The sequence below is a fragment of the Cupriavidus phytohabitans genome, assembly GCF_017815025.1.
Classification (GTDB): domain Bacteria; phylum Pseudomonadota; class Gammaproteobacteria; order Burkholderiales; family Burkholderiaceae; genus Cupriavidus.
In genome coordinates this window covers 55,947-112,060 of sequence record NZ_JAGIQB010000016.1, presented here as the reverse complement: position 1 = coordinate 112,060, position 56,114 = coordinate 55,947, and the positions used below count along the sequence as shown (strand labels likewise).

The following is a 56,114-nucleotide window of genomic DNA, read 5'->3' as shown; positions in this document are numbered from 1 at the left end:
CCACGGTCTTCGTTGCCGCCTGCGGCAAGAAGCCGGAGGGCGCCGTGCAACCGAATGAGATCGAATCCGCCACCGCCTGCGTGCTCGATGGCATGCTGCTGGCCGACTATCCCGGCCCCAAGGCGCAGATCTTCTACGCTGGAGAAGCCCGACCGCAATGGTTTTGCGACACAGTGGAAATGTTCCACGCATTGCTGCGGCCCGAGCAGGTCAGGCCGGTGCGCGCGGTGTTCGTGCAGGACATGGCGCGGGCTGACTGGGAGCGGCCGCGCGGCCACTGGTTCGATGCCACCACCGGCGTGTATGTTGCCGGCAGTGGGCGCCACGGATCGATGGGGCCGACGCTGGCGAGCTTCCGCGCCGAAACCGATGCCAGCGCCTTTATCGCCCGCCATGGCGGCAAGCTGCTGCGCTACGCCGAGGTGACGCCGGAACTGGCGGATCTCAGCGGCGGCGCCATGCACGACAGCCGGATGTAGGCGGTGGTCATGCAAGGCGCGCGCGCGATGGCTCAGTTGCCGCTGCCCGGCACCAGGCGGCGCTGGCGCACCGATTCCGCCAGGCCTTCCAGCACCTTGACAGATTCATCCCAGCCGATGCACGCATCGGTGACCGACTGGCCGTAGGTCAGGGTCTCCACCGGCGTGCCCTGCACGTGGTCCTGGCGGCCCGCCACCAGGTGCGATTCGACCATCACGCCGATGATGCGCTGGTCGCCGCCGGCGATCTGGCGGCCGATGTCTTCGCACACCGGGATCTGGTTCTCATGCTTCTTGCTGCTGTTGGCATGCGAGGCATCGATCATCAGGCGCGAGGCCAGTCCGGCCTTGGAGATGGCGTCACACGCTTCCTGCACGCTGGCGGCATCGTAATTGGGCGCCTTGCCGCCGCGCAGGATCACGTGGCAGTCCTCGTTGCCCGAGGTCGACACGATCGCCGAGTGGCCGCCCTTGGTCACCGACAGGAAATGGTGCGGCTGCGATGCGGCCTTGATCGCGTCCACCGCGATCTTGACGTTGCCGTCGGTGCCGTTCTTGAAGCCCACCGGGCACGACAGTCCCGACGCCAGCTCCCGGTGTACCTGCGACTCGGTGGTGCGCGCGCCGATCGCGCCCCAGCTGACCAGGTCGGCGATGTATTGCGGGCTGATCATGTCGAGGTACTCGGTGCCGGTCGGCACGCCCATCTCGCTGATGTTCAGCAGCAACTCGCGCGCGGTGCGCAGGCCGTCGTTGATCTTGAAGCTGCCGTCCATGTACGGGTCGTTGATCAGGCCCTTCCAGCCCACCGTGGTGCGCGGCTTCTCGAAGTAGACGCGCATCACCACTTCCAGCTCGTTGGCGAAGCGGTCGCGCTGCACCTTGAGCAGCTTGGCGTATTCCAGCGCGGCGCGGGTATCGTGGATGGAACACGGGCCGATGATGACGATGAGCCGGTCATCCATGCCATGCAGGATGCGGTGCATGGCCTGGCGCGCGCCGTAGATCACGTCCGAAGCCGCTTCAGAGCAGCCAAATTCGCGGATCAGGTGAGCCGGCGGCAGCAGCTCCTTGAGTTCGCGAATGCGCAGGTCGTCGGTGTTCTTCAGCATGATGGCTCCGGGATTCTTGTGAGGTCGTGAGAGTGGGGAAACAATTGGGTATAAAAAAACCGCCAGGGTCGCTGGCGGTTTTTTTTGTATTCGGGGCGCTTACAGCCGTCCCTCCCTATCCGCCAGCGGTGTGAGATCGCTAAAGAAGTAAAAGTAAAACTTAGCGGACATGGCGGAAAAGGATGTTGGCTGAGGTCAGCTTGATTCGATTTTATGGAAAGGCGCTGGATTCATGCTGCGCTGCGTTGCAGAAGGGCAGGAAATTGCGCGCAGATCCGTAAAACTTCGAGGCGCCTTGATTGCCTGTGGTGCGACGAAGCATCTTTATAGCGCGTTTTGACAGGGTTGGCAAGTGTCCGCGACGCCGCCCCCGGCGCTTCGCCGCGCGCCATTTCCTGCTGTATCGGCTAAGGGCCGCAGCCTATATTGAACGGGGGAGCGCACGGGGAGGTGCATCATGAGCGTCGACGAGGCGAGGCTGAATGCCTTCATGGAGAAATTCGTCCACGATATCGGCGCGGTGATGCACGCCGCCACGGTGGTGGTCGGCGATGAACTGGGCCTGTACAAGGCCATGGCGGAAAAGCCGATGACCGCCGACGTGCTGGCGCAGAAAACCCATACCGACCCGCGTTACCTGCGCGAATGGCTGGCGGCCCAGGCAGCCAGCGGCTATGTCGACTACGATCCCGACAGCGCGGAGTTCAGCCTGAACGAAGAGCAGGCCTTCGCGCTGGCGCAAGAAGGCAGCCCGGCATTCATTCCCGGCGCGTTCCAGATTGCCGTGGCGCAATTCCGCGCCATTCCCAGGATGATCGATATCTTCCGCAACGGGCGCGGGCTGGGCTGGCATGAACACGACCCGGCGCTGTTCCATGGCACCGAACGCTTTTTCCGGCCGGGCTATGCCGCGCACCTGGTCTCGGAATGGATTCCCGCGCTCGATGGCATCGAGGCGCGGCTCAAGGACGGCGCCAGCGTGGCCGACGTCGGCTGCGGCCATGGCGCCTCGACCATCATCATGGCGCAGGCCTATCCGGCCTCGCGCTTCGTCGGCTTCGACTACCACGAGCCTTCGGTACGCCATGCCGCCGAGGCCGCGCGGCGTGCGGGGGTGGGCGACCGCGTGCGCTTCGAAGTGGCCAGCGCGAAGGACTATGCCGGCAAGGACTACGACCTGGTGGCGGTGTTCGACTGCCTGCACGACTTAGGCGATCCGGTTGGCGCGGCGCGGCACGTGCGCGAGACGCTGAGGCCGGACGGCGCGTGGCTGATCGTCGAGCCGTTTGCCAATGACAAGCTGGAAGACAACCTCAATCCGGTGGGGCGCGTGTTCTATTCCGCGTCGACCTTCATTTGCACGCCGGCGTCGCGTTCGCAGGAAGTGGGGCTGTGCCTGGGCGCGCAGGCAGGCGAGGTGCGCCTGCGCGGCGTGGCCGAACAGGCGGGCTTCGGCAGCTTCCGGAGGGCGGCCCAGACACCGTTCAACCTGGTGTACGAGGCGCGGCCCGTTGCACCGGAAGCACCATGAAAAACGGGACCCGCGGGTCCCGTTTCCTTGAGGCGATGTACGGTCAGGCCGTGCCGCCCACCGTCATGTTTTCAATGCGCAGCGTCGGCTGGCCCACGCCGACCGGCACGCTCTGTCCTTCCTTGCCGCACACGCCAACGCCCGAATCCAGGCGCATGTCGTTGCCGATCATGGTCACGTCCTTCAGCGATTCCGGGCCGTTGCCGACCAGCGTCGCGCCTTTGACCGGATGCGTGATCTTGCCGTCCTCGATCATGTATGCCTCGCTTGCCGAGAACACGAACTTGCCGTTGGTGATGTCGACCTGGCCGCCGCCGAAGTTGACCGCATACAGCCCCTTCTTGACGCTGGCGATGATTTCCTGCGGATCCTTGTCGCCGTTGAGCATGTAGGTGTTGGTCATGCGCGGCATCGGCAGCGCGGCATAGCTTTCGCGGCGGGCGTTGCCGGTGACCGGCATCTTCATCAGGCGCGCGTTGAGCGTGTCCTGGATATAGCCGCGCAGGATGCCGTCCTCGATCAGCGTGGTGCACTGGGTCGGGTTGCCTTCGTCGTCGAGGTTGAGCGAGCCACGGCGGTTGGCCAGCGTGCCGTCGTCGACCACGGTCACGCCCTTGGCCGCGACGCGCTCGCCCATGCGGCCGGCGAAGGCCGACGAGCCCTTGCGGTTGAAATCGCCTTCCAGGCCGTGGCCGACGGCCTCGTGCAGCAGCACGCCGGGCCAGCCCGGCCCCAGCACGACGGTCATCGCGCCGGCCGGGGCGGGGCGGGCGTCAAGGTTGACCAGCGCCGACGACACGGCTTCGTCCACGTACTTCTGCAGCAGGTCGTCGGTGAAATACCCGTAGGCATAGCGGCCGCCGCCGCCCGACGAGCCGATCTCGCGGCGCCCGCCCTGTTCGGCAATCACCGTCACCGACACGCGCACCAGCGGACGCACATCGGCGGCGATCACGCCGTCGCTGCGCGCCACCAGCACCACGTCGTACTCGCCGGCCAGGCCTGCCATCACCTGCACCACGCGCGGATCCTTGGCGCGCGCCATGCGTTCGATGCGCTCGAGCAGTGCCACCTTTTCGGCGGCGGCCATCGAATCGAGCGGGTCGTTGGGCGCGTACAGGTTGCGCCCCGCGTGCGAGGCCAGCTCGCCCGCCACCTTGACGCGGCCGTTGCCGGCGCGGCCGATGGTGCGGGTGGCGGCTGCCGCCTGCGACAGCGCGGCCAGGCTGATGTCGTCCGAATAGGCAAAGGCCGTCTTGTCGCCCGACACGGCGCGCACGCCCACGCCCTGGTCGATGCTGAAGCTGCCCGACTTGACAATGCCTTCTTCCAGGCTCCACGCCTCGTTGCGGGTGTACTGGAAGTACAGGTCGGCATAGTCGACCTTGTGCGTGAAGATATCGGCCAGCACGCGCTGCAGCTTGGCCTCGTCCAGGCCATACGGCGCCAGCAGCAGTTGCTGCGCGGTGGCCAGGTTGCGGATTCCGAGATCGCCGGCGTTCATGAGATGTCCTTTCTTCTGTTTGCCGCCCCGGCAGGTCATGGATCTTGCCGGTGGCGTGAAATGCCTGGTGCGGGTGGCACGTGCAAACCACATGCGGCCCCGCGGTTGCGTACATGCTACAGCACCCGGTGTCGCAGTGCCGGCAGGTTTTGCCTGACTTCTTCCAGCCGCGCCGGGTCGATGGTGCCGGCCACCACGCCTTCGCCTTCGGGCAGCATGGCCAGCACTTCGCCCCAGGGGTCGACCAGCATCGAATGGCCCCACGTGCGGCGTCCGTTCTCATGCTTGCCACCCTGTGCGGCGGCCAGCACATAGCACTGGTTTTCGATGGCGCGGGCGCGCAGCAGGATCTCCCAGTGCGCCTGGCCCGTGGTGTAGGTGAACGCGGCCGGCATCAGGATCAGGCTGGTGCCGGCGCCGGATGCCAGGCCGCGGTACAGCTCGGGAAAGCGCAGGTCGTAGCACACCGACATGGCCACGCGGCCGCACGGCGCGTCGAAGCTGACCGGGGTGCGGCCGGCCAGGATAGTGCGCGATTCGTCATAGTTCTCGGTCCCGCGCGTGAAGCCGAACAGGTGGATCTTGTCGTAGCGCGCCACGCGCTCGCCGCGCGGGTCGAAGGCGAGCGAGGTGTTGTACACGCGCGCCGGGTCGTCACACCACATCGGCAGCGTGCCGCCCACCAGCCAGATGCCGTGGCGGCGCGCGGCGCCGGCCAGGAACTGCTGCACCGGTCCATCGCCGTCGTGCTCGCGCACCGCCACCTTGTCCGCTTCGGAGCGGCCCATCATGCAGAAGTACTCGGGCAGCAGCACTAGTTGCGCGCCGCCTGCGGCGGCCTCGGCGATCAGCGCCTCGGCGCGCGCCAGGTTGGCATCGAGCGAGGTGCCGGTGACGGTCTGCACGGCGGCCACGCGGAACGGGGCGGGGGCGGTCATGGGCGTTGGTTTCCTCTTGGGCTCTCTCGGACTGTCTTGGGCGCTGGCTTCAGCGCGGGAACGCGGGGTCGGTGCGGTTCTGGAAACTGGGGGCTTGCGCCTTATTCTCCTCCACTTTGCCGATCTGCGGGTTGGCCCAGCTGCCGGTGATGCGGTAGTGCTGGGTGAACACCTTGGAGAACTCGTCGGCAAACAGCAGCTGCGCGGCGAGCGTGCCGATGCCCAGCACCGGGTTGATAAAGGCGGCTGCCACCGAGGTCGAGGTGGCATTGATGCGCGGCACCACCTCCACGCGCAGATCCTGGGTCTCGCGCAGCAGGTTGGCGGTGCCGCTCATGCTGGCGATGATCTGCGGGCTCCTGAGTTCGAAATCCTGGATGGTGCCGACGCCGTTCTCGATCGTGCCGGAGCCGGAAACGCGGTCGAACAGCAGTCCGCGGCCCGACAGGCTGCGGAAGTCCAGCGTGGCAAAGCGCAGCAGCCCCTGCAGGCTGAGCACGCCCAGCAGCCGCGCCGCGCCCGGCTCGACGCTCAGGATCTGGCCATTCTCCAGGTCGAGCGACAGCTTGCCGGACAACGTCGGGTAGTCGATCGACAGCGGCGAGCCGCGCCAGGCCACGCGGCCTTCCAGCTTGCCCTTGCCGTCGCGCAGCGTGTGCGGCAGCCCCAGCCGGTCCAGCGTGGCGCCGGCGTCGCCGATGTCGATGACGAACGACAGCAGGGTGCGGCGTTCGGCATTGCCATCGGCACGCAGCCGGCGCGGCACGCGCCAGCTGCCGTGGCCGGTCAGCGTGGCATCGGGCTGTTCGATTTTCAGCTTGTCCAGGGTCCAGACCGGGTCGGTGCCGCTGGTGCCGGTATGCGCCTTGACTTCGAGCCTGCCGAAGTCGTGGCCGCGCAGCACGAACTGCTCGGCGACCAGGTCGATGGCGGGCAGTTCGTCGATGCTGCTGGCGAGGGCGTCGACCACGTTGCGCTCGTCGCTGGCATCTGGCACGTTCAGGCGCGACAGGCGCAGCTGCAGCGCGCCCGTGGCGTTGGCACCGGCACCGGCACCAGCACCAGCACCGGTCGCGGCCGGCTGCCACTGCACGGCGCCGGCGATCTGGCGCGACTCGATCCTGGCGTTCCAGCCGTCGGCTTCGCGCATGGCGTCGAGCGCCACGTCGTCGAGCGTGCGGCCCATGCCATGGAGCGTGCCGGCGCGCAGCGCAATGCGGCCCGGCAGGAACGGCGAGGGACGCGTGCCATCACCCGAAGTCGCCGGGCCGGCGAAGGCCTCGCGCCAGGCGTCGATGTCGAGCCGGTCGAAGGTTGCCGCGGCGCTGACGCTGGCCGTCGGCGCCGGCGCCGCCTGCTGCACGCCGATGCCGCCGGCGACCACTTCGATGCCATTGCCGCCGCTCTGCTCGCGGCGCAACAGGTAGCGTGCGTTGAGGGCGTTGCCCAGCTGCAGCGTCAGTTCGTCGATGCCGGCGCGGCCGGGCGCGGGGCGCAGCTCGACGCGCAGCGGCAGGTCGTGCGGCGCCGCCTTTGCCAGCGGCGCCGGCAAGCCGATGGCCATGCCGTTGAGCGAGGAATTCAACTGCACCTGCAGTTCGCGTTCGCGCATCGCGATCACGGTGTTGTAGCCGGTGCTGCCTTCCAGCCTGGCCGCCAGCGGCGCCAGGGCCGAGCCTGCCGTGAACTCGCGCAGGCCTGCCGCTGAGGCGGTGCCGCTTGCGGTGATGCGCGTGCCCCCTTCCGGCTGGGTGCCGCCGCCGAGCTTCACTTCTCCGCCCAGGAAGCGCGCGCGCAGGTTCTCCAGCCCGAAGCCGTGCTCGTTGAATGTGATGTCCCCGCTGGCATTGCCAAAGGCCGGCAGCTGCGGGCTGAGCACGACGTCGTTGCCGGGGAAGCGGAAACGTCCCTCCACTCTGGCCGCGTTGGCGTGCTCCAGCGGCATGTCGAGCTTGAGCCTGAGCTCGCCGTTGCCATGCGCACGCGCCGCGTCGGCCACGCGCGCGGTCCATTCGCGCACCGGCGAGGCGGCGATATAGCGCAGGAAGCCCTGGACCGGCCCGCTGGCGCCGCCGTCGATGGCGAGGCGGCCATGTGCGCTGAGGTCGTCGATGCGGCCGCTGACGTCCTGCAGCACTACACCCGGGATGTCGTGCACCGTGGCGCGCTTTGCCAGGAAAGTCATGCCACCGCGGTCGAAGGTGACCTGTCCGGCGATGTCGGTGAACGCCGGCCACAGCGGCGCGCCCCCCGCGCCAGTCTCGTGCGGCGCAATCTGGTAGCTGACGCGCTCGATCGGCACGTCGACGCGGAACTCGCCCGCCTTCTCGAACGGCGCGTGGAACGGGAAATGCTCCAGATCGCCCTTGAGCACGAAGCCGACGCCGGCTGCGTCGCCACGCACCAGCGCGCCAGCCAGGTAGTGCCGCGTGCCCGCCGGGATGGTCAGCGGCAGGTAGCGCGGCACGCGCGCGACCTGGGCGCGGGTCATCTCGCCGCTCAGGTCGGCGATGCCGGAAGTGCCGTCGCCGCCGGCGCGCCAGGTGCCGCGCACAGAGCCCGCAGCATCCGCGTTGGCAAAGCGGATGCCGTCCAGTGTGACCACCAGCTTGCCGCCGGCGTGGTGCCAGCGCACGTCGCCGCCGATCTGGTCGAACGGCACGCGCGGCTCCTCGAACAGCCCGGGCACCACCAGCGACGCGCCATTGCCTTCGAAGCGCGCATTGCCTTGCTGGTCGTCGAACGAGAACGTGCCCGACAGGCGCGAGAAACCAGGCGTGCCCAGCCGCGGACGGCCCCTGGCATCCAGGGCCGGCACCGCCGGCTGGCCATTGAGCGAGACGTCGCGCAGCGTGCCCTGCACGCTGTAGTGGGGCTTGCCGCCGCTGCGGTCGAGCATGCCGGCGCGCTCGCGGCTCCAGCTGACGTTGAGGTTGTCGATGTGGCCGGCCGGCTGCAGCGCGCGCAGCCGGCGCAGCACCGCGGTCTCAAGCGGCATCGAGCTGGCCAGCGCGCGCACCGTGTTCAGGTCCAGCGTGGGCGCCTTCAGCGTGAACTTGCGCAGGTTGCCGTCCTTGGCATAGGCCCAGCCGAGCTCGACCTTGCGCATGCCTTCGCGCCAGCTGCCGTCGGCGGACGCGGCCTGGCCGTCGGCGGGCTGCGGCTGCCACAGCAGCGTGTCGACGGTGAGCAGGTTGCTGCCGTCGCGTTCGGTCCGGTGCAGCAGGAAGGCCTGTGCATTGGCCAGCCGCAGCGGGGCGGCGGCGCCGGCCAGCTGCAGGTCGACGCTGCTGGCGCGCAGACGGGTCTGGCTGCGCACGATGCGGCCCTGGCGGAACTCGATGCTGCCGTCGGTGCTGAAGGTGCCGCTGGCCACGCCCTCGAACATGGCCAGGTAGCGCTGCAGCACCGGCAACTCCAGCTGGGCCAGGTCCCAGCTGGCCTGGCCGCTCCAGTAGCGCCAGTTGCCGGCGCTGTGCAGGTAATCGTTGCTGAAGCCGGACTTGACCACCAGCGGGCGCGGGCCCAGCGCCGGCGAGCGCGCTTCCAGCGTCACCGTATGGCGCGAGCCGTCGCGACGGGTGTCGAGGCGGATTTCGCCGATATCGAGCTGCGGCAGCCCGGCCTTCTCGTCGCGCCAGCGAAGCTTGCCGTCGGACAGCGACACGCGGCCCTGCGACATCAGCCAGCCCAGGAAACGGTCGTCCTCCTGCTGGCCGCCGGTGGCATCGACCGGCATGCCGCCGACCAGCAGCTTGCCCTCGGGCGTGCGGCGCACCAGGATGTCGGTGCCGGTGGCGCCCAGGCTGACGAACTGCAGGTCCATGCTGAACAGCGAGCGCCACGACAGCTTGCCGTCGAGCGTGGCGGTCGACAGCAGCACGCGCTTGCCATCGTCCACGGCGCGCAGGTCGCGGGCGCGGAAGGCGGGATGCCAGCCATCCCAGTAGGTATCGAGAGCGCCGATGGTCACCTGTGCCGAGAGCGCGACCGAGCCGCGCTCCTCAAGCCATTCGCGCGCGGCCGACGCCTGCGGCCACAGCACGAAGCGGATCAGCAGGCCCGCCACCAGCGCCAGCACGCCCAGCACCAGCGCCAGCCGTACCAGCGCGCGTCCCAGGCCGCGCCAGAATGGATGGTGCACCATGCCAATGGCCGCGCGCGCGCCGGCGCCGGCGATGCGGCGCAAACGCGCCAGGCCCTGCGCAGGGCGCGGCAGGGCAGGGGAATCGATACCTGGAGCAGCCAAGGAATGAGCAGGTGGTGGCGAAGCGGGGTGGTTCGCGGGATTGTTCGAGGAGCTGTTGGCTGGACTTTTAAAAGTGTCGTTGGCCGGCGCTGGCAGCGCAGCGGCGGCCACATGCCCACCCGCGCCGCCATTGGGGGGAGAACCGTCAGCGGGTTGTGGGGCGCGGCTGGACATGCGCAGATTATCCGACAATACTAGCCGCTCTCCAATCTGGTGCCCGGCCGGCTACAACAAGAATGCGCGCACCGCGCGCGGCGCGAACCGGGGCAGCATGGTCCGGGCACGCCCGATCTGGCGCCGGTACCGGCCGCACCTTCTTTCGCATTTCAAATTACTGGAATGACTGCCTCTGACCCGACGAGTTCCGCCGCTGGCGATGCCTCAGACCAACATGGCGCGGGCGCCACACCGGTACCAGCCGATTTGGCGGATCCGGCGGCGGCGCTTGGCCCTGGCGAGGGCCCCGGCACCATGACCGCCGGCGCCTTTGCCGTCACCGCGGCGCAGTCATTGCCGCAGGGTCTGCAGGCGGCCGATTGCGGCGGCCACGTATTGTACTCGGCGGCGTATTCGCACTACGCGCGGCGGGTGCTGCAGGCGCGCCCCGAACTTCCCGCGGTGATCGCGGCGGCGGCCGGACAACCGCTGACGCGCGCGTGGATGGAGGCGCGGCTGCAGGCGCTGCACGAACCCTCGGCCGATGCCGAGGAAGCCACCAAGCGCACCTTGCGCCGGCTGCGCGCCGAGGTCATGTGCGCGGTGATCGAGCGCGACCTGCGCGGCCTGGCCGCGCTGGGCGAAATCACCGGCGCCATGACCGACCTGGCCGAACTGGCGATCCAGCATGGCCTGGCGGTGCTCGGGGCTGATCTCGCCGCTACCTTCGGCCGCCCGGTCGGAGAGCAAAGCGGCGAGGTGCAGGAGCTGGTGGTGGTCGGCATGGGCAAGCTCGGCGGGCGCGAGCTGAACGTCTCGTCCGACATCGACCTGATCTTCCTGTATGAGGAAGACGGCGACACGAAGGGCGGCACGCGCAGCCTGTCCAACCACGAGTATTTCATCCGCCTCGGCCGCCGCCTGATCAACCTGCTTGCCGAAGTGACCGCCGACGGTTACGTGTTCCGCGTCGACATGCGGCTGCGGCCCAATGGCGATGCCGGTCCGCTGGCGTGCAGCCTCGGCATGCTGGAGGAATACCTGGTGGTGCAGGGGCGCGAGTGGGAGCGCTATGCCTGGATCAAGGGCCGCGTGGTGTCGGCGCTCGACACGCCGCACGCGCAGCGCACCGCCGGCCTGCTGGCGCGCCTGACCACGCCGTTCGTGTTCCGACGCTACCTGGACTACGGCGTGATCGCGGCGATCCGCTCGCTGCATGCGCAGATCCGCAGCGAGGCCGCCAAGCGCAGCGGCGGGCTGGCGGGCCATGGTGTCAACCAGCGCTCCTTCAATATCAAGCTCGGCCGCGGCGGTATCCGCGAGATCGAATTCATGGCGCAGGTGTTCCAGCTGATCCGCGGCGGCCAGGATCCCGCGCTGCGCGTGCGGCCCACGCTGGAAGTGCTGGCGGTGGCGGTCGAGCGCGGCCTGCTGCCTTCCGGCCAGGCCGGACAATTGGGCGACGCCTACCGCTTCCTGCGCCAGCTGGAGCACCGCCTGCAGTACCGCGACGACGCCCAGACCCACCACCTGCCGACCTCGGAAGACGAGCAGCTGGCGGTGGCGCGGATGATGGGCTGCGCCAGCTGGAACGAGCTGCTGGCGCGCCTGGCGGCGCTGCAGGAGCCGGTGGCGCAGCAGTTCGAGGCCACCTTCTCCGATCCCGACGCCGCGCCCTGCGAAGCGTTGTGGCCCGACATCGTGCTCGACGACAACGCCGCGCGCGCGCAGGACAACCCGCAGCAGGACGGCGCCGAGCCGGCACAGGCCGAGCGAGGCGCGCAGGCAGGGTGCGACGACGATGCCACGCCATGCCGGCGCCTGCAGGCAGCCGGCTTCACCGACTGCACCGGCCTGATCGACCGGCTGCGCGCGACCGCGTCGTCGCTGCGCTACCGCGCGCTGTCCGAATCCAGCCGCGCCCGCTTCGACCAGCTGGTGAACCGCGCGCTCGACCTGGCCGCGCGCCAGGACGACGCCGACAGCACCATCGCGCGCTTTATCGACTTCCTCGAGGCCATCAGCCGGCGTGCCTCTTACCTGTCGCTGCTGTCCGAGTATCCGCAGGCGATGGACCGCGTCGCGCAGACGCTGCACGCCTCGCGCTGGGCCGCGGCCTACCTGACGCGCCACCCGCAGTTGCTGGATGAACTGCTCGACAGCGATGCGCTGGCCGGCGCGCCCGACTGGCCCGCGTTCCGCAAGCGGCTGCACGAGCGGCTGCTGGCTGCCGAAGGGCAGGTCGAGCACCAGATGGATATCCTGCGCCGCGAGCACCATGCCGAGACCTTCCGCGTACTGCTGCAGGACCTGCACGGCATGCTGACGGTGGAGCAGGTGGCCGACCGCCTGTCGGACCTGGCCGACGCCATGCTCGATGCCACGCTGCAGACGGTGTGGCGCCAGCTCGCCACGCGCCATCGCGACACGCCGCGCTTCGCGGTGATCGCCTACGGCCGGCTCGGCGGCAAGGAACTGGGCTATGCCTCGGACCTCGACATCATCTTCCTGTATGACGACGAGCACGAGCGCGCGCCCGATGTCTACGCCGCCTTCGCGCGCCGGCTGATCACCTGGCTCACCAGCCATACCGCGGCCGGCGCGCTGTTCGACGTCGATACGCGGCTGCGTCCCAACGGCGCCGCCGGCCTGCTGGTCACCAGCTTCGACGCCTTCCGCCGCTACCAGCTGCGCGAGGGCGACAACACCGCATGGGTCTGGGAACACCAGGCGCTTACGCGCGCGCGTTTCTGTGCCGGCGATGCAGCCATCGGCGATCGCTTCGAGGCGCTGCGCGACGAGGTGCTGCGCCAGGACCGCGATGCCGCGGTGCTGCGCGACGAGATCGTGCAGATGCGCCGCAAGGTGGCCGAGGGCCATCCCAATCCCAGCAGCCTGTTCGACCTCAAGCACGACCGTGGCGGCATGGTCGACATCGAGTTCACGGTGCAGTACCTGGTGCTGCTGCACAGCCGCGCGCATCCGCAACTGACGCGTAATGCGGGCAATATCGCGCTGCTGCGCGAAGCCGGCGAAATCGGGCTGATCGATGCGGCGCTGGCGGTGGCGGTGGGCGACGCCTACCGGCTGTTCCGTGCGCGCCAGCACCAGCTGCGGCTCGACGGCCAGGCGCAGGCGCGCGTGACGGCGGAATCGGTTGCCGAGCAGACCGCGCAGGTGCGCACGCTGTGGCAGGCCGTATTCGGTGAGGACTGAGGCCGCGGTGGCCCCGAGCCGTCCCGCCGGGGCCTCGTGGCCGGGGCTGCTGGCGGCGATCACGCTGGTCTGGGCGCTGTCGGCCTGCTTCACCTTCCTGCCGTGGTGGCACGCGCACGGCCTCTACCTGCGCGATGCGGTGCGGCTTGACGGCCAGTGGTGGCGGCTGGCGACCGCCATGTGGGTGCACCTGGACGCGAGGCACTGGCTGGCCAACGCACTTGCGGCCGCGGGCCTGCTGGCGCTGGCCGGACGCTCCGCGCGGGCGCGCGCCATGCTGCTGGTGCTGGTGGCTTGCGGCCTTGCCGTGCAGGCCGCGCTGCTGCGCGTGCCAGCGGTCGGCTGGTATGGCGGCTTGTCCGGTGCCTTGCACGGGCTGGCGCTATGGGGCGGGCTCAGCCTGTTGCGCGCGCCCGGGTTGTCGCGCGTGCTCGGCGTGCTGCTGTGCCTGGGTGTGCTGGTCAAGGTGTGGCTGGAACAATCCTGGCTGGCGCCGGTTATCCTTGATCCGTCCTGGGGCTTCGGCGTGGTGCGCGCCGCGCACGCAGCCGGCGCGGTGGCCGGGCTGCTGTGCTGGGTGGCGCAGGAGTGGTGGCTGGCACGGCGGCCGCTGCGCAGCGCCGACGGCGGCTGAGCCGCGTCCGCGGCGCGACAGGCGTCACGCGCGCCGGCGCAGCGCGAAGCCGAACAAGCCCGTGCAGGCCAGCACGAGCGCGAGCCAGCGTGGCACCGCGCCGCCACCGCCGGACGGTGCCGGCGCGGCCGCCGGCGGGGCCGACACTGCCGCGGCCAGCGCGTTGTCGGCATCCAGCAGGCCGGCGCCGCACACGCCTGGATTGGTGGTGCAGAAGGTGCCGGATGGATGCGGCCGCGCCGAGGACTTCAGTGCCGCGGTCACCTGCGCCGGCGACAGCGAGCCGTTCAGCGCAAACATCATCGCGACCACGCCCGACACCATCGGCGCCGCGAAGCTGGTGCCCTGCGACGACGCTACCGTGTATGCGCCGAGCGACGTTTCACCATTGTTGCCGAGCGTGCGGATCACCGACAGCGTCGACGTGCATGCACCGTCCTGTACGCGCGAGTTGCCGCAGCCGCCGCCCGGCGCGCTGATCGCCACCTGCGGGCCGACATTGGCATAGGTCGCGTTCTCTCCGTCGTTGGCATGGGCCGTAACCGCGATCACGCCGCTGCAGTCGGCCGGCGCCTCGACCGCGCTGCGGTTGTTGCCCGCCGCCGCCACCACCACCACGCCGCGCGCGTTCAGGTCGTTGACCGCCTGCTGCTCGATGCTGCTGCACTTGCCGCCGCCGAGGCTGATATTGACCACGCGCGCCGGCGTGGGATTTGCCGGCACATCAGGCACCGGCAGGCCGCCGGCCCAGCGCATGCCATCGACGGTATCGGACAGCAGCGCACCGCACCGCCCCGAAACCCGCACCGGCAGGATGCGCGTGCTCCAGTCCACTGCGGCGATGCCTTCGCCGTTGTTGGTGATCGCGCCCATCACGCTTGCCACACGCGTGCCGTGCCAGCTGTTGGTGGTGGCTTCAGTGGTCGGCGAGGAACTGCCCGGGCAGGTGAAGCCGACCGGGACATTGTCGCCAGAGTCGGTGGCGTCGCCGTCGCGCCCATCGTAGTCGTTGGAGACGGTGGTGGTGCTGATGAAGTCATAGCCCGGCAGCAGCCGCGCGGCCAGGTCGGGATGGGGCAGCGTGCCGGTATCGACCACCGCGATCACGATGCCGCTGCTGCCGCGCGTGCGGTCCCAGGCGCGCGGCAGGTTGACGCCGCCGACTGTGGTGCCGGTGCCCATCAGGTACGGCTGGTTGGCGCGGAATTCCGGGTCGTTGGGCAGGGTGTCATGCAGCCGCAGCCAGCGGTCCGGCACGGCGTCGGCCACGCGCGGATCCTGGCGCAGGCGCGCGGCGGCGGCTTCCGGATCCGTGGCGAGTTCGTCCGGCACCTGCAGCAGGTCCATGTTGCCGCCCATGGGCCGGCGCAGCGTGGCGGCAATGCCGGTGCCCTCGCGCAACTGCTGCAGCCGGCTTGTTGCCTGCGCCGGCTCGGTCGACGCGGCCGGTGCCTTGCTGGCGGCGTCAGGCGTGACGATGGAGGCCGTGCCATCGCGCCAGCGCACGATGATCTGGCCGGTGTATGTGGATGCCGCGGTGGATGCCGCGGTGGAGGCGCTGGCCGCGAATGCCGCGTTGGTGGGTGCCGCGGCGCACATTGCGGCGATGGCGATCACGGATGCCCGCCATCGATAAACCGGGATGCAGCGACGGAAGACAGACTGCGCGGGATGCGGCATGTATTCCTCCAGGTGCACTCTGCGAGGCATGGGCCGCGCAAGGGGGTGTTATGTAGGGAATACGATCCGCCGCGGTTGCGCAAGGCCTGCCGAAGGTCTAGAACCCGCCGCTTGCGGACAAGGCGGGGCGCCGGCTCAGCTCTTGGGCATGTCCCTGCTGGTCGGCATGGTGCGGTTGGGCTGGATCAGCCGGTCCGGTTCGGCGGTCTCGATGCGCGGGGTTGCGCGCAGCGTATCGACCGCCTGGTCGAGCGTGGTGCCGGGCGCGGCGGAGATCGCCGTGACCAGCCAGACTCCACCCGACATGGGGCGCTTGACCACGTAGCGGATCGGACCCTTGATCCCGGCGAGCAGCTTGCCGGCATCCTCGGACATGTCGACCGCGGGCGGCTTGAACTTGACCATGATGTCGCCGAGCGCGCGGTCGTCAGTGATGCTGCCGGGCGGCGGGGCAGAGGCCCCGGACTGCGCCTGGCAAGCGGACAGTGCCAGCAGTGCTGCCGTGGCCGCGGTGGCCAGGGCCAGTACGGCGCGCAAGGGGCGGTGGCGGCGGCCTGCCGGCGGCGCGTGGCGGGTCATGGTGGGACTCCTGTGAAAGTTGGTTCGGTAGGCCGATGCGGGCGCGACGTGCGAGGCGCGGGAGGCGTCAGCCGGCGGCGCGGCGGCCGCGCCGGCTTTCCTTTGCCGTGCCGCGCACCGCGGCGCCGGCCTGGGCTTCGGCGCCTTGCGCCAGCATCTCTTCGGCATGCTGCAACGTGGTCGCGGTGACGGTGGCGCCGCCCAGCATGCGCGCGGTCTCGACCACGCGCCCGGCCGGGTCGAGCATGCGGATGCGCGAACGCGTGACCGAGCCATCGCCGCCATCGGTGGTTTCCTTGCTGACGAGCAGGTGCGTGCCGGCCTGCGCGGCGACCTGCGGCAAGTGGGTCACGCACAGCACCTGGCGCGCGCGGCCCAGTTCCTGCAAGCGCCGGCCGACCACTTCGGCGACGGCGCCGCCGATGCCGGTGTCGACTTCGTCGAAGATCAGCGTCGGCGTGGGCGAGGCCTCGCTGGTGATCACGGAGATCGCCAGGCTGATGCGCGCCAGCTCGCCGCCGGAGGCGACGCGCGCCAGCGGCCGCGCGCTGACGCCGGCATGGCCGGCCACCAGGAACTCGACCTGCTCCAGGCCGTAGCTCTGGCCTTCTTCCAGCGTGTTCAGCGCGGCGACGAAGCTGCCGCCCGCCATCGACAGGCCCTGCATGGCGTCGGTGACCGCGGCCGACAGCGCCTGCGCCGCCTGCGAGCGCGCATGGCTCAGGTGTTGCGCCAGCGTCAGGTAGGCGGCCTTGGCAGCGGCTTCGCGCGCCATCACCTTGTTCAGGTCCTGCGCGGCCTGCAGGTCGTCGAGCTGCTGGCGGCGCGCCAGCAGCTCATCGGGCAGCTGCTCGGGAGGCAGGCGGTACTTGCGCGCGGTGGCGTGCAGCGCCTGCATGCGTTCCTCGACGGCCTGCAGCCGTTCCGGATCCAGTTCGAGCCGGTCGACGTAGCGGGTCAGCGAGTGCGCGGCTTCCTCGGCCTGCACCTGGGCCGGCTCGAGCGCGGCCAGCACGTCGCGCAGCGCCGGGTCGACGTCGGCCAGCTGCTGCAGCCGGTGCACGATCGTGTTCAGCGCCGACAGTACCGAGCCGTCGGCCTCGGACAGCGCGTCCAGCGCCGCGCGGCTGCCGTCGATCAGCCCGGCGGCGTGCGACAGGCGGTTGTACTCGGCCTGGATCTCTTCCCATTCGCCAGGCTGCGGGTTGAGCTTGTCGAGCTCGCCCACCTGCCACTCCAGCCGCTCCCGTTCGAGCTGCATCTCGCGCGACTGGTGCTCGACGGCCTCGCGCTGGCGCACGCAGGCGCGCCACGCGCGCCAGGCCTCGGCCACCGCGCCGGCCTGCTGGGTCAGCCCGGCGTGGGCGTCGAACAGCAGGCGCTGCGCATCCGGGCGCAGCAGCAACTGGTGTGCGTGCTGCCCGTGGATGTCGACCAGCTGGTCGCCCACTTCGCGCAACTGCGCCAGCGTGGCAGCGGCGCCGTTGATAAAGGCCTTGCTGCGGCCGCCGGCATCGACCGTGCGGCGCAGCAGCACCGAGCCGGCGCCGTCATCGTCCTCGGCGTTGAGTTCGCGCTCGGCCAGCCAGGCGTCCAGCGCCGGGTGGGTCGAGAAGGTGGCGCTGATGCTGGCGCGCGCGGCGCCTTCGCGTACGATGCCGGCGTCAGCACGCTCGCCCAGCACCAGGGCCAGGGCGTCGATCAGGATCGACTTGCCGGCGCCGGTCTCGCCGGTAAAGACGGTGAAGCCGGAGGTGAAATCCAGGTCGAGCGTGTCGACGATGACGAAATCGCGGATGGACAGGCTGCGCAGCATCGTGGCGGGAAGTAGGATCGGTCCGGAAGGGCGGGCTGGCGTCGGATGGGGTGGCTAGCTCGGGCTCTGGGGGCGGCTCAGAGGCGGTTGTCTTCGGACGGGTACTCGTGCCAGTGCAGCTTCTTGCGCAGCGTGGCGTAGTAGTTGTAGCCCACCGGGTGCAGCAGGTTGATGCTCTTCTCCGAGCGCCGCACCACGATGCGGTCGCCGGGCAGCAGAGACGTCAGCGACTGCATGTCGAAGTTGACGCTGGCGTCGCGCGCGCTGGCGACCTCGATGGTGACCTCGGCATCGTGCGGCAGCACGATAGGCCGGTTCGACAGCGCGTGCGGGGCGATCGGCACCAGCACCACGCCCGACAGCGTCGGATGCAGGATCGGGCCGCCGGCGGACAGCGCGTAGGCGGTCGAGCCGGTCGCGGTCGACACGATCAGGCCGTCCGAACGCTGGTTGTACATAAAGTAGCCGTCCACGGACACCGCCAGCTCGACCATGCCGGAAATGCCAGAGCGGTTCACCACCACGTCGTTCAGCGCCAGCGCGGAAAAAATGACGCTGTCGTCGCGTACCACGCGCGACTCGAGCAGCAGCCGGTTCTCGGCCTCGTAGCGGCCGTCGAGCATGTCGGGCAGCACCGTGTGCACTTCTTCCAGCGCGATGTCGGTCATGAAGCCGAGCCGCCCGTGGTTGACCCCGATCAGCGGCACGTCGTAGCCCGCCAGCTGGCGGGCGATGCCCAGCAGTGTGCCGTCGCCGCCCAGCACCACCGCCACGTCGGCGTGCTGGCCGATTTCCTCGGCCGACAGGGCAGGGTAGGCGGTCAGCCCGGTGGCCAGCGCGGTCTCGCGCTCGAACACCACATCCTGGCCGTTGCGCAGGATATAAGAGGCGATTTCCTCCAGCGGTCCTTCGATGCCGGCAGTCGAGTAGCGGCCCACCAGGGCGACGGTGTTGAACGAAGTGCGCAAGGCGCTGGCTCTCTGGGGCGCGGACATGCCGGGATTAGACCATACCGCCGCTGACGTTGCCAGCAGGCGGCGCCGCCGCAACCCAGGCGGAGCGCCAGAAGGTCTAAAACTTGCGTAAAATCGGGACATCATGGATGAACGTTCCAAAACGCTGCTCAAGACCCTGATCGAGCGCTACATCGCCGAAGGCCAGCCGGTCGGGTCCCGCACCCTGTCGAAGTACTCGGGGCTGGACCTGTCGCCCGCGACCATCCGCAATGTGATGTCCGACCTGGAAGAAATGGGCTTTATCGCCAGCCCGCACACGTCGGCCGGCCGCATCCCGACGCCGCGCGGGTACCGGCTGTTCGTCGATTCCATGCTGACGGCCAAGCCGCTGGAGCACAACGCCGACCTGGCCGAGCTGACCGGCCAGATCCAGGGCCAGCTTGGCGCCCAGCAGCTGGGGCCGCAGCGCATGATCACGACGGCAGCACGCACGCTGTCCAACCTGTCGCACTTCGCCGGCGTCGTGATGACGCCCCGGCGCGCGCAGGCGTTCCGGCAGATCGAATTCATGCGCCTGTCCGACAAGCGCATCCTGCTGATCATTGTCAGTCCCGAGGGCGATGTGCAGAACCGGATCATCCAGACCGAGCTGTCATACACCCCGGCCCAGCTGATCGAGGCGGCCAACTACTTCAACTCGCACTACGCCGGCATGAGCTTCGACACCGTGCGCGGCCACCTGCGCCTCGAGCTGCAGGACCTGCGCCGCGACATGTCGCAGCTGATGCAGGCTGCGGTCGAGGCCGGCAGCGTGGCCGAGGACGAGGAAGACGACCACGTCTATATCAGCGGCGAGCGCAAGCTGCTGGAAGTGGAAGACCTGTCTTCCAGCATGGACAAGCTGCGCCGTCTGTTCGACGTGTTCGAGCACAAGACCAGCCTGCTGCAGCTGCTCGACGTCTCCAGCCACGCGCAGGGCGTGCAGATCTTCATCGGCGGCGAAAGCCAGCTGGTGCCGCTGGAAGACATGGCGGTCATCACCGCGCCGTATGAGGTCGACGGGCAGATCGTCGGCACCCTCGGCGTGATCGGCCCGACACGCATGGCGTATGAGCGCGTGATCCCGATCGTCGACATCACCGCGCGGCTGCTGTCCAGCGCACTGAGCCAGAACCAGTGACGCGGCTGGCCGGTCTGACAAGCTGCCCCATTCCTACCGAGCGCCGCCAGCGCCGGCGCGCCGCCATGGCGCGCTCCCGGCAGTGCCCCAACCCGGAAGCGACATGACGTTTTCACCTGAACCGGTCTACCAGCACGGTCAGGCGCCACGCACGGCGCTCCTGCTGGTCAACCTGGGGACCCCGGATGCGCCCACGCCCAAGGCGGTGGGGCGTTACCTGAAGGAATTCCTGTCCGACCCGCGCGTGGTCGAGATCCCGCGTGCAGCCTGGCTGCCGCTGCTGCATGGCGTGATCCTGCCGCTGCGCTCGCGTGCGTCGGCGCTGAAGTACGAGTCGATCTGGCTGCGCGAGGCGCACATGACCGGTTCGCCGCTGCTGGTCTACAGCGAGCGCCAGGCGCATGCGCTGCAACGGCTGCTGAACCAGAACGGCCACGAGGTGACGGTGGCGTGCGCCATGCGCTACGGCAACCCGTCGATCGCCTCGGTCATGGAGGCGCTGCGCCGCCAGGGCTGCGAACAGGTGCTGGTGCTGCCGATGTACCCGCAGTACTCGGGCACCACTACCGCGACCGCGTTTGACGAGGTCTTCCGCGTGCTGGCCCAATGGCGCAACCAGCCCGAGCTGCGGCTGGTCAAACATTTCCATGACCATCCGGCTTATATCTCGGCGCTGCACCAGCAGGTCGGCGGCTACTGGTCACGGCATGGCATGCCCGACTTCGCGCGCGGCGACAAGCTGATCCTGTCGTTCCACGGCGTGCCGCGGCGCACGCTCGAGCTGGGCGACCCGTATCACTGCGAGTGCCTGAAGACGGGGCGGCTGCTTGGCGACGCGCTGGGCTTGCAGCCGGGACAGTATCAGGTGACGTTCCAGTCTCGTTTCGGCAAGGCGGAGTGGCTGCAGCCGTACACCGCCCCGACGCTGGCGGAGCTCGGCAAGGTCGGCGCCGGCCGGGTCGACGTGTTCTGCCCGGGCTTCCCGGCGGACTGCATCGAGACGCTGGAGGAAATCGCGATGGAAGGGCAGACCGAATTCAAGGTCGCGGGCGGCAAGGATTTCCACTTTATTCCTTGCATGAACGACTCCGCGCCGTGGGTGGCCGCGATGGCGGAGATTGCCCTGCAGCATCTGCAGGGATGGCCGCTCAAATCGCCGCACCCGCATGAACTGGAAGCGCGCCGCGCGCGCGCGCAGACCCGGGGAGCCGCAGCATGAACGTGGATTTCGAAGCGCATGCGCGCCAGCGCATCGACAAATGGCTATGGTGCGCGCGCTTCTTCAAGACGCGCTCGCTTGCGGCCGAGGCGGTGGAGCGCGGCAAGGTGACCGTCAACGGTCAACTGGTCAAGAACTCGCGCGAAGTGCGGCCAGGCGACAAGGTCGCGCTCGAGGCACACCAGCAGCGCTGGGAACTGCAGGTGAAGGGCATTGCCCCGGCGCGCGGCCCTGCACCGGTGGCGCAGACGCTGTATGAAGAAAGCGTCGACAGCCAGGCGCGCCGGCAGGCCGAGGCAGAGCGCCGCCGCCTGCAGCCGGAGCCCGCCGCGCAGTTGCAGGGCCGCCCGACCAAGCGCGACCGCCGCCGCATCGATGATTTCCGGCACTGACGAGGGCAGGAATGACACGCGGCGGCGCCGGCAGGATGCCGGGGCCGCCGCGGTGCGGGCGTGTGTGCCGGAAAGTTGCGCGGGCGCCTATTCCTGCGAGACTTCCTGGCTGACGATAGGAATGATGTAGTGCTTGAACACCGCCTTGCCACTGCCATACTCGGTATCGCGCGGCGTGAAGGCGCCGGACAGGCAGATAAAGGCGGTCATGACCGCCAGGGCGGCCACGAGGCAGAGCGTCACGACTGGCAGCTTGTGCATGGCCAACCTTTCGGAAGAGGCACAAAAATGAACCATCTCCGGCTCCCGGCATTTTTGTCATTTTTCTTCTTGTGAATGTTAGTGAGTGCAGTGCAGCAAGGCAATAAGGCCTCAATTGCATAACTCCCGCCTTTGTAACCGCTTGTTTCAGCGTCTCGCCGGCGCCACTCTTGAAATCCGGCGCGATGCCACCAATTGCCGCTAAACACGCCGATTGACCCACCGCGGCCGTGCCCACGGACGGCCGCGCCAATGCATTGATACGGACCGACATGGAAGAACAGAAGCAGACGCCATCCACCCCGACGCCCAACGACGAAGCCAGCACTGCCGCCGCGCAGGAGAACGCTGCGCCGGAGGCTGCCGCCGTGGAAGACGTGGCGGCCCAGCTGGCCGCCCTGGAAGCCAAGGCGCGTGAGCATTACGACCTGTACATGCGCGCGGTCGCGGAAGGCGAGAACATCCGCCGCCGGGCGCAGGAAGACGTCACCAAGGCCCACAAATTCGCCATCGAGAACTTCGCCGACAACCTGCTGCCGGTGATGGACAGCCTGCAGGCCGCGCTGGCTGACGGCTCCGGCGACATCGCCAAGCTGCGCGAAGGCGTCGAACTGACCGCGCGCCAGCTGGCTGCCGCGTTCGAGCGCGGCAAGATCGTGGAACTGAACCCGGTCGGCGAGAAGTTCGACCCGCACCGCCACCAGGCCATCTCGATGGTGCCGGCCGACCAGGAACCCAACACCGTCGTCACCGTGCTGCAGCGCGGCTACACCATTGCCGACCGCGTGCTGCGCCCGGCGCTGGTGACGGTGGCGGCACCGAAGTAAGCCGGACTGCTCTTGGCTGCTGACGTTGCGCCCGGTGCCATTCAGGCCCGGGCGTTTTGCTTTTTTTGCCTTTGCGGGAGCCAACCCATGTCAGGCGAATCGCCCGCCGGCGTGTCATCCGCGGGCCAGGCCGCGGCACCACACCTCGACCACCGCGCCTTCGAGGCCTTCGGCATGCGCCAGGTCGACGATGCGAGCATCGACGCCGCGATTGCTCAGGCCGGCGATGCGCTGGTGTGCGTGTTCTTCTGGGGCGTGGATTGCTTCAATTGCGAGATGGCAAAGAAGGCCATGCTCGCCAATCCCGAGCCGATCCGGGCGCTTGGCCTGCACTGGCTGCACGCCAACGTCTATGCGCATCCCGCGCTGGGCAAACGCTTCGGCCTGCACGGCATCCCGGTGTTCATGTTCTTCCAGAGCGGCAAGAAGCTGGGCCGTGCCACCGGCTGGCATGGCCACGGCCAGTTTGCTGCCGCCGTCGCCAATGCACGGCTGAAGGCGGACGGCAAGCCGCTGGCGGGCTGAACTGGCAAGCCAGCGGCGGCAGGGGCATTAGCGCGACAGCGCGTAGCCGATGCGGAACTGCCAGGGCAGCTTGTGGTTGTAGTCGAGCAGGCTTTCGCCGTAGCCGACGAAGTAACCCGCCATCAGGTAACCCGCGGTGCCCGGCAGCAGCCGCGCCAACGGATAGGTGACCTGCGCATCGACGCTGCCGTACCACTTGCGTGTGCCCTTGCGCAGCGTGGCGGAGAACTCCCAGGAATCCGGACGCCCATAGGCGATGCCCAGGTCCATATAGCCACGGTAGTGGGCGATGTCCGGGTTGTCGCCCTTTTCCACGTAGGCATAGAGCTTGGGCGCGACGCGCCAGTGCCAGTCGTTCTGGTCGCCGAAGTAGAACGTCGGCTTGACGAACACGGTGTTGATGCTGCGCGACTCGTCGCCGCTGCGGCCGTTGGATTCGTGCTCCACGCCGGCGGCCAGCGACAGCCGGCTGATGGCCCGATTGCGCACGCCGGTGTCCGACAGGTAGTAAAACAGGCTCGGCCGGTAGTTGGTATCGCGGAACGGCTTGGACTGTTCCGACAGGTCCCACAGCGAGAACTGGGTGAAGCCGAGATAGAGGTTGTCGAACAGGCTTTTGGATGCCGGGTCTTCGCCCTGGAAGATCCGGTACTTGAAGCTGAACTGGAACTTCGCGTTGGCGCCATCGTGCGCGCCGACGGTGAAGTACATCGGATCGTAGAACGACAGGCGCGCGCTGTCGCGCAGGTCCGCCGGCGCCGGGGCGGTGGCGCTTGCGCTGGTCACCGGCGTGACGGGAACCGGGGTCGCCTCCGCGGCTTCGCCGGCCGACCCCGGCGTAGCGGCTACCGCGGGCGGGGCGGCGGTGACCGCCTCGCCCGGCTGTGGCAGCCGGTTCAGCGTGACCAGCACCGGCGCGGCGTCGATGCCGGTCGCATCCAGCCGCACCTGGCCGCGCAATTGCGGCGGCAGGGTCGCGGTGTAGCGGATGGCGCGGTGTTCGCCGCGGCGCAGGTTGACCATGGCGGGTCCGGATACCTCGCGCCACAGCACCAGCCGTACCGGCGCCTGCATTTCGCTCGACGCGCTGACTTCCAGCGTATCGGGGATCCGGTAACGGCGCGTCGCGCCGTCGGCGCTGACCACCAGCGTCAGCGTCAGCGGCTGGTTGCCGTCGATCACGCGCGGCGGCTGCAGCAGCGCCACGCCAGCGTGGCCGGCCAAGGGCCAGGCCAGTGCCAGGGACAGGCAGAGGGGGGCGACGGCGCGGCTGGCAGCCAGCAGCCGGCGGGGCAGGGTCAATCGGGACATGATGCCAGGGCACCGCGGGCGCGGCTTGATCGGCGCGCGCGGCATTGGGAAATTTCGGAACCCGCAAAGCCTACCATGCGGTAGAAAACGGGTTGTGACGAAATGTACGCAGCCGGCACGCAGACGATTGGCAGCCGGCTGGAGTGACGCGCTCAGCGCATCGCGCGCCGGCGCACGCTGTCGACGTATTGGTCGCCGTCCGGTGGCAGGCCGCTGCGCTGTGCCTGCCACAGCATCTCGCCCAGGCATTCCATCACCTGGTGCTGGGCCTCGTGCGGCGAATCGAGCCGGCGCGCAAGCGCCTCGTAAGCCTCGCGGATGCCGCGTGGCTGGTCTACCGAGACCTGTTCCGAGATCGAAAGGTGCATCGCCAGGTGCAGGAACGGGTTGGTCTGGCCTTGCTCGGGGGTGTAGTCCTGCGCCAGCGCGCCTTCGGTGTCGCGCAGCAGGTCGTGGTACTCGGGATGCTCGCCGATCCAGTCGGCGGCAATGACTTCCAGCGGCGTCAGCACGCTGCCCGCGATCTGCTTCTGCCAGGCTTCGCAGAAGAAACGGCGGACTTCTTCTCGTGAGGGATTAAACATGGTGGCGCCATTGTAAACGAGGGCCGCGGCGAGCGCTGCCGCACCGGCGGCGCCAAGTAAAATGCGGGATCGCCGACTTCTCGCAGCCTTCATGACCGCTTCCGTCTCCACCACCGCCCAGGAACAGGCCCGCGCCAAGCTCGCCGGGGTGCTGCTGATCGCGGTGTCGGCCAGCGCCTTCGGCGCCATGGCGATCTTTGCGCGCTTTGCCTATGCGGCCGGTGCCGACGTCTACGGCCTGCTGTTCGTACGTTTCGTGCTGGCGGCGGTGGCGCTGGCGTGGGTGATGCGCACGCGCGGCATCGGACTGCCGCCGTGGCGGCGTGTGCTGGCGCTGGCGGCGATGGGCGGCATCGGCTATGTCGGCCAGTCGTTCTGCTTTTTCAGCGCGCTGAACCATGCGCAGGCCAGCCTGGTGGCGCTGCTGCTGTACCTGTACCCGCTGTTCGTGACGATCCTGGCCGCGGTGTTCCTGAAAGAGCGGCTGACCACGGCGGCCGTGATCGCGCTGGTGCTGTGCTCGGCGGGCGCAGGGCTGACGGTGGGCGGGGGCGAGGGTTCGCCCCTGGGCGTCGCGCTGGGGCTGGCGGCGGCGGTGATTTATTCCGTCTACATCATCGTCGGCGCGCGCGTGACCGCCGGCGTCAACCCGATTGCCACGACCACGGTGATCTGCACTGCGGCCGCGCTGGTTTACGGCGCGGTTGGCCTGCTGCGCCTTGGCGCGGGCGTGCCGCCGCAGTTCCCCGCCAGCGCTGGCGGCTGGCTGGCACTGGCGGCGATCGCGCTGCTGTCGACGGTGCTGGCAATCCTGACCTTCTTCGCCGGGCTGCAACGGCTCGGCGCGGCGCAGGCCTCGATGCTGTCGACGCTCGAGCCGGTGGTCACGGTGATGCTGGCGGCGTTGCTGCTGGGCGAGCATATCGGCGGTACGCAGGCGCTGGGCGGCGGGTTGATCCTGGTCGGCGTGCTATGGCTCACGCGGCGCAGCAGCGCGCCGGCGCCGGCCCGCGGCGACATGCAAGAGAATTGAACGGGTCGGTCAAAGACGCTGGCGCGGCACATCCTGGCCCTTGGGTAGAATCGCGGCTTCTGACATTTCTTGGATAGGAAAGAGCCGCATGTCCCAGATCGACCAAGCCGCACTGGCGCAACTGTTCACCGAGGCCCGTACCCACAACGTGTGGCAGGACCGGCACGTGGAAGACGCCGTCCTGCACCAGATCTATGACGCGATGAAGTTCGGCCCCACCGCCGCCAACAGCGGCCCGGCCCGCATCGTCTTCGTCAAGAGCGCGGCCGAGAAGGCGCGCCTGGTGGAATGCATGTCGGCCGGCAACGTCGAGAAGACCCGCTCCGCGCCGGTCACCGCGATCATCGCCTTCGACAAGGCCTTCCACGACCAGCTCCCGCGCCTGTTCCCGCATGCCGACGCGCGTGCCTGGTATGCCGGCAACGATGAGAAGATCGCCCGCGACGCCCTGATGAACAGCTCGCTGCAAGGCGGCTATTTCATCCTGGCCGCACGTGCGCTGGGCCTGGATTGCGGCCCGATGGGCGGTTTTGACGCCGACAAGGTCAACGCGGCCTTCTTCCCCGATGGCAAGTGGTCGGTCAACTTCCTGGTCAACCTGGGCTACGGCATTGCCGACAAGCTGCATCCGCGCCTGCCGCGCCTGTCGTTCGACGAAGCCTGCCGCATCGTCTGAAGATGCCGCGCGCCAGTGGCGCCGGGAATAGAAAAAGCGACCCATGAGGTCGCTTTTTTTTTGGTGCGCCGCAATCTCAGGCAGTCCATTCCTGGACGGGATTGCAGGCGAGGTAACGTCCGGGCTCGGCAATGCCGAGCCGTGCACGGGCAGCGTCGAGCGGTTCGTGCAACAGTCTTTCGTAGTCCTCGCCGAGCAGCCAGCCGGCGCGGCGTCCCAGCCGGTAACCCTCCAGCACGGCGCGCGCAAACGCCAGGCTGCCGGTCACGCGCAGGCTTTTCAGCGACGCCGCGATGGCGATGAACGCCCATCCCTTGCCGCCGGTCTGCGCGTAGCTGAACGCCACCAGCGCGGCTTCGCCAAGGCTTTCGTCGGCGCGGTAGCCGGTGAGCACATGCCAGATGTCGTGGATATCGCGGGTACGCCGGCCAAACCACATGTATGCGTCCTCGATGACCGGCTCCTGGTCGAGGTTGGAAACCTTGGCCAGCCCGTCCGCGCTGTAGCCGGTCTTTTCCAGGAACGCGCGATATGCCGCGCCGACGGTGCCCGGACCGAAGCCGGCGATATAGGTGGGATCGGACAGGCGCTCCGCCAGTTCGATGCGCTGGTAGACCATGCGCCTGCCATCGGGCGTGGACAGCAGGCGGCCGAAGTTGCGCGGCATCGACGGGCCGTTCAGCGCGCGCATGATGCGGAACACCTGCTCGGTGTCGTTGCCGTTCGCCAGCAGCTTGCGGACGGCCCGGAACGCGGTGATGAAATCCTGTTTGTAGGGATTGGAGGCGGTCGGGGTGGCCATGGCAGGGATCCGTGAGTCAGCGTGAGTCAGGCGAACTGCGTCGGGGCGGCGGCCGGGGCATGCAGCCGCGCGGCGGCGTCGCGCACAAAGTCGATGCAGGTGTCGATGGCGGTCACCGGCAGCATATGGCCGCCGTCTACCAGCGCCAGCGTGGCGCCAGGCACCCTGGCAACCAGCGCTTCGCCATGTTCGGCAAAATCAAGGATGCGGTCATCGCGGCCGTACAGCACGCTCACCGGCACGCGCAGCGAGCCATAATGCGGAAGCATTGCCGGCAGGCTTCGGGCGGCACCGGTCAGGTCTTCGGCAGCGGCGAGGAAATGGGACGGCCGCAGCGCCAGCAGGCCGCCACCCCGCGTCGGGAAGTCGAGCGGGAACGGGTCGGGACCGAACACGATATCCATGACTTCTTCGCGGCGACGTTCCGACATCGGCACCACCAGTGTCCACGCCAGCAGCCGGCGCAATGCGCCCGGCACGGTCATCGCCTGGAATACCGGCGAAATCGCCTTGGGCGGATGGGTGAGCGGCGCGATCAGCGCCAGGCCGCCGACGCGCCCGGGATGGTGGATGGCCAGTGCCAGCGCGATCGCGCCGCCGAGCGAGTGGCCAACCACCAGCGGTTTCTCCAATCCAAGCTGGTCGCACAGCGCTGCGAGCGCATTGGCCTGTGCCGGCAAATCCGCCGCGGTGCCTGCCACGCGCGTCGAGTGGCCCGCGCCTGGGCGGTCGACGGCGATCACGCGGAAGTGGCGGGCGAGCGGTTCGATCATGCCGTAGCCGAAGTTCTCCAGCTGTCCCGACAGGCCGTGCACCAGCAGCACGGCGGGCCCCTGGCCGCGCTCGACCACGTGCAGCCGCGCGCCGGGCACATCGACAAAGCGTCCACGCGGCGGCATTGCCGCCTCGATGCGCCGGACGGTGCGCAGCGTGTACAGCCATAGCGCGGTGCCCAGTACCACAAGCAGCCCGACCAGCAAGCCGGCGATGGTCAGGGCGATGGTCACGATTGCACCTCGCTGGCGGCAACGGCCGGCACGGCATTGGTTTCGGTGGCGCCCTGGCTGTCGCGATGAGGATGGCCAGCATGGGCGGAGGAAGTCGGGACATCGAACTGCAGCACGCCGTCGGCGATGCGCCCGTGCCGGATCGTCAGCATGTCTTTCAGGTAGTTCTGATAGACGCGCCATGGCTTGCGGTCGCCTTGACGGGGCAGCACGGTGGCGGCGCGTTGCACATAGCCCGAAGTGAAATCCAGGAACGGTGTGGGTTGCATGCCGGCGGGCGCGCGCGGCATGGCCGCGCGGTGGCCATGCCGGTCCATATGGCGCAGCAGGCGGCAGACGTACTCGGCGGTGAGATCGGCCTTGAGGGTCCACGAGGCGTTGGTATAGCCGAACGCGAGTACCAGGTTGGGCACGCCGCTCAGCATCATTCCCTTGTACGCGAACGACTCGGCGGGGCGGCGCGGCTCGCCGTCGACGCTGACCGCGATGTCGCCCAGCATGTTCAGCTTCAACCCGGTGGCCACGACCACGATATCCGCGGCGAGCGTCTTGCCGCCGGCCAGCACGATGCCGTCTTCGGTGAACCGTTCGATGGTATCGGTCTCCACCGTGGCACGGCCGTCGCGGATCGCGCCGAACAGGTCGCCATCGGGCACCAGGCACAGGCGCTGGTCCCACGGGTTGTAGCGGGGCGTGAGATGCGTCGCGACATCGAAATCCGGCTCCAGCTGTGCCGCGGCCATCCCGATCAGCCGTGCCCTGGTGCGCTCCGGCCGCCGCCGCGCCAGCTGGAAGAACATCATGCCGAGGAGCACGTTCTTCCAGCGCGTGGCGCCGTAGGCCAGCCGCTCGGGCAGCAGGCGGCGCAGCTTGTGGGCGATCGCGTCCTCGGCGGGGCGCGTCACGATGTAGGTGGGCGAGCGTTGCAGCATGGTCACGTGCCCGGCGCGCTTTGCCATCTCCGGCACCAGCGTCACGGCGGTGGCGCCGCTGCCGATCACCACCACGCGCTTGCCGCTGTAGTCGAGCGATTCGTCCCAGAACTGCGGATGCACGATGCGGCCGCGGAACTTTTCCTCGTTGGCAAAGGCCGGGCGATGGCCTTCGGCATAGCTGTAATAGCCCGCGCAGATATAGAGCAAGCGGGCGCGCAGGCGCAACCGGCTGTGATCCGCCGTGCGCTCGGCCTCCACCGTCCAGCAGCCCGCGGTGCTGTCCCACGCGGCACTGACGACCTTGTGGCCGAAGCGGATATGCGGCGTGATGCCGGCTTCGTCGGCGGTCTCGTGGATATAGGCCCGGATCGACGGGCCGTCGGCGATGGCCTTGGCGCCGCGCCAGGGCTTGAAGCGGTAGCCCAGCGTGTACATGTCCGAGTCGGAGCGGATGCCGGGGTAGCGGAACAGGTCCCAGGTGCCGCCGATGGCGTCGCGGGCTTCCAGGATGGCGTAGCGCTTGCCGGGGCAGCGCATCTGCAGGTGGCGCGCGGCGCCGATGCCGGACAGGCCGGCGCCTACGATCAGGACATCCAGGACGACATCATCGGGACGGGGGGCGGTCATGTCGGGCATCCGGGCGAGTGGCGCTTCTGACAACATAGATTGTCAGAAGCGATATGACAAGGCATCTGACAATAGGGAATGTCATAATGGCGCGCATGACCACCGACCTCACTCCCGCACGCCGCTACCGCGGCGCCGCAGCCGAAGAACGGCGCACCCAGCGCCGGGGCCAGCTGATTGCCGCGGCGGTGCAGGTCTATGGCGAGCGTGGCTACCAGAACGCCACGGTCAAGGCCGTGTGCGAAGCCGCCGGCCTGACTGAGCGCTATTTCTACGAGTCATTCCCCAACAGCGAGGCGTTGCTGCTGGCGTCGTTCCAGGCTGTCACCCACCGCTTGCTGCAGACACTGGCCCGCGCCGGGGAGGTGGCAGGCGGCGACGGCGCCAACCGGGCGCTGGCGATGCTGCGCGCCTATTTCGGGGCCCTGCAGTGCGAGCCGCGTTCGGCGCGGGTGTTCCTGGTGGAGATCCGCGGCGTCAGCAAGCTGGTCGATGGCGCGCTGGCGGATTCGCTGAGCGAATTTGGCGGCCTGCTGGCGCAAGCGCTGCTGCCGCCGGGCCGGCAGCTCGATCCGCTGCTGACCGCGGGCGTGGCGGGCGGGGTGATCCACGTCGCGCTGCGCTGGATCGGACAGGGCTACACGCCCGACGTCGAGGTGGTGGCACGCACGGCGCTGCAACTGGCCATGGTGCTGGCGCGCGAGCCGGACTAAGGCGCGCCGCCAAGTCGCTTACAACTGCGGCGCTTCCGTCTTTTCCCTGAATTCGCACAGCGGCTCGATCACGCAGTGCCAGCATTCCGGCTTGCGCGCCTTGCACACGTAGCGGCCGTGCAGGATCAGCCAGTGGTGCGCATCGTGCAGGAATTCATGCGGCACGCACGTGAGCAGCTTCTGCTCGACCACCTGCACGTTCTTGCCGGGTGCCAGCCCGGTGCGGTTCGCGACCCGGAAGATATGCGTATCCACAGCGATGGTGGGCTCGCCGAAAGCTGTGTTGAGCACCACGTTGGCGGTCTTGCGGCCCACGCCCGGCAGCGCTTCAAGCGCTTGGCGGTCGGGCGGCACCTTGCCGCCGTGCCGCTCGACCAGGATGCGGCAGGTCTCGATGACATGCTTCGCCTTGGTCTTGTACAGGCCGATGGTCTTGATGTATTCGCCCAGCCCGGCTTCGCCGAGGTCGAGCATCTGCCGCGGCGTGTGCGCGACCGGGAACAGCCGGCGCGTAGCCTTGTTGACACCGACGTCGGTAGCCTGCGCCGACAGCAGCACGGCAATCAGCAGCTCGAACGGCGAGCTGTATTCCAGCTCAGTGGTCGGGGCCGGGTTGACTTCGTGCAGCGTCTCGAAAATGGCACGGCACTTGGCGGCGTTCATTGTTGTTGTTCCGGGTCGGGTTTGGCGTCGGGGCCGACGGCCGGCTCGGTCAGGCCGGCGCGCGCGCGGCGTGCTTCGGCGGCATCGATCTGCGCCTGAACGGCGGGGGAGACGTTTTCCGTATTGCGCGGCCGCGCGGCCTGCTGCTTCTGGCGAGCGCGCTCGATCGCGGCCTGGATGATGGCGCGCTTGCGTTCCTGCGCGGCGCGCTCGGCGTCGTCCTGCGGGGCTTCGGCCTGCACCGCGGCCAGCTTGGCCGCAGCCTTGGCAGCCAGGCGCGCGTCGTTTTCCTCGCGCTCGCGCACCAGCCGGGCCCGGCGCGCCAGGTAGCGTTCGTGGGCCGCATCGGCCTGGTCCTGCGACCACGCGTCCCAGCCGGTGCGGTCACCGCTGACCGGGACCATGGCGATGCAGTCGACCGGGCAGGGCGCCACGCACAGGTCGCATCCAGTGCACAGTTCGGGAATCACCGTGTGCATCTGCTTGGCAGCACCGGCGATGGCGTCGACCGGGCATGCCTGGATGCAAAGAGTGCATCCAATGCACAGGCTCTCGTCGATCAGCGCAAGCGCGCGTGGTTGTTCGGTGCCGCGTTCGGGGTCGAGCGGCATGGGTTCGACGCCGAGCGCCCCGGCCAGCCGGCGCACCCCCTCCGCGCCACCTGGCGGGCAGCGATTGCTGGCCGCTGTGCCGGCGGCCATGGCCTCGGCGTACGGGCGGCAGCCGTTGAATCCGCATTTGGTGCACTGGGTCTGGGGTAGCAGCGCCTCGATGCGGTCGGCAAGGGACTTGACGGCGGTGTTCACGACAACAGGCTGGAATTCAGGAGACAAACCGGATCAGAACAGAACTGGACATTTATGGGACACATGCGGCGTTGTGCGTGCTTGGCGACATAGTCGCGGCCCGGGAAACACCCAGGGCGGGCACAATAGTCCCGCGAAACCCATCACCGGCAGGCGTCAGCGGGCCGGTCGGGCTTCTTCGAGCCCTCGCGCCGCAAGGATTATCCCCGATTTCGCCAATGGACAGAAACGGGGATGATGCGCGTCGCGCAGCCGGACTGCCGCATTCCGGCGTGTGCCATAATCCGCGCAACGATCGACCTGCCATCCATGTCAACAGAGACCAAGACCAAACGCGACCCCGAAGGGACGCGCCGACGCATCCTCGCTGCGGCCACCGAGGAATTCGCCAAGGGTGGTCTGGCCGGCGCCCGCGTCGACCAGATTGCCCGGCGCGCGGAAACCAACGAACGCATGCTGTATTACTACTACGGCAGCAAGGAAGGGCTGTTCCTGGCCGTGCTGGAAAAACAGTACGCCGAATTCCGCGCCGCCGAAGAGAAGCTGCACCTGGTCGACGAAGATCCGATCGCGGGCGTGCGTGCGCTGGCCCGTTTTGTCTGGGACTGGTACTACCAGCACCCCGAGTTCATCCGCCTGATCAACAGCGAGAACCTGCACGAAGCCCGCCACCTGAAGAAATCCGCGCAGCTGCAGCAACTGATCAACCCGGTTGTGGACGTGCTGGCCGATGTGATCCACAGGGGGCAGCAGCAGGGCGTGTTCCGCGACAACATCGACGTGCCGCAGTTCTACCTGACGATCTCGGCGCTGGGTTACTACGTGCTGTCCAACCGCTACACCATCAGCGCCGTGACCGGCCGCGATGTGGCTTCGCAGCACGAGCATGAGCGCTTTGCCGAGCTGCATACCGAGATGCTGCTCTGCTACCTGAAGCGCTCCTGCTGTCCCGAGAGCGCGCCATAAACAGAAACGCCCGCGATTGCGGGCGTTGTCCTGTCTGCGGCAGCGTTATTTCGCCGCGGGCTGGTGGTACTTGCGGATGAAATCGCGCAGGTCCGGATAGATGTCCTCGCGCCAGCGCCGGCCCGAGAAAATCCCGTAGTGGCCGCAATGCGGCGCGGTTACATGCTGCTTGCGGTTTTCCGGGATGCCGCTGCACAGGTCGTGGGCGGCGGCGGTCTGGCCCGCGCCCGAGATATCGTCCAGTTCACCCTCCACCGTCATCAGCGCGGTGTCCTTGATATCCTGCGGCCGCACCGGCTTGCCATCGATGGCCCACGTGCCGTTGGCCAGGCGGAATTCCTGGAACACTTCGCGGATGGTGTCGAGGTAATACTCGGCGGCCATGTCCAGCACCGCGTTGTATTCGTCGTAGAAGCGCACATGCGCCTCGGCGTCGTCGGCGTCGCCCTCGATCAGGCTCAGGTAATAGTCATAGTGCGAGGACAGGTGCCGGTCCGGGTTCATCGCCACGAAGCCGGCATGCTGCAGGAAGCCCGGGTACACACGGCGGCCGTGGCCGGGGTAGTTGGCTGGCACGGTGTAGATGACGTTGTTCTCGAACCACTCGAACGACTTGTTGATGGCCAGCGAGTTGACCGCGGTCGGGCTCTTGCGGGCATCGATCGGGCCACCCATCATCGTCATGGTGCGCGGCGTCGTCTCGCCGGCGGAAGCCATCAGCGAGATCGCGGCCAGCACCGGCACGGTCGGCTGGCACACCGAAATCACGTGCAGGTTCTCGGCGCCGATATGGCGGATGAAATCCTGGATGTAGTAGATGTAGTCCGACAGGTGGAAGGCGCCGTCTTCAGCCGGCACCATGCGCGCGTCGATCCAGTCGGTCACGTAGACCTTGTGGTCCTGCAGCAGCGTGCGCACGGTGTCCCGCAGCAGCGTGGCATGGTGGCCCGACAGGGGCGCGCACACCAGCACCACCGGCTCGTCCTTCAGCAGCTTGATGGTCTCCGGGTCGTCGGCATAGCGCTTGAAGCGCAGCAGCTTGCAGAACGGCTTTTCCAGCACGGACTGCTCGACGATGGGGATGTCGCGCCCGTTGGAGCGGACCGACTTGATGTCGAACGCGGGCTTTTCGTATTCCTTGCCGAGCCGGTACAGCAACTCGTAGCCCGCCGCAAGTCGGGGGGCTCCGGGCACCAGCGACATCGGGCTGAGGGGATTGGTGAAAGTCTTGGCGGTCGCCTGGGCCCACGCGGTCAGCGGGTGGAGGATCGAGCGCTGGAACTCATGCAGTTGGTAGAGCATGCCGTTTCTGCCTGGTCTTACTTTGGGTCACGTACCACCAAGTACTAATGTACTGACAATACACCTGGGGATCGTCGCGGATTATGCCCGTTCTCGAACGACCGTGCTAACGATCTTGCTTTGCAGCATATACCTTAAGGTACTTCCCCATCTGCGGAACACAATAAGGCATTCGCCTGATTTTTGGATGACACTGTCCTACAAGACTGAAAACAAATGCAAAAAGCGGCCGAGGCCGCTTTTTTTGGGACGCCATGTGATCCTGACGCCAGTCACGGTGCGTTGCCCTGCAGCAACGCCGGCAGCGTTACATCACCGCTGCGATCGCATCGACAACCGCATCGATATTGCGGCTGTTCAGCGCCGCCACGCAGATGCGGCCGGTGCCGACGGCGTAGATGCCGTGTTCGTTGCGCAGCCGGTCCACCTGGGCCGAGGTCAGGCCCGAGTACGAGAACATGCCGCGCTGGGCCTTGACGAAGGAGAAGTCGCCCGGTACGCCCTTGGCGGCCAGCTTGTCCACCAGCGCATGGCGCATCAGCTTGATGCGGTCGCGCATCTCGGCCAGCTCCTCTTCCCACATGGCGCGCAGTTCCGGGCTGTTCAGCACGGTGGCGACCACAGTGCCGCCGTGCGTCGGCGGGTTGGAGTAGTTGGTGCGGATCACGCGCTTGACCTGCGACATCACGCGCTGGGCTTCTTCCTTGCCGGTGGTGACGATCGACAGCGCGCCCACGCGCTCGCCGTACAGCGAGAAGCTCTTCGAGAACGAGCTCGACACGAAGAAGGGCAGGCCGGAGTCGGCGAACAGGCGCACGGCGGCGCCGTCGGCGTCGATGCCGTCGGCGAAGCCCTGGTAGGCCATGTCCAGGAACGGGATCAGGTTGCGTTCCTTGACCAGTTCCACCACTTGCTTCCACTGCTCGGGCGACAGGTCGACACCGGTCGGGTTATGGCAGCAGGCGTGCAGCACGACGATGGTGTTGGCCGGGTACGACTTCAGCGATTCCACCATGCCGGCAAAGTTCAGGCCGTGGCTGGCAGCGTCGTAGTAGGCGTAGTTGACGACCGGGAAGCCGGCGGCCTCGAACAGGGCGCGGTGGTTTTCCCAGCTCGGGTCGCTGATGGCGACCTTGGCGTCCGGGTACAGGCGCTTCAGGAAGTCGGCGCCGATCTTCAGCGCGCCGGTGCCGCCCAGTGCCTGGGCCGTCACCACGCGGCCTTCGGTGATCAGCGGCGATTCCTTGCCGAACAGCAGCGTCTGCACGGCCTGGTCATAGGCGGCGATGCCTTCGATCGGCAGGTAGCCACGCGGGGTGGCGGTGGTCAGACGGGCTTTTTCTGCCTCCTGGACGGCGCGCAGCAGGGGGATTTTCCCTTCGTCGGTGAAGTACACGCCAACGCCCAGGTTGACCTTGGTGGCGCGGGTGTCGGCATTGAAGGCTTCGTTGAGGCCCAGGATTGGGTCACGCGGGGCCATCTCGACGGCAGAAAACAAACTCATTTGGAATCTCGTGGTCGGCAATGAAAGAAAACGGGAAGGCGTAGAATGCTCCGGACTGCGCTGGCGGCTGGCAGGCCCCCATTCCGTTCTGGGCGGAATCGGCCCCACGCCGTTGGGAACGGCTTGAGGCGGCTTGAACCGGGGGCTGTCAACCCCAAGATTCTAGCGTATCCGCCCGTTTTCCTGAGGTTTTTCCCTAATCTCGCCCTCACTTCTTTCGTTACTTCTTTATTACCTCTTCCCGCTATTCCGCCCCCTATGTCGAACCTTGCAGAAGCCGCGCCGGCCCTGGACGAAAGCAAATTCGTCACATTTCCCGGCTCCCCGTTCCAGCTGTACCAGCCGTTCCCGCCCGCCGGGGACCAGCCGGAGGCGATCCGCCAGCTGGTGGAGGGGGTGGAGGACGGCCTGTCTTACCAGACATTGCTGGGCGTGACCGGGTCGGGCAAGACCTTCACCATGGCCAACACGATCGCCCGCCTGGGGCGGCCGGCGATCGTGTTCGCGCCCAACAAGACGCTGGCGGCACAGCTGTATGCCGAGTTCCGCGAGTTCTTTCCGCGCAACGCGGTCGAGTATTTCGTCAGCTACTACGACTACTACCAGCCTGAGGCCTACGTCCCACAACGCGACCTGTTCATCGAGAAGGACTCGTCGATCAACGAGCATATCGAGCAGATGCGGCTGTCGGCGACCAAAAGCCTGCTGGAGCGCCGCGACACGGTGATCGTGGCGACGGTCTCGGCGATCTATGGTATCGGCAACCCGAACGAATACCACCAGATGATTCTCACTTTGCGGGCCGGCGACAAGATCAGCCAGCGCGACGTGATCGCGCGCCTGATTGCCATGCAGTACACCCGCAACGAGACCGATTTCCAGCGCGGCACGTTCCGCGTGCGCGGCGACACCATCGACATCTTCCCGGCGGAGCATGCCGAGATGGCGGTGCGGCTGGAGATGTTCGACGACGAAGTGGAATCCCTGCAATTCTTCGATCCGCTGACCGGCCGCGTGAAACAGAAGATCCCGCGCTTTACGGTCTATCCGTCGAGCCACTATGTGACGCCGCGCGAGACCGTGCTGCGCGCGATCGAGGCGATCAAGGACGAGCTGCGCGACCGGCTGGAGTTCTTCCACAAGGAAAACCGGCTGGTCGAAGCGCAGCGGCTGGAGCAGCGTACCCGCTTCGATCTCGAAATGCTTTCGGAGCTGGGCTTCTGCAAGGGCATCGAGAACTATTCGCGCCATCTGTCCGGCGCGCGCCCCGGCGAGCCGCCGCCGACGCTGGTTGACTACCTGCCGTCCGATGCGCTGATGTTCCTGGACGAGTCGCACGTGCTGATCGGCCAGCTCAACGGCATGTACAACGGCGACCGCGCGCGCAAGACCACGCTGGTCGAGTACGGTTTCCGGCTGCCGTCGGCACTGGACAACCGGCCGCTCAAGTTCGACGAGTTCGAGCGCAAGATGCGGCAGGTGATGTTCGTCAGCGCGACGCCCGCGCAGTTCGAGCAGGAGCATGCGGGGCAGGTGGTGGAGCAGGTGGTGCGCCCGACCGGGCTGGTCGACCCGACTATCATCGTGCGTCCGGCGACCACGCAGGTGGATGACCTGCTATCGGAAATCCACGCGCGCGTGGAGGTCAACGAGCGCGTGCTGGTGACCACGCTGACCAAGCGCATGGCCGAGCAGCTGACCGAGTTCCTGTCCGAGAACGGCGTCAAGGTGCGCTACCTGCACTCGGACATCGACACCGTGGAGCGCGTCGAGATCATCCGCGACCTGCGCCTGGGCACCTTCGACGTGCTGGTCGGCATCAACCTGCTGCGCGAGGGCCTGGATATCCCCGAGGTCTCGCTGGTGGCGATCCTGGATGCCGACAAGGAAGGCTTCCTGCGCGCTGAGCGCTCGCTGATCCAGACCATCGGCCGCGCCGCGCGCAACGTCAATGGCACCGCCATCCTGTATGGCGACCGCATGACCGACTCGATGCAGAAGGCCATCAGCGAGACCGAGCGACGCCGCGCCAAGCAGATGGCCTTCAACGAGGCCAACGGCATCATTCCGCGCGGCGTGGTCAAGCGCATCAAGGACATCATCGACGGCGTGTACAACGCCAGCGATGCCAAGGCCGAGCTGCAGGCCGCGCAGGAGCAGGCGCGCTACGAAGACATGAGCGAGAAGCAGGTGTCGAAGGAAATCAAGCGGCTGGAAAAGCTCATGCTCGACCATGCCCGCAACCTGGAGTTCGAGCAGGCGGCACAGGTGCGCGACCAGCTGGCCAAGCTCAAGGCGCAGGTGTTCGGCGCCAGCGGCGAGGGCGCGCTGCCGCCTGCCTGAACCTGCGCCGCGGGGCGGGTGTGCGCCGTGGCTGGCCTATAGTGAAATGCGTCAGAATCGATCCGGAGGCGCATCATGGTAAAGCTTGGCCTGTGGGTCCCGCTGGAGGCGCGGCCCGGCAAGGAGCAGGAAGTCGAGCAGTTCCTGCGCGACGGTCTGGCGCTGGTGCAGCAGGAGACCGGTACCACGGCCTGGTTCGCGCTGCGCGTGGGGCCGTCGATGTTCGGCATCTTCGATGCCTTTGCCGATGAATCCGCGCGCGAGGCGCACCTGGCCGGCAAGGTTGCCGCCGCGCTGATGGCCAAGGCGCCGGAGTTGTTCATGGCTACGCCGCCGATCCAGAAGCTGGAGGTGCTGGCGGCCAAGCTGCCGGCGTGAACCGGGCGTAAGGAGCTGCCATGGAACGCCAATTCGAGTACGGGGGCTATCTGGTCGTGGCCAGCGCGGTGCCCAATGCCGCAGGCGGCTTCGCCGGGCAGATGCGCATTGCCGACGCCTTTGGCGAGCCGGCCGGCCCGACCTACGAGGCCATCGCCGGCGATGCGCCGACGCAGGAAGCGGCCGTAGCGCTGGCCGAGGCTGCGGCGATGCGGGCCATCGATGCCGGCGAGGTCAACTAGCCGCCCACCCTGTCCCATTTCCCGAGGAGAACACACAATGACCGAGATCGGCGACTGGAAGAAAAAGGTCTATGAAACCCACGAAGTGCAGGTCCAGGTCAAGCAACGCTCGCAAAGCGAATGGTCGTACACCGTGCGCGTCTGCCGCCCGGGGACCAATATCCGCGCCGCCGGCACGCTGACCGAGACCTCGCGCATCACCGACCATTTCAAGTCCGCCGAAGCCGCTACAGTGGCCGGTTTTGCACACGGAGAGCGCCTGGCCAAACAGCTCGCGTAGCCTGGCGTCCCGGGGCGGGCCGACCACGCTTGGCGGCCGTTCCGCACGGACGGCTAGAATTTGCACCTCTCCAGACGCGGGGCACGTTGGCAGGAAGCCTTGGGCGCCCCGCCTCGGCCGCGCTTGCGCCTTGATCGACCGATGAAGAAATACGCCATCCTGATGTGTTGCATGGGCAACATCTGCCGCTCGCCGACGGCGGAAGGCGTGCTGCGCGCCAAATTGGCGGCCGCCGGACTGGAACTGCTGGTCGAGCTGGATTCGGCCGGCACCCACGAATACCATCTGGGCCGGGCGCCCGACCCGCGTACGCAGCGCGCAGCGCTGCGGCGTGGCTACGATCTGTCCGCGCTGCGCGCCCGCAAGGTCGGCCTGCCCGATTTCGACCGCTTCGATCTGATCCTGGCGATGGACCGCGACAATCTCGACGGCCTGGCGCGCCTGCATCCCGATGCCGGCGACAAGGTGCGCCTGCTGATGAGCTTCGCTACCCGCCACGACGCCGACGAAGTGCCGGATCCGTACTACGGCGAGGGCGACGGCTTCGAGCGCGTGCTGGACTACGTCGAGGACGCTTGCGACGGCCTGGTCGCGATGCTGCGGCAGCGGCTGCAGCATCCCGCAGACTGATCCGCGGTGCGGCGCCGCATCCTGAAATTGCGTTGGCGCTGGCCTTGCCGTGCGAGGCGGCAAGCCCGGCGAGGGCTGCCGGGGAGCGCGGCGCTTGATGCGCTGCGGTAGGGGTAGTTGACTGAATTAGTCGGGTACCTTTATACTTGACGGAAATGATCAAGTATTCGCTTTACCCCCAGAGCCCTGCACCATGAGACTGACCACCAAAGGCCGCTTCGCGGTCACTGCGATGATCGACCTGGCGATGCGCCAGGACCAGGGACCGGTGACGCTCGCCGGCATCAGCCAGCGCCAGAAGATCTCGCTATCCTACCTGGAACAGCTGTTTGGCAAGCTGCGCCGGCATGAGATCGTCGAAAGCGTGCGCGGTCCGGGCGGTGGCTACAGCCTGGCGCGCAAGGCCGAAGACGTCACGGTGGCGGACATCATCATCGCCGTCGACGAGCCGCTTGACGCCACCCAGTGCGGTGGAAAAGGCAATTGTAACGGAGATGACGGCTCCGGGCGTTGCATGACCCACGAACTGTGGGCAACGCTGAACCAGAAGATGGTCGAGTACCTCGACTCCGTCTCCCTCAAGAACCTGGTGGACCAGCAGCGCGAACGCCAGCCGGCGGTGCTGCACGACATGCGCGAGGAAGCCGCGCAGCCGGCCCCTGCCGCAGGGCGCGGCAAGGCCGACAAGCAGGAAAAGCCGGTTCGGGCGAGGGTGGTGAATTCAGTATTCAGCCTGGCGCAATCCTGAGCGTCTACCAAGGCACGCGGCAGGCAACGACAGTAATCAGCGATACAGCGGTCCCTAAAAGGCAGTCATAACGATGAGCACCCCACATTTCCCCATCTACATGGATTACTCGGCCACCACGCCGGTGGACCCGCGCGTGGCGGACAAGATGATTCCGTACCTGCGCGAGCAGTTCGGCAACCCCGCCTCGCGCAGCCATGCGTACGGCTGGGACGCGGAGCGCGCGGTGGAAGAAGCGCGCGAGCAGGTCGCCGCACTGGTCGGCGCCGACCCGCGCGAGATCGTGTGGACGTCGGGTGCGACCGAATCGGACAACCTGGCCATCAAGGGTGCCGCGAACTTCTATTCGGGCAAGGGCAAGCACATCATCACCGTGAAGACCGAGCACAAGGCCGTGCTCGACACCACGCGCGAACTGGAGCGCCAGGGCTTCGAGGTGACCTACCTGGACGTGAAGGAAAACGGCCTGCTCGACATGGATGTGTTCAAGCAGGCGCTGCGCCCGGACACGATCCTGGTGTCGGTGATGCTGGTCAACAACGAGATCGGCGTGATCCAGGACGTCGAGCAGATCGGCGAGATTTGCCGCGAAAAGGGCATTATCTTCCACTGCGACGCCGCTCAGGCGACCGGCAAGGTGGCGATCGACTTGAGCAAGCTGAAGTGCGACCTGATGTCGTTCTCGGCCCACAAGACCTATGGCCCGAAGGGCATCGGCGCGCTGTATGTGCGCCGCAAGCCGCGCGTGCGCATCGAGGCGCAGATGCACGGCGGCGGCCATGAGCGCGGCATGCGCTCGGGCACGCTGGCCACGCACCAGATCGTCGGCATGGGCGAAGCCTTCCGCATCGCCCGCGAAGAGATGGCCACCGAAAACGAACGCATCCGCATGCTGCGCGACCGCCTGTGGAACGGCCTGTCGGACATGGAAGAGGTCTACCTGAACGGTGACCTGGAGCACCGCGTACCGCACAACCTGAACGTCAGCTTCAACTTCGTCGAAGGCGAGTCGCTGATCATGGCGATCAAGGACGTGGCGGTGTCGTCCGGTTCGGCCTGCACCTCGGCTTCGCTGGAGCCGTCGTACGTGCTGCGCGCGCTGGGCCGCAACGATGAACTGGCGCACAGCTCGATCCGCTTCACGGTGGGCCGCTTCACCACCGAGCAGGAGATCGACTTCACCGTCCAGCTGCTCAAGTCCAAGATCGGCAAGCTGCGCGACCTGTCGCCGCTGTGGGAAATGTTCAAGGACGGCGTCGACCTGAATTCGATCCAGTGGGCCGCGCACTAAGCGCCTTGGGTACCTGCAGGATCCAGCAAAGATAACAGCAATACCCCCGCAAAAGATACGCAAGAGGTAAGCAAAATGTCATACAGCACGAAGGTTCTCGACCACTATGAAAACCCCCGCAACGTCGGTTCGTTCGACAAGAATGACGATGCGGTCGGCACCGGCATGGTCGGCGCCCCGGCTTGCGGCGACGTGATGAAGCTGCAGATCAAGGTCAACGAGGCTGGCGTGATCGAAGACGCCAAGTTCAAGACCTATGGCTGCGGCTCGGCCATCGCCTCGTCGTCGCTGGTGACCGAGTGGGTCAAGGGCAAGACCGTTGACCAGGCGCTGGAGATCAAGAACACCCAGATCGCCGAGGAACTGGCCCTGCCGCCGGTGAAGATCCACTGCTCGATCCTGGCTGAAGACGCGATCAAGGCCGCTGTCGAAGACTACAAGAAGAAGCACGGCGCGGAGCAGAAGGCCGCCTGATCCTGTCGATCGACAAGCGAAGCACGAAGGAAGACGCAACGATGATCACGATGACCGAGAAGGCGGCCAAGCACGTCGCCCGTTACCTGGAGCGCCGCGGCAAGGGCGTGGGCCTGCGCCTGGGCGTGAAGACCACCGGCTGCTCGGGCCTGGCCTACAAGCTGGAATACGTGGATGAGCTGCTGCCGGAAGACGCGGTGTTCGAGTCGCACGGCATCAAGGTCATCGTTGACGCCAAGAGCCTGCCGTACATCGATGGCACCGAACTTGACTATGCGCGCGAAGGGTTGAACGAAGGGTTCCGCTTCAACAACCCCAACGTCAAGGACGAGTGCGGCTGCGGCGAGTCGTTCACGGTCTGAGCAGCATTGCGGTAGCGTCGGTGGAGCGCAGCATCACCGGGTTCCACCGGGACGAGGAAGGCCATTGGGTGGCCGAACTCGATTGCGGCCATGGCCAGCACGTCCGGCACGATCCGCCGTGGCAGTTGCGGCCGTGGACGCAGAGCGAGCAGGGCCGCGCCGGCATGATCGGCACGCGGGTGAACTGCCTGAAGTGCGACCGCAACGAACCGCCGGCGGAGTGGGCCCTGGCGCGGGCCAGCCAGCCTGCCGGCCGCTAACGGCCGCTAATGGCGGCAAATGGACGAAGGGGCGGCGCGGCCGCTCTTTTTTCTTGGGGAAGCAGTTGAAAGACGATTTTTTTGCGCTGTTCGGCCTGCCGGCGCAGTTCGGCGTCGACGAGGCCGCGCTGGATGCGGCCTATCGCACCGTGCAGTCGCAGGCGCATCCGGACCGCTTCGCCAACGCCGGCGATGCCGAGCGCCGCGTGGCCATGCAGTGGGCCGCGCATGCCAATGAAGCCTATCGCACGCTGCGCCAGCCGCTGCGGCGCGCGACCTACCTGCTGAAGCTGCGCGGCGTGGATGTGCAGGCGGAGAACAACACCGCCATGTCGCCCGCCTTCCTGATGCAGCAGATGGAGTGGCGCGAAGCGCTGCAGGAAGCGGCGGAAGCGCGCGACGTGGGCCGCCTCGATGCGCTGCTGCGCGAGCTGCGCCAGGAAAAGCGCGAGGCCCACGCCGCACTGGGCGCGCTGCTTGACGCCGGCGACAACGATGCAGCCGGCGGCGCGGTGCGCCAACTGATGTTTATCGAGAAGATCGAGCACGATACCAGCGAGGCCATCGACCGGCTGGAAGACTGACCGGCACGATTGCCGGGGCCGTGACACAATGGCGCCCGGCTTGAAAACCGCCCGCATGGCGGTTTCCCCTGCCGTACAAGACAGCGAAGAATTACCATGGCACTGCTCCAGATTTCCGAACCCGGCATGTCGCCGGCGCCCCACCAACGCCGCCTGGCCGTCGGCATCGACCTCGGCACCACCAACTCTCTGGTGGCCGCGGTGCGCAGCAGCATCCCCGAGGTGCTGGGCGACGAGCGCGGCCGTGCGCTGCTGCCGTCGGTCGTGCGCTACCTGCCGGACCGTACCGCGCATATCGGCTATCGGGCCCAGGACGAAGCGGTGCGCGATCCCAAGAACACCATCGTCTCGGTCAAGCGCTTCATGGGCCGCGGCCTGCGCGACGTGGCCAATATCGAGCACAGCCCGTACGACTTCGTCGATGCGCCCGGCATGGTGCAGATCAAGACCGCCGCCGGCGTGAAGAGCCCGGTGGAAATCTCGGCAGAAATCCTGGCCACGCTGCGCCAGCGCGCCGAAGACACGCTGGGCGACGACCTTGTCGGCGCGGTCATCACCGTGCCGGCATATTTCGATGAGGCGCAGCGCCAGGCGACCAAGGACGCCGCGCGCCTGGCCGGCCTGGAAGTGCTGCGCCTGCTCAACGAGCCCACCGCCGCGGCCATTGCCTATGGCCTCGACAACGCGGCCGAAGGCGTCTACGCGGTCTATGACCTGGGCGGCGGCACCTTCGATATCTCGGTGCTAAAGCTCACACGCGGCGTGTTCGAGGTGATGGCCACCGGCGGCGATTCCGCGCTGGGCGGCGATGACTTCGACCAGCGCCTGCTGTGCTGGATCGTCGAGCAGGCCAATCTGCAGCCGCTGTCGGCGCAGGACATGCGCCTGCTGATGGTGCGCGCGCGCGCCGCCAAGGAAGCCCTGTCGGAAGCGGACAGCACCGTGATCGACGCAGTGCTTGACTCCGGCGAGATCGTCCACCTGACGCTGACTGACGAGACTTTCGAGAAGATCACCGCGCATCTGGTGCAGAAGACCCTGGCGCCTGTGCGCAAGGCGCTGCGCGACGCCGGCGTGACGCCCGACGACGTCAAGGGTGTGGTGCTGGTCGGCGGCGCCACGCGCATGCCGTCGATCCGCAAGGCGGTGGGCGATTACTTTGGCCAGACTCCGCTGACCAACCTCGACCCCGACCGCGTGGTGGCGCTGGGCGCCGCGATGCAGGCCAACCTGCTGGCCGGCAACCATGCGCCGGGCGAAGACTGGCTGCTGCTCGACGTGATCCCGCTGTCGCTGGGCGTCGAGACCATGGGCGGCCTGGTCGAGAAGATCATCCCGCGCAACAGCACCATCCCGGTGGCGCGCGCGCAGGAATTCACCACCTTCAAGGACGGCCAGACCGCGATGGCGATCCACGTGCTGCAGGGCGAGCGCGAGCTGGCCAGCGACTGCCGCTCGCTGGCGCGCTTCGAGCTGCGCGGGATCCCGCCGATGGTGGCGGGCGCGGCGCGCATCCGCGTGACCTACCAGGTCGATGCGGACGGGCTGCTGTCCGTGACCGCGCGCGAGACGCATTCGGGCGTGGAAGCCTCGGTGACGGTCAAGCCGTCGTACGGGCTGGCCGACGACGATATCGCGCGCATGCTGCAGGACAGCTTCCGCGAGGCCGAGCACGATATGAAGAGCCGCGCGCTGGCAGAAGAACGTGTCGAGGCCGACCGCCTGGTCGAGGCCACCGAGCGTGCGCTGGAAACCGATGGCGACCTGCTGTCGGCCGAAGAGCGCGCGCAGGTCGAAGCGCTGATCGCCGGCGTGCGCGAGATCGCCAGGGGTGAAGACCACCTGGCGATCCGCGCCACGGTGGAAAAGCTGTCGCACGGCACCGATGAATTTGCCGCCCGCCGCATGGACCGCTCGATCAAGAGCGCGCTGGCCGGGCGCAAGGTGCAGGAACTGGGCTGATCACCGCGCCTGCACCGCACTACAGAACCCAGGAAACGACATGCCACAGATCATTGTTTTGCCCCACGTCGAATACTGCCCGGAAGGGAAGGTGATCGAGGCCGAGAAGGGCGTCAGCGTCCTCGACTCCCTGCTTTCCCACGGGATCGATCTCGAACACGCGTGCGAGAAATCCTGTGCCTGCACCACTTGCCATGTGATCGTGCGCGAAGGCTTCGACTCGCTCAACGAGGCCGAGGAGAAGGAAGAGGACCTGCTCGACAAGGCCTGGGGCCTGGAGCCGAATTCGCGCCTGTCGTGCCAGGCCATCGTCGATGAGGAAGACCTGACCGTCGAGATTCCCAAGTACACCATCAACCACGCCAAGGAAGGCCACTGAGCCGCCGGCACAGATCTCAGCGGAGAACGAACCCATGAAGTGGACCGATACCTACGATATCGCCGCAGCGCTGTACGACAAATATCCTGATGTCGACCCCGCCGGCGTGCGCTTTACGGAACTGCGCAGCTGGGTGCTGGAGCTCGACGGCTTCGCCGACGATCCGGCGCGTTCGGGAGAGAAGATCCTGGAAGCGATCCAGCAAGCATGGATCCAGGAAGCGGAGTAAGCGCTCTGTATCGGGAAGAAGCAGAAAGGCCGGCGTGATTCGCCGGCCTTTTCCGTTGGTACTGCGCGAGCGTCGGTGTCAGCCTCTGACCAGCGCACCGTTCTCCATGTGCACGCGCTCGCCGACCTGTACCGCGGGATCCTTTTCATAGGTGAAGGTTCGCTGGCTGCCGTCATCCATGCGGACGCGCACTTCATAGTGGGTATCCTTGCTCACGGCCTTCTCGATCTGGTTACCCGCGACCCCGCCGCCCACCGCACCGACTACAGTGCCGACGATACGGCCATTGCCCTTGCCGACCTGGTTGCCAAGCAGGCCGCCGACCACCGCGCCGCCGAGCGCGCCCAGGCCGCTGGTGTTGGGCTTCTGGGTCTGTATCGGCGTGACGGCGACGATGCGGCCGGCATACGGGCTGCCCTTGGCGGCCGGGCGCCCGGTGTCGGCGCGCTGGCTGGCGCGGGACTCACTATCGCGCGGTGCGGCCTGGCGCGCGGGAGTGGTACGCGGCGCCGCTTGCGTCGGTTGTGAGTTGGAGGTGTTCTGGCGCGATTGCGCTGGCTGGCCGTCATCATAGACTGGCGGGCGGGTCGTACTGCCCGGCGGCGCGGTCTGCGTGGTAACAGGCAAAGGCCCTTGCGGCGCCTGTGCACCTTGCTGGCTTTGCTGTGCGTTCAGCTCAGGGCTAGCCTTGCTGAGCGGCAGCACGCCGGTGACGGCGGCGACGGCGGTCAGGCTGGCAATGACCACCGCCACGGCTGCCGCGCCTATCAGCGGATGCAGCCGGCGTTGCGACGGCAGCGGGGCGGGGGTGTGGTCGTGCGAAGTGGCTTGGCTCTGCATTGTGGCTCCGGTGCGGCGATGGCCGCGATGGGATGGAACCAGTTTGGCGGAAGCGGGGGGTGTTTTCCGTTTGTTTTTGTAAATTTATGTAGGCGGAAAAGGCCTTTTGTGTCAGTGGGTTACGAGGGGTTTGGGGAAGAGGAGAGGCGGCGCTGTAACAAAACGGCGACCGAAGGGAAGGGACTTGAAGTACACGCTCGCGCCCCTCTTCCGCACACGGAAGAGGGGCGCGAGCAAAGCGTCAGTCTTCCTTGCGCAGGTGCGGGAACAGGATGACGTCGCGGATATTCGGGCTATCGGTCAGCAGCATCACCAGGCGGTCGATGCCGATACCGCAGCCGCCCGTCGGGGGCATGCCGTATTCCAGCGCGCGGATATAGTCGGCGTCGAAATACATCGCCTCCTCGTCGCCGGCATCCTTCTGCTCGACCTGCTTGCGGAAGCGGTCGGCCTGGTCCTCGGCATCATTCAGCTCCGAGAAGCCGTTGGCGATCTCGCGGCCGGTGATGAACAGCTCGAAACGCTCGGTGATGCCCGGCACCGTGTCCGAAGCGCGCGCCAGCGGCGAGACCTCGACCGGGTAGTCGACGATAAAGGTCGGCTCCCACAGCTGGCTCTCGGCGGTTTCCTCGAACAGCACCAGCTGCAGCGTGCCCAGCCCGGCATTGAGGAACTGCGGCGCGTTGGTGTTGACGCCGAACTTCTTCAGCTCAACACGCAGGAATTCTGCATCGGCCAGTTGCGCGTCGGTGTACTGCGGCGCGAACTTCTGGATCGCCTGGCAGATGGTCAGGCGGTGGAACGGCTTCGACAGGTCCAGCTCGCGGTCCTGGTACGTCAGCACGGCGCTGCCGCGCGCGTCGATCGCGGCCTTGCGGATCAGGTCTTCAGTGAAGTCCATCAGCCAGCGGTAGTCCGTGTAGGCCGCGTAGAACTCCATCATGGTGAACTCGGGGTTGTGGCGCGGGCTCACCCCCTCGTTGCGGAAGTTGCGGTTGATCTCGAACACGCGCTCGAAGCCGCCGACGATCAGCCGCTTCAGGTACAGCTCGGGCGCGATGCGCATGAACATCTGCATGTCCAGCGCATTGTGGTGCGTGATGAAGGGCTTGGCCGCGGCGCCGCCCGGGATCGGGTGCAGCATCGGCGTTTCCACCTCCATGAAGCCGGCGTCGGCCATAAGGCGGCGCAGCGACGAGATCGCGTTGGTGCGGGCGCGGAAGGTGTTGCGCGTTTCCGGCGAGACGATCAGGTCCACATAGCGCTGGCGGTACTTCATCTCCTGGTCGGCCAGCCCGTGGAACTTGTCCGGCAGCGGGCGCAGCGACTTGGACAGCAGGCGCAGCTCGCGCACCTGCACCGACAGTTCGCCCTTGTTGGTGCGGAACAGCTCGCCGCGGGCGCTGATGATGTCGCCCAGGTCCCAGTGCTTGAAGGCGGCGTAGACCTCTTCGCCGACCTTGTCGCGCGTGATGTAGAACTGGATCTGGCCGCTGCCGTCCTGCACGGTGGCGAAGCTGGCCTTGCCCATCACGCGCTTGAGCATCATGCGGCCGGCGATGGCGACCTCGACCGGGCTGGCTTCGAGCGCGGCCTGGTCGGTCTCGCCATATTGCGCATGCAGCGCGGCGGCCTGGTGGGTGGGGCGGAAATCGTTGGGGAAGGCCACGCCTTGCTGGCGCAGCGCGGCCAGTTTCTCGCGCCGCTCCGCGATGATCTTGTTCTCGTCGACGGCGGGCGTATCCGCGGCGGCTGGCTTGGCCTGCGACTTGGCCTGGGCGTGATTCGGTTCGGTCATGATGTCTTGTAGCGTCGCACGCGGCGGGCCGCGCGCGGGTTCAGTATGGCTTCAGTAATTGCGGAGATCGTCCAGCTCGGTGCTGCCGAAATCCGGGCGGTGCAGGTAGGCGACGATGCGGCCCGCGGTTTCCTCGGCGGAAGCGAGCTGCTGGTTCGCCTTCAGGTCGCGGAAACGCTGCACCTGGGCAAACTCGGCGTTGCGGATCACGTCCTGCATGCCGGTATCGATCACGCCCGGCGCCAGCGCCACCGCGCGCACGGTGCGGGGCGCCGGTGCCTGCGCGTACTCGGCGTTGACCGAGCGCATGAACATGTCCAGGCCTGCCTTGCCGGCGCAGTAGGCGCTCCAGCCCTCGATCGGGCGGCGCGCCGCGCCGGAAGAGATCGCCAGCACCTTGCGCGGGCAGTCGAACTTCTCGGTGCGCTCCAGGAAGGCCGCGGTCATCGTCATCGGCGCCGCCAGGTTGGTCAGCAGGTGCGGCACCAGCGTGCTTTCCTGCAGGCGCGAGACCGGGCCGATCGGTTCGACCACGCCGGCGTTCAGGATCAGCGTGGCACTGGCCGGCGGCTGGTCGAGGGTATCGATCACGCTGGCCAGCCAGGTGGCCGCGGGGCCGGCCTGGGACAGGTCCTGCAGGTGCCAGGCCACCGGCACGCCGCTCATGGTGGCGATGCGCTCCAGCTCGTTGTTGCGGCTGCGCGCGACGCAGATCAGGCGGTTGCCCGGCACGAGCAGGGCGTTGGTCAATGCCGCGCCCAGCCCGCGCGAGGCGCCGGTGATGATGTAGAGGTGATTGGCTTCGCTCATGGTGCCCCGGTCGGAAAGGCCGCAGGTGCGGCGGTACAGCAGTGAGGTACAGCTGTCGATACAGCGAAAGCGGTGATGCTGCTGTGCCGCCGCGGGTGCCGCCGCCGCGCCAAAGGGCGCGGGACGTGCAGCCCGGCACGGCCTTACAGTCCCTGCTTGAGGCTGGCCTCGATGAACGGGTCCAGGTCGCCGTCCAGCACCTTCTGGGTGTTGGACATTTCCACGTTGGTGCGCAGGTCCTTGATACGGCTCTGGTCCAGCACGTAGGAGCGGATCTGGTGGCCCCAGCCCACGTCGGTCTTGCCGGCTTCGAGCTTGTCGGCCTCGGCCTGGCGCTTGCGCATCTCGTGCTCGTACAGGCGCGACTTCAGCATCGACATGGCCTCGGCACGGTTGCGGTGCTGCGAGCGGTCATTCTGGCACTGCACCACGATGCCGGTCGGGATGTGCGTGATCCGCACAGCCGAGTCGGTCTTGTTGATGTGCTGGCCGCCGGCGCCAGAGGCGCGGTAGGTATCCACGCGCAGGTCAGCCGGGTTGACTTCCACTTCGAACGAGTCGTCCACCTCGGGATAGACGAACACCGATGAGAACGAGGTATGGCGCCCGCCCGACGAATCGAACGGCGACTTGCGCACCAGGCGGTGCACGCCGGTCTCGGTACGCAGGTAGCCGAAGGCGTATTCGCCCTCGATCTTGATGGTCGCGCTCTTGATGCCGGCCACGTCGCCTTCGGACTCTTCCAGCACCTCGGCCTTGAAGCCCTTGCGCTCGCAGTACTTCAGGTACTGGCGCAGCAGCATCGAGGCCCAGTCGCACGCTTCGGTGCCGCCGGCGCCGGCCTGGATGTCGATGAAGGCGTTGGCCTGGTCCATCTCCCCGGAGAACATGCGGCGGAATTCCATGTCCGCCACAATCTCCTCGAAGCCCTTGACGTCGCTTTCGATCGATTCGAGGGTCTCGTCGTCGCCTTCTTCCCTGGCGAGTTCGAACAGCTCCTCGGCGCCGCCAAGGTCGTCAGTGAGCTTGCCCAGGACGCCTACGACGCCCTCGAGGCTCTTCTTTTCCTTGCCGAGGTCCTGGGCGCGCTTGGGGTTGTTCCAGACGTCCGGGTCTTCCAGCAGGCCGTTGACTTCGTCCAGCCTTCCTACTTTGACATCGTAGTCAAAGATACCCCCGTAGATCTTCCGTCCGGGAACGGAGATCGGAGATGGCACCGGAGATGGCGTTGAGGCGTTCTGCTTCCATGATGTTCCTGCGCTTCGAAAACCGTGAATTATAGCGGATTGGTGCCCGGAACCGGTCGCGGATTCGGGGATTGCGGCCGCCCCCGGCGTGGGCGCGCGGCGAACGGAAAGCGCGTGCGATGGTCTATCCGGCGGTGCCGGGCAGCGCACGCGGCGATAATACGCACTCGCAAGCCGCCCGCGGCATGAAGACAAACAGGGACGCATGACGAAAACCAGACATGACATCGAGCCAGGCCGGCGCCGCGCGCTGGGCCTGCTGATTGCCGCCACGGCCGCCGCGGTCGCTTCCGGCTGCGGCACCACCGGCGGCCCCGTGCCGGATGGCTATTACCGCGTGGAACGGGGCGATACGCTCTATTCGATCGCCCGCAAGCACGGCCGCACCGTGCGCGACCTGACCCGCTGGAACAGCGACATCACCAGCCCCAGCCAGATCGAGGTGGGCCAGTTGATCCGCGTGCGGCCTGCCGGCGGCGCCGGCGCGACGGCATCCACCGGCACCGGCCAGGCCGTGACCGACACGCCGCGTGTCGACAGCGGCAGTTCGCGGCCGCCCGCTGGCGGTATCCGCCTGCAATGGCCAGCCGACGGCCGCGTCACCGCGGGCTACTCGCCGCCGGGCAGCAAGGGCCTGACCATCGCGGTGCCGGCCAACGGCACGGTGCGCGCGGCCGCCGCTGGCCGGGCCATCCATGTGGGCAACCTGCGCGGCTACGGCATGCTGGTGATCGTCAAGCACAACGACGACTGGCTGACGGTCTACGGCAACCTGGACCAGCCGCTGGTCAGCGAGGGCGCCACGATCTCGGCCGGACAGGACGTGGGCCGCATGGGCGCCAGCGCCAGCGAGCTGCACTTCGAGGTGCGGGGCAACGGCAAGCCGGTTGATCCGATGGCGTACCTGCCGTCGCGCGGCTAAGACCGGGGGACAAGCCCCAGGGCCCCGGCGCGCTACTGCGCGTGCTCGATCACCAGCTGCACGCGCGTGACGCCGTTGAACGTGTTGTTGTCGAGCCGGTAGGCCACCTGCGCGCTGGCCCCGAGCGATTCGGCGTGGTTGAACCAGATTGCGTCGAAGCGCTGGCTGCCGCGCCCCAGCTGCAGCTTCAGGTGCTTGCCCTTGAGCACGCTCTGGCGCAGCACGTCGAACTCGCCGCAAAAGGTCGGTGCCGGGAAGCCCTGGCCCCACACCTGCTGCTCCAGCAGGGTGACGAATTCCGGGCTGAAGCAGTGGTCCTCGATATCGCCGTCGGTCTCGATCACGCGCGCAAGCTGGTCGTCGGTCAGCCATTCCTTGCCGACCGCTTCGAAGGCTTCCTGGAACTCGGCAAAGCGCTCGGCGCGCACGGTCAGGCCGGCCGCCATGGCATGGCCCCCGAACTTGACCATCATGCCGGGGCAGCGCTTGGACACCAGGTCGAGGGCGTCGCGCAGGTGGAAGCCCGGGATCGAGCGGCCCGAGCCCTTGAAGGTGGCTTCGTCGCCGGGCGCGAAGGTGATGGTGGGGCGGTGGAACTTGTCCTTGAGCCGCGACGCGACGATGCCGATCACGCCCTGGTGCCAGGTGTCGTTGAACACGCTGACGGTAAAGCGCGCCGACGGGTCCGGGCCAGCCAGCGGCTGCTCCAGGATCTGCAGGGCCTCCTGCTGCATGCCCGCTTCGATATCGCGCCGCTCGCGGTTCATGCCGTCGAGTTCCTGCGCGATTTCCCAGGCGCGGTTGGCATCATCGGTCAGCAGGCATTCGATGCCCAGCGACATGTCCGCCAGCCTGCCTGCCGCGTTCAGCCGTGGCCCCAGCCCGAAACCGAGGTCGAAGGTATTGGCGCGCGACGCCTCGCGTCCCGCGGCGCGGAACAGCGCCGCCACGCCCGGCTGCATGCGTCCCGCGCGCATCCGGCGCAGCCCCTGCGCCACCAGAATGCGGTTGTTGGTGTCGAGCTTGACCACATCGGCGACCGTGCCCAGCGCCACCAGGTCGAGCAGTGTCTGTAGCGGCGGCTGGGTGGCCTGGGTGTAGACGCCGCGCCGGCGCAGCTCGGCGCGCAGCCCCAGCAGCACGTAGAACATCACGCCCACGCCAGCCAGGTTTTTGCTCGGGAATTCGCAGCCCGGCTGGTTCGGGTTGACGATCACCGCCGCCTCGGGCAGCTCGGCGCCCGGCAGGTGGTGGTCGGTCACCACCACGTCGATCCCCAGCGCATTGGCCGCGGCCACGCCGTCGACGCTGGCAATGCCGTTGTCGACCGTGACGATCACGTCCGGCTGCTGCCTGGCCGCCAGCGCTACGATTTCCGGCGTCAGGCCGTAGCCGTACTCGAAGCGGTTGGGCACGATGTACTCGACCCGTGCGCCCAGCATGCGCAACCCGCGCACCCCCACCGCGCAGGCGGTGGCGCCGTCGCAGTCATAGTCGGCGACGATCAGCAGGCGCTTGCCGGCGGCGATGGCGTCGGCGAGGTAGGCGGCGGCATGGCCGATGCCTTTCATGGCGCCCGGCGGCACCAGTTCAGGCAGGTCGGTCGCCAGCTCGGCGGTGCGGGCCACGCCGCGCGCGGCCAGGATGCGGGCGAGCGTGGGATGCAGGCCGGCGGCGGCCAGTGCGGTGACGTGTTCGGGGGCGTAGGTGCGGATGGCGATCCGGGTCATGGCGGGGCGTTCTTGTTTTGCGGTAGGGGGCGGCAGTCGGGCGGCGGCAGGCGGGTTGTGCGACCTTCAGGCGGCAAAGGCGAGGTCGGACAGCAGGGCGCGCCAGTCGCCGCGCTGGCCCATGCCGCGCCAGAACTTGCGCAGGTCGGCACGGGTCACGGTGAACTCGGCAAAGTGGTTCTCGCTGCCCAGCACCAGCGTCACGGCGCCGATGCCGCCGATGCCACCTGCGGCCAGCGCCTCCAGCGCCGGCGCGAACCAGTCGGCATCGAGCGCATGCATGCGCTCGATCCACAGGCCCCAGTCCTCCGTGATATGGGCTTCGGTGGCAAGTTCCAGCATCGCCAGCACCGATCCCCCGGGCGCCGCCACGCCAGCCAGTCCCGCCGGCACCGGCAGCACGCGGCTGCCGGCGGCCAGCGCCAGCCCGGCCAGGAACGGGTCGTCGCTCAGTACCGTGTCGGCCAGGCGTGGCACGGCCTGCAGCCTGCCGCCGCCGTACAGCCAGACCGAGTTCACCGGCAGCTCGCCGCGCGCCTCGCGGGCCTGGTTGACCGGGTGGTCGAACCAGGTCATCTGGATCTCGTTCTGTACCCGGCGCCAGTCGCGCGCACGCTCGCCGGCCTGCATCCAGATGTCGATGTTGCGCCCGGCCGCGCGCAGGGGGGTGGTGGCTTCCAGCGGGCCGAACACGGCTTCGGGCAGGTACCAGCGCGACGGGCAGGGCGTCTCCAGCGCAATGCCGGATTCCTGCAGCAGCGGATCGATGGCGGCGTGCAGGGCGGCAGCCTCTTCCGGCCGGATGCCGAGATGCGCTGGCGGCATCAGCACCAGGTGGTCGCGCGCGGCGTGGATGTGCACCGGCTGCAGGCAGGCCCAGGACTGGCCGTCCGGGTCCGGGGCGGCTGCGCTGCTGTCGGCCAGCCGCATATAAGGCGCCGACGGCACCCGGCCGGTGTCCAGTCCCGTCTTGCCGGCCAGCCATCGCTCCTGCGGCAGGCTGCGCAGGAACGGGTCGTCATGCCGCTCGCGTGGGCCGGGCGTGGCCCGCGTCAGCAACTTTCCGAGCGCCGGCAGCTCCAACTGCCGCAGCAGCGCGCCGGGAATGACGTCGTCGCGGCCGTCGTCGCCGGCGCCCGGCGGGACGGAAAAGGGCACAATCAGGGTCAGGTGCGTCATCATGGTGGCGAGATTGTAAACTTCCGGCTGGCCGATGCCAGTCCCGCGCCGCTCCAGAGCATCCTGGACGGCGCCCGCCAAGGCTCGCACGAGTGCCGCCGGCGCCCCTCGCAAGGGCGGCGGCGATGTCCCGAAACAACAGGAATCCTCTTGAACTTTCCCTACGAGTGGCAGATCGGCTGGCGATACACCCGCGCAAGCAAGCGCGCCAGCCGCAACACCTTCATTTCATTCATCTCGATGATCTCGATGTTCGGGATCGCCCTGGGCGTGGCCGCGCTGATCGTGGTGCTGTCGGTGATGAACGGCTTCCAGAAAGAGGTGCGCGACCGCATGCTGTCAGTGCTGGCGCATATCGAGGTCATCGGCCCGTCGTCGCTGCCCGACTGGCAGCACACCGCGGCCGAGGCGATGCAGAACAAGGAAGTGGTCGGCGCCGCGCCCTACGTGGCCGCGCAGGCCATGCTGACCCGCGACGACGCCGTGCGCGGCGTGCTGCTGCGCGGCGTCGAGCCGTCGCAGGAGCCCAAGGTCTCGGACATCGGCAGCCAGTTCAAGTCCGGCAGCATGAAGGCGCTGGTGCCGGGCGAATTCGGCATCGCGCTGGGCAACGAGCTGGCCAATGCCATGGGCGTGCAGGTAGGCGACAAGGTCACGCTGGTTGCGCCGCAGGGCACCATCACGCCAGCCGGCGTGCTGCCGCGGCTCAAGCAGTTCACCGTGACCGGCATCTTCTCGTCTGGTCACTTCGAGTTCGACAGCGCGCTGGCGCTGGTCAACATGCACGATGCCGAGACGCTGTTCCGCCTGAGCGGCCCTACCGGCGTGCGGCTGAAGCTGCAGGACATGCAGCGCGCGCCGCAGGTGGCGCAGCAGCTCGCCGGCACCATGTCGGGCGAGCTGTACCTGCGCGACTGGTCCAAGCAGAACCGCAACTGGTTCGCCGCGGTGCAGACCGAGAAGCGCATGATGTTCATCATCCTGACTCTGATCATCGCGGTGGCGGCATTCAACCTGGTGTCGACGCTGGTGATGACCGTGACCGACAAGCAGGCCGATATCGCCATCCTGCGCACCATGGGCGCGCAGCCGCGCTCGATCATGAAGATCTTTATCGTGCAGGGCGTGGCCATCGGCTTTATCGGCACTCTCCTTGGCGTGGGCGGCGGTACGCTGATCGCGACCAATATCGATGTGATCGTGCCTTTCATCGAACGGGTGCTGCACGTGCAGTTCCTGCCGC

53 protein-coding genes (2 of these 53 cut by a window edge) are annotated in these 56,114 nt (G+C 67.7%); 29 read left to right on the top strand and 24 right to left on the bottom strand.

The genetic code is table 11. From position 1 onward, the window contains the following. Positions 1-479 carry the 3' portion of a nitrous oxide reductase accessory protein NosL gene (locus J8I34_RS13650; protein WP_029046830.1) on the top strand. 55 nt of this gene lie to the left of the window's left edge, so only the last 479 of its 534 coding nucleotides appear in the window; the start codon falls outside the window, past its left edge; its stop codon occupies positions 477-479. Positions 480-511: 32 nt separating this feature from the next. Here J8I34_RS13650 and aroG read toward each other — a convergent pair whose 3' ends face one another. Then, the gene (gene aroG / locus J8I34_RS13645) at positions 512-1,591 is read right to left on the bottom strand and encodes a 3-deoxy-7-phosphoheptulonate synthase AroG (protein WP_029046831.1); all 1,080 of its coding nucleotides are present in this window, start codon (positions 1,589-1,591) and stop codon (positions 512-514) included. Between the two features lie 457 nt (positions 1,592-2,048). On the opposite strand from aroG, the gene J8I34_RS13640 reads away from it, so the two are divergent. Beyond that, a complete protein-coding gene (locus J8I34_RS13640; RefSeq protein WP_209770791.1) occupies positions 2,049-3,122 on the top strand; it encodes a class I SAM-dependent methyltransferase in 1,074 nt (357 codons plus the stop codon). A 43-nt stretch (positions 3,123-3,165) separates the two neighbouring features. Here the strand turns inward: J8I34_RS13640 and tldD are convergent, their stop codons facing one another. The 3 genes from tldD to J8I34_RS13625 all read right to left on the bottom strand — a co-directional run bounded on the left by tldD (position 3,166) and on the right by J8I34_RS13625 (position 9,987). After that, positions 3,166-4,626, bottom strand: coding sequence for a metalloprotease TldD (gene tldD, locus J8I34_RS13635; RefSeq protein WP_029046833.1), 1,461 nt, complete (start codon positions 4,624-4,626; stop codon positions 3,166-3,168). A gap of 116 nt (positions 4,627-4,742) precedes the next feature. Further along, on the bottom strand, positions 4,743-5,564 hold the full coding sequence (locus J8I34_RS13630) for a carbon-nitrogen hydrolase family protein (RefSeq protein WP_029046834.1): 822 nt from the start codon (positions 5,562-5,564) through the stop codon (positions 4,743-4,745). 49 nt (positions 5,565-5,613) lie between these two features. After that, positions 5,614-9,987 carry a YhdP family protein gene (locus J8I34_RS13625; RefSeq protein ID WP_209806256.1) on the bottom strand — a complete coding sequence of 1,458 codons (4,374 nt, stop codon included), beginning with the start codon at positions 9,985-9,987 and terminating at the stop codon, positions 5,614-5,616. Between the two features lie 297 nt (positions 9,988-10,284). Between J8I34_RS13625 and glnE the strand changes: the two genes are divergently transcribed. Both glnE and rrtA read left to right on the top strand, forming a co-directional pair. Further along, positions 10,285-13,185, top strand: coding sequence for a bifunctional [glutamate--ammonia ligase]-adenylyl-L-tyrosine phosphorylase/[glutamate--ammonia-ligase] adenylyltransferase (gene glnE, locus J8I34_RS13620; RefSeq protein ID WP_371748075.1), 2,901 nt, complete (start codon positions 10,285-10,287; stop codon positions 13,183-13,185). Beyond that, complete coding sequence (rrtA, locus tag J8I34_RS13615; RefSeq protein ID WP_029046837.1) at positions 13,175-13,819, top strand: rhombosortase; 645 nt, start codon at positions 13,175-13,177, stop codon at positions 13,817-13,819. Before glnE ends, rrtA begins: the two co-directional genes overlap by 11 nt. Positions 13,820-13,843: 24 nt before the next feature. On the opposite strand, the gene J8I34_RS13610 is transcribed toward rrtA, so the two are convergent. From J8I34_RS13610 to J8I34_RS13595, 4 genes are all read right to left on the bottom strand, one after another. Then, entirely contained in the window at positions 13,844-15,499 is a 1,656-nt protein-coding gene (locus tag J8I34_RS13610) for a rhombosortase-dependent MprA family serine protease (protein ID WP_209806262.1), read from the bottom strand. A 135-nt stretch (positions 15,500-15,634) separates the two neighbouring features. After that, entirely contained in the window at positions 15,635-16,078 is a 444-nt protein-coding gene (locus tag J8I34_RS13605) for a hypothetical protein (protein ID WP_029046839.1), read from the bottom strand. Positions 16,079-16,145: 67 nt separating this feature from the next. After that, complete coding sequence (gene recN / locus J8I34_RS13600; protein ID WP_029046840.1) at positions 16,146-17,894, bottom strand: DNA repair protein RecN; 1,749 nt, start codon at positions 17,892-17,894, stop codon at positions 16,146-16,148. 77 nt (positions 17,895-17,971) lie between these two features. Then, complete coding sequence (locus J8I34_RS13595; RefSeq protein WP_209770785.1) at positions 17,972-18,889, bottom strand: NAD kinase; 918 nt, start codon at positions 18,887-18,889, stop codon at positions 17,972-17,974. A gap of 103 nt (positions 18,890-18,992) precedes the next feature. Here J8I34_RS13595 and hrcA point away from each other — a divergent pair, with 103 nt between their 5' ends. The 3 genes from hrcA to J8I34_RS13580 all read left to right on the top strand — a co-directional run bounded on the left by hrcA (position 18,993) and on the right by J8I34_RS13580 (position 21,641). Beyond that, entirely contained in the window at positions 18,993-20,030 is a 1,038-nt protein-coding gene (hrcA, locus tag J8I34_RS13590; RefSeq protein ID WP_029046842.1) for a heat-inducible transcriptional repressor HrcA, read from the top strand. Between the two features lie 103 nt (positions 20,031-20,133). Next, a complete protein-coding gene (gene hemH / locus J8I34_RS13585) occupies positions 20,134-21,249 on the top strand; it encodes a ferrochelatase (protein WP_029046843.1) in 1,116 nt (371 codons plus the stop codon). Then, positions 21,246-21,641 carry an RNA-binding S4 domain-containing protein gene (locus J8I34_RS13580; RefSeq protein WP_209806254.1) on the top strand — a complete coding sequence of 132 codons (396 nt, stop codon included), beginning with the start codon at positions 21,246-21,248 and terminating at the stop codon, positions 21,639-21,641. The genes hemH and J8I34_RS13580 overlap by 4 nt, the downstream gene beginning before the upstream one ends. Positions 21,642-21,728: 87 nt before the next feature. On the opposite strand, the gene J8I34_RS13575 is transcribed toward J8I34_RS13580, so the two are convergent. Then, the gene (locus J8I34_RS13575) at positions 21,729-21,902 is read right to left on the bottom strand and encodes a hypothetical protein (protein WP_029046845.1); all 174 of its coding nucleotides are present in this window, start codon (positions 21,900-21,902) and stop codon (positions 21,729-21,731) included. Between the two features lie 272 nt (positions 21,903-22,174). Here J8I34_RS13575 and grpE point away from each other — a divergent pair, with 272 nt between their 5' ends. Together grpE and J8I34_RS13565 are read left to right on the top strand one after the other, a co-directional pair. After that, positions 22,175-22,729: a nucleotide exchange factor GrpE gene (gene grpE / locus J8I34_RS13570; RefSeq protein WP_029046846.1), complete on the top strand. Its 555-nt coding sequence runs from the start codon at positions 22,175-22,177 to the stop codon at positions 22,727-22,729. A gap of 87 nt (positions 22,730-22,816) precedes the next feature. Further along, on the top strand, positions 22,817-23,254 hold the full coding sequence (locus tag J8I34_RS13565; RefSeq protein WP_209806253.1) for a thioredoxin family protein: 438 nt from the start codon (positions 22,817-22,819) through the stop codon (positions 23,252-23,254). A gap of 27 nt (positions 23,255-23,281) precedes the next feature. On the opposite strand, the gene J8I34_RS13560 is transcribed toward J8I34_RS13565, so the two are convergent. Both J8I34_RS13560 and J8I34_RS13555 read right to left on the bottom strand, forming a co-directional pair. Next, a complete protein-coding gene (locus J8I34_RS13560; protein ID WP_029046848.1) occupies positions 23,282-24,565 on the bottom strand; it encodes a phospholipase A in 1,284 nt (427 codons plus the stop codon). 152 nt (positions 24,566-24,717) lie between these two features. After that, positions 24,718-25,149, bottom strand: a complete 432-nt coding sequence (locus J8I34_RS13555; protein WP_209806252.1) for a DUF1841 family protein — start codon at positions 25,147-25,149, stop codon at positions 24,718-24,720. A 91-nt stretch (positions 25,150-25,240) separates the two neighbouring features. On the opposite strand from J8I34_RS13555, the gene J8I34_RS13550 reads away from it, so the two are divergent. Continuing rightward, positions 25,241-26,182, top strand: a complete 942-nt coding sequence (locus J8I34_RS13550) for a DMT family transporter (RefSeq protein WP_209806251.1) — start codon at positions 25,241-25,243, stop codon at positions 26,180-26,182. A gap of 88 nt (positions 26,183-26,270) precedes the next feature. Continuing rightward, positions 26,271-26,858: a malonic semialdehyde reductase gene (locus tag J8I34_RS13545; protein ID WP_209806250.1), complete on the top strand. Its 588-nt coding sequence runs from the start codon at positions 26,271-26,273 to the stop codon at positions 26,856-26,858. Between the two features lie 76 nt (positions 26,859-26,934). On the opposite strand, the gene J8I34_RS13540 is transcribed toward J8I34_RS13545, so the two are convergent. From J8I34_RS13540 to J8I34_RS13530, 3 genes are read right to left on the bottom strand one after another with little or no spacing between them, the layout of a single operon-like run. Further along, positions 26,935-27,660 carry a Coq4 family protein gene (locus J8I34_RS13540; protein ID WP_029046852.1) on the bottom strand — a complete coding sequence of 242 codons (726 nt, stop codon included), beginning with the start codon at positions 27,658-27,660 and terminating at the stop codon, positions 26,935-26,937. Between the two features lie 26 nt (positions 27,661-27,686). Further along, positions 27,687-28,667 carry an alpha/beta fold hydrolase gene (locus J8I34_RS13535; RefSeq protein ID WP_209806249.1) on the bottom strand — a complete coding sequence of 327 codons (981 nt, stop codon included), beginning with the start codon at positions 28,665-28,667 and terminating at the stop codon, positions 27,687-27,689. Then, positions 28,664-30,229 carry a flavin-containing monooxygenase gene (locus tag J8I34_RS13530; RefSeq protein WP_209806248.1) on the bottom strand — a complete coding sequence of 522 codons (1,566 nt, stop codon included), beginning with the start codon at positions 30,227-30,229 and terminating at the stop codon, positions 28,664-28,666. Before J8I34_RS13530 ends, J8I34_RS13535 begins: the two co-directional genes overlap by 4 nt. An 86-nt stretch (positions 30,230-30,315) precedes the next feature. On the opposite strand from J8I34_RS13530, the gene J8I34_RS13525 reads away from it, so the two are divergent. Beyond that, complete coding sequence (locus J8I34_RS13525) at positions 30,316-30,942, top strand: TetR/AcrR family transcriptional regulator (protein ID WP_209806247.1); 627 nt, start codon at positions 30,316-30,318, stop codon at positions 30,940-30,942. A gap of 18 nt (positions 30,943-30,960) precedes the next feature. Here J8I34_RS13525 and nth read toward each other — a convergent pair whose 3' ends face one another. Beyond that, on the bottom strand, positions 30,961-31,605 hold the full coding sequence (nth, locus tag J8I34_RS13520; RefSeq protein ID WP_209806246.1) for an endonuclease III: 645 nt from the start codon (positions 31,603-31,605) through the stop codon (positions 30,961-30,963). Then, a complete protein-coding gene (gene rsxB / locus J8I34_RS13515; protein ID WP_209806245.1) occupies positions 31,602-32,411 on the bottom strand; it encodes an electron transport complex subunit RsxB in 810 nt (269 codons plus the stop codon). The genes nth and rsxB overlap by 4 nt, the downstream gene beginning before the upstream one ends. A gap of 309 nt (positions 32,412-32,720) precedes the next feature. Here rsxB and J8I34_RS13510 point away from each other — a divergent pair, with 309 nt between their 5' ends. Beyond that, positions 32,721-33,377, top strand: coding sequence for a TetR/AcrR family transcriptional regulator (locus tag J8I34_RS13510; protein ID WP_029046858.1), 657 nt, complete (start codon positions 32,721-32,723; stop codon positions 33,375-33,377). 45 nt (positions 33,378-33,422) lie between these two features. Here the strand turns inward: J8I34_RS13510 and J8I34_RS13505 are convergent, their stop codons facing one another. Both J8I34_RS13505 and J8I34_RS13500 read right to left on the bottom strand, forming a co-directional pair. After that, positions 33,423-34,679, bottom strand: coding sequence for a polyhydroxyalkanoate depolymerase (locus tag J8I34_RS13505; protein ID WP_029046859.1), 1,257 nt, complete (start codon positions 34,677-34,679; stop codon positions 33,423-33,425). 307 nt (positions 34,680-34,986) lie between these two features. After that, entirely contained in the window at positions 34,987-36,183 is a 1,197-nt protein-coding gene (locus J8I34_RS13500; protein WP_029046860.1) for an amino acid aminotransferase, read from the bottom strand. Between the two features lie 258 nt (positions 36,184-36,441). On the opposite strand from J8I34_RS13500, the gene uvrB reads away from it, so the two are divergent. The 14 genes from uvrB (at position 36,442) to iscX (ending at position 46,345) form a co-directional block, all read left to right on the top strand. Then, entirely contained in the window at positions 36,442-38,526 is a 2,085-nt protein-coding gene (uvrB, locus tag J8I34_RS13495) for an excinuclease ABC subunit UvrB (RefSeq protein ID WP_029046861.1), read from the top strand. 75 nt (positions 38,527-38,601) lie between these two features. Continuing rightward, the gene (locus J8I34_RS13490; protein WP_029046862.1) at positions 38,602-38,904 is read left to right on the top strand and encodes a putative quinol monooxygenase; all 303 of its coding nucleotides are present in this window, start codon (positions 38,602-38,604) and stop codon (positions 38,902-38,904) included. A 20-nt stretch (positions 38,905-38,924) separates the two neighbouring features. Next, on the top strand, positions 38,925-39,146 hold the full coding sequence (locus tag J8I34_RS13485) for a hypothetical protein (RefSeq protein ID WP_029046863.1): 222 nt from the start codon (positions 38,925-38,927) through the stop codon (positions 39,144-39,146). A gap of 37 nt (positions 39,147-39,183) precedes the next feature. Beyond that, positions 39,184-39,426, top strand: coding sequence for a hypothetical protein (locus tag J8I34_RS13480; RefSeq protein WP_029046864.1), 243 nt, complete (start codon positions 39,184-39,186; stop codon positions 39,424-39,426). Positions 39,427-39,567: 141 nt separating this feature from the next. Then, the gene (locus J8I34_RS13475; RefSeq protein ID WP_029046865.1) at positions 39,568-40,056 is read left to right on the top strand and encodes a low molecular weight protein-tyrosine-phosphatase; all 489 of its coding nucleotides are present in this window, start codon (positions 39,568-39,570) and stop codon (positions 40,054-40,056) included. Positions 40,057-40,249: 193 nt separating this feature from the next. Continuing rightward, positions 40,250-40,804, top strand: coding sequence for a Fe-S cluster assembly transcriptional regulator IscR (iscR, locus tag J8I34_RS13470; protein WP_029046866.1), 555 nt, complete (start codon positions 40,250-40,252; stop codon positions 40,802-40,804). Positions 40,805-40,871: 67 nt separating this feature from the next. Beyond that, on the top strand, positions 40,872-42,095 hold the full coding sequence (locus J8I34_RS13465) for an IscS subfamily cysteine desulfurase (RefSeq protein WP_348635715.1): 1,224 nt from the start codon (positions 40,872-40,874) through the stop codon (positions 42,093-42,095). Positions 42,096-42,170: 75 nt separating this feature from the next. After that, positions 42,171-42,569 carry a Fe-S cluster assembly scaffold IscU gene (gene iscU, locus J8I34_RS13460; RefSeq protein ID WP_010809025.1) on the top strand — a complete coding sequence of 133 codons (399 nt, stop codon included), beginning with the start codon at positions 42,171-42,173 and terminating at the stop codon, positions 42,567-42,569. A 41-nt stretch (positions 42,570-42,610) separates the two neighbouring features. Beyond that, positions 42,611-42,931, top strand: a complete 321-nt coding sequence (gene iscA, locus J8I34_RS13455) for an iron-sulfur cluster assembly protein IscA (protein ID WP_010809024.1) — start codon at positions 42,611-42,613, stop codon at positions 42,929-42,931. Between the two features lie 20 nt (positions 42,932-42,951). After that, a complete protein-coding gene (locus J8I34_RS13450) occupies positions 42,952-43,191 on the top strand; it encodes a DUF3565 domain-containing protein (RefSeq protein WP_209770760.1) in 240 nt (79 codons plus the stop codon). A 65-nt stretch (positions 43,192-43,256) separates the two neighbouring features. Then, entirely contained in the window at positions 43,257-43,775 is a 519-nt protein-coding gene (gene hscB, locus J8I34_RS13445; RefSeq protein WP_209806244.1) for a Fe-S protein assembly co-chaperone HscB, read from the top strand. 96 nt (positions 43,776-43,871) lie between these two features. Beyond that, entirely contained in the window at positions 43,872-45,737 is a 1,866-nt protein-coding gene (gene hscA, locus J8I34_RS13440) for a Fe-S protein assembly chaperone HscA (RefSeq protein WP_029046870.1), read from the top strand. Between the two features lie 40 nt (positions 45,738-45,777). Next, on the top strand, positions 45,778-46,116 hold the full coding sequence (gene fdx, locus J8I34_RS13435) for an ISC system 2Fe-2S type ferredoxin (RefSeq protein WP_025582290.1): 339 nt from the start codon (positions 45,778-45,780) through the stop codon (positions 46,114-46,116). A 34-nt stretch (positions 46,117-46,150) separates the two neighbouring features. Further along, complete coding sequence (gene iscX, locus J8I34_RS13430; protein ID WP_029046871.1) at positions 46,151-46,345, top strand: Fe-S cluster assembly protein IscX; 195 nt, start codon at positions 46,151-46,153, stop codon at positions 46,343-46,345. Positions 46,346-46,423: 78 nt separating this feature from the next. On the opposite strand, the gene J8I34_RS13425 is transcribed toward iscX, so the two are convergent. From J8I34_RS13425 to prfB, 4 genes are all read right to left on the bottom strand, one after another. Beyond that, positions 46,424-47,185, bottom strand: a complete 762-nt coding sequence (locus J8I34_RS13425; RefSeq protein ID WP_209806243.1) for a glycine zipper 2TM domain-containing protein — start codon at positions 47,183-47,185, stop codon at positions 46,424-46,426. 241 nt (positions 47,186-47,426) lie between these two features. Beyond that, positions 47,427-48,983, bottom strand: a complete 1,557-nt coding sequence (lysS, locus tag J8I34_RS13420) for a lysine--tRNA ligase (RefSeq protein ID WP_029046873.1) — start codon at positions 48,981-48,983, stop codon at positions 47,427-47,429. A 51-nt stretch (positions 48,984-49,034) separates the two neighbouring features. After that, positions 49,035-49,793 carry an SDR family oxidoreductase gene (locus J8I34_RS13415; protein ID WP_029046874.1) on the bottom strand — a complete coding sequence of 253 codons (759 nt, stop codon included), beginning with the start codon at positions 49,791-49,793 and terminating at the stop codon, positions 49,035-49,037. 143 nt (positions 49,794-49,936) lie between these two features. Beyond that, positions 49,937-51,041, bottom strand: a protein-coding gene (gene prfB / locus J8I34_RS13410; protein WP_156914353.1) for a peptide chain release factor 2 whose coding sequence is annotated in 2 segments (ribosomal slippage) — positions 49,937-50,959 and positions 50,961-51,041 — 1,104 coding nt in all. Because the reading frame shifts where the segments join, the coding sequence is not laid out codon by codon here. A 204-nt stretch (positions 51,042-51,245) separates the two neighbouring features. Here prfB and J8I34_RS13405 point away from each other — a divergent pair. Continuing rightward, complete coding sequence (locus J8I34_RS13405) at positions 51,246-51,962, top strand: peptidoglycan DD-metalloendopeptidase family protein (RefSeq protein WP_029046876.1); 717 nt, start codon at positions 51,246-51,248, stop codon at positions 51,960-51,962. Between the two features lie 32 nt (positions 51,963-51,994). Here J8I34_RS13405 and recJ read toward each other — a convergent pair whose 3' ends face one another. Beyond that, positions 51,995-53,692 carry a single-stranded-DNA-specific exonuclease RecJ gene (gene recJ / locus J8I34_RS13400; protein ID WP_029046877.1) on the bottom strand — a complete coding sequence of 566 codons (1,698 nt, stop codon included), beginning with the start codon at positions 53,690-53,692 and terminating at the stop codon, positions 51,995-51,997. A gap of 66 nt (positions 53,693-53,758) precedes the next feature. Next, complete coding sequence (locus tag J8I34_RS13395) at positions 53,759-54,874, bottom strand: hypothetical protein (protein ID WP_209806242.1); 1,116 nt, start codon at positions 54,872-54,874, stop codon at positions 53,759-53,761. 147 nt (positions 54,875-55,021) lie between these two features. Here J8I34_RS13395 and J8I34_RS13390 point away from each other — a divergent pair, with 147 nt between their 5' ends. Continuing rightward, a protein-coding gene (locus J8I34_RS13390; protein WP_029046879.1) for a lipoprotein-releasing ABC transporter permease subunit crosses the window boundary here: on the top strand, positions 55,022-56,114 show its 5' portion. Its footprint extends 158 nt past the window's final position; 1,093 of the gene's 1,251 nt are visible here — the first part of the coding sequence; its start codon is at positions 55,022-55,024; its stop codon lies off the right edge, out of view.

Bases quoted from the DNA above. Each gene is read 5' to 3' on its own strand.
- hemH (WP_029046843.1), top strand. From the start codon at position 20,134: ATGACGTTTTCACCTGAACCGGTCTACCAGCACGGTCAGGCGCCACGC.
- J8I34_RS13475 (WP_029046865.1), top strand. From the start codon at position 39,568: ATGAAGAAATACGCCATCCTGATGTGTTGCATGGGCAACATCTGCCGC.
- glnE (WP_371748075.1), top strand. From the start codon at position 10,285: ATGACCGCCGGCGCCTTTGCCGTCACCGCGGCGCAGTCATTGCCGCAG.
- J8I34_RS13555 (WP_209806252.1), bottom strand. From the start codon at position 25,149: ATGTTTAATCCCTCACGAGAAGAAGTCCGCCGTTTCTTCTGCGAAGCC.
- J8I34_RS13630 (WP_029046834.1), bottom strand. From the start codon at position 5,564: ATGACCGCCCCCGCCCCGTTCCGCGTGGCCGCCGTGCAGACCGTCACC.
- J8I34_RS13505 (WP_029046859.1), bottom strand. From the start codon at position 34,679: ATGCTCTACCAACTGCATGAGTTCCAGCGCTCGATCCTCCACCCGCTG.
- recJ (WP_029046877.1), bottom strand. From the start codon at position 53,692: ATGACCCGGATCGCCATCCGCACCTACGCCCCCGAACACGTCACCGCA.
- J8I34_RS13540 (WP_029046852.1), bottom strand. From the start codon at position 27,660: ATGGCCACCCCGACCGCCTCCAATCCCTACAAACAGGATTTCATCACC.
- J8I34_RS13545 (WP_209806250.1), top strand. From the start codon at position 26,271: ATGTCCCAGATCGACCAAGCCGCACTGGCGCAACTGTTCACCGAGGCC.
- aroG (WP_029046831.1), bottom strand. From the start codon at position 1,591: ATGCTGAAGAACACCGACGACCTGCGCATTCGCGAACTCAAGGAGCTG.
- J8I34_RS13500 (WP_029046860.1), bottom strand. From the start codon at position 36,183: ATGAGTTTGTTTTCTGCCGTCGAGATGGCCCCGCGTGACCCAATCCTG.
- J8I34_RS13560 (WP_029046848.1), bottom strand. From the start codon at position 24,565: ATGTCCCGATTGACCCTGCCCCGCCGGCTGCTGGCTGCCAGCCGCGCC.
- J8I34_RS13610 (WP_209806262.1), bottom strand. From the start codon at position 15,499: ATGCCGCATCCCGCGCAGTCTGTCTTCCGTCGCTGCATCCCGGTTTAT.
- hscA (WP_029046870.1), top strand. From the start codon at position 43,872: ATGGCACTGCTCCAGATTTCCGAACCCGGCATGTCGCCGGCGCCCCAC.
- recN (WP_029046840.1), bottom strand. From the start codon at position 17,894: ATGCTGCGCAGCCTGTCCATCCGCGATTTCGTCATCGTCGACACGCTC.
- iscA (WP_010809024.1), top strand. From the start codon at position 42,611: ATGATCACGATGACCGAGAAGGCGGCCAAGCACGTCGCCCGTTACCTG.
- J8I34_RS13485 (WP_029046863.1), top strand. From the start codon at position 38,925: ATGGAACGCCAATTCGAGTACGGGGGCTATCTGGTCGTGGCCAGCGCG.
- iscX (WP_029046871.1), top strand. From the start codon at position 46,151: ATGAAGTGGACCGATACCTACGATATCGCCGCAGCGCTGTACGACAAA.
- lysS (WP_029046873.1), bottom strand. From the start codon at position 48,983: ATGACCGAACCGAATCACGCCCAGGCCAAGTCGCAGGCCAAGCCAGCC.
- uvrB (WP_029046861.1), top strand. From the start codon at position 36,442: ATGTCGAACCTTGCAGAAGCCGCGCCGGCCCTGGACGAAAGCAAATTC.
- fdx (WP_025582290.1), top strand. From the start codon at position 45,778: ATGCCACAGATCATTGTTTTGCCCCACGTCGAATACTGCCCGGAAGGG.
- hrcA (WP_029046842.1), top strand. From the start codon at position 18,993: ATGGATGAACGTTCCAAAACGCTGCTCAAGACCCTGATCGAGCGCTAC.
- nth (WP_209806246.1), bottom strand. From the start codon at position 31,605: ATGAACGCCGCCAAGTGCCGTGCCATTTTCGAGACGCTGCACGAAGTC.
- J8I34_RS13530 (WP_209806248.1), bottom strand. From the start codon at position 30,229: ATGACCGCCCCCCGTCCCGATGATGTCGTCCTGGATGTCCTGATCGTA.
- J8I34_RS13575 (WP_029046845.1), bottom strand. From the start codon at position 21,902: ATGCACAAGCTGCCAGTCGTGACGCTCTGCCTCGTGGCCGCCCTGGCG.
- J8I34_RS13580 (WP_209806254.1), top strand. From the start codon at position 21,246: ATGAACGTGGATTTCGAAGCGCATGCGCGCCAGCGCATCGACAAATGG.
- tldD (WP_029046833.1), bottom strand. From the start codon at position 4,626: ATGAACGCCGGCGATCTCGGAATCCGCAACCTGGCCACCGCGCAGCAA.
- iscR (WP_029046866.1), top strand. From the start codon at position 40,250: ATGAGACTGACCACCAAAGGCCGCTTCGCGGTCACTGCGATGATCGAC.
- J8I34_RS13640 (WP_209770791.1), top strand. From the start codon at position 2,049: ATGAGCGTCGACGAGGCGAGGCTGAATGCCTTCATGGAGAAATTCGTC.
- J8I34_RS13405 (WP_029046876.1), top strand. From the start codon at position 51,246: ATGACGAAAACCAGACATGACATCGAGCCAGGCCGGCGCCGCGCGCTG.
- iscU (WP_010809025.1), top strand. From the start codon at position 42,171: ATGTCATACAGCACGAAGGTTCTCGACCACTATGAAAACCCCCGCAAC.
- J8I34_RS13525 (WP_209806247.1), top strand. From the start codon at position 30,316: ATGGCGCGCATGACCACCGACCTCACTCCCGCACGCCGCTACCGCGGC.
- J8I34_RS13565 (WP_209806253.1), top strand. From the start codon at position 22,817: ATGTCAGGCGAATCGCCCGCCGGCGTGTCATCCGCGGGCCAGGCCGCG.
- J8I34_RS13550 (WP_209806251.1), top strand. From the start codon at position 25,241: ATGACCGCTTCCGTCTCCACCACCGCCCAGGAACAGGCCCGCGCCAAG.
- J8I34_RS13480 (WP_029046864.1), top strand. From the start codon at position 39,184: ATGACCGAGATCGGCGACTGGAAGAAAAAGGTCTATGAAACCCACGAA.
- J8I34_RS13490 (WP_029046862.1), top strand. From the start codon at position 38,602: ATGGTAAAGCTTGGCCTGTGGGTCCCGCTGGAGGCGCGGCCCGGCAAG.
- J8I34_RS13510 (WP_029046858.1), top strand. From the start codon at position 32,721: ATGTCAACAGAGACCAAGACCAAACGCGACCCCGAAGGGACGCGCCGA.
- J8I34_RS13605 (WP_029046839.1), bottom strand. From the start codon at position 16,078: ATGACCCGCCACGCGCCGCCGGCAGGCCGCCGCCACCGCCCCTTGCGC.
- J8I34_RS13595 (WP_209770785.1), bottom strand. From the start codon at position 18,889: ATGTCCGCGCCCCAGAGAGCCAGCGCCTTGCGCACTTCGTTCAACACC.
- grpE (WP_029046846.1), top strand. From the start codon at position 22,175: ATGGAAGAACAGAAGCAGACGCCATCCACCCCGACGCCCAACGACGAA.
- J8I34_RS13415 (WP_029046874.1), bottom strand. From the start codon at position 49,793: ATGAGCGAAGCCAATCACCTCTACATCATCACCGGCGCCTCGCGCGGG.
- J8I34_RS13395 (WP_209806242.1), bottom strand. From the start codon at position 54,874: ATGATGACGCACCTGACCCTGATTGTGCCCTTTTCCGTCCCGCCGGGC.
- J8I34_RS13625 (WP_209806256.1), bottom strand. From the start codon at position 9,987: ATGTCCAGCCGCGCCCCACAACCCGCTGACGGTTCTCCCCCCAATGGC.
- J8I34_RS13425 (WP_209806243.1), bottom strand. From the start codon at position 47,185: ATGCAGAGCCAAGCCACTTCGCACGACCACACCCCCGCCCCGCTGCCG.